General features: G+C 59.0%; 50 protein-coding genes and 2 tRNA genes. 33 read left to right on the forward strand and 19 right to left on the reverse strand.

Annotated features, from left to right (window positions below; genetic code table 11):
- Window positions 1-369: 369 nt before the first annotated feature.
- Window positions 370-1,719 (forward strand): cytosine deaminase, encoded by a 1,350-nt coding sequence (locus AC0QKW_RS07590; protein ID WP_473150457.1) that lies wholly within the window; start codon window positions 370-372, stop codon window positions 1,717-1,719.
- A 177-nt stretch (window positions 1,720-1,896) separates the two neighbouring features.
- Window positions 1,897-2,856 carry a DnaJ C-terminal domain-containing protein gene (locus AC0QKW_RS07595; protein ID WP_473150458.1) on the forward strand — a complete coding sequence of 320 codons (960 nt, stop codon included), beginning with the start codon at window positions 1,897-1,899 and terminating at the stop codon, window positions 2,854-2,856.
- A gap of 294 nt (window positions 2,857-3,150) precedes the next feature.
- Here the strand turns inward: AC0QKW_RS07595 and AC0QKW_RS07600 are convergent.
- Window positions 3,151-3,224, reverse strand: a tRNA-Pro gene (locus AC0QKW_RS07600).
- 112 nt (window positions 3,225-3,336) lie between these two features.
- Between AC0QKW_RS07600 and AC0QKW_RS07605 the strand changes: the two genes are divergently transcribed.
- On the forward strand, window positions 3,337-3,696 hold the full coding sequence (locus AC0QKW_RS07605) for a hypothetical protein (protein ID WP_473150459.1): 360 nt from the start codon (window positions 3,337-3,339) through the stop codon (window positions 3,694-3,696).
- Between the two features lie 52 nt (window positions 3,697-3,748).
- On the opposite strand, the gene sipA is transcribed toward AC0QKW_RS07605, so the two are convergent.
- Entirely contained in the window at window positions 3,749-3,970 is a 222-nt protein-coding gene (sipA, locus tag AC0QKW_RS07610) for a regulatory protein SipA (protein WP_473150460.1), read from the reverse strand.
- A 191-nt stretch (window positions 3,971-4,161) separates the two neighbouring features.
- Here sipA and AC0QKW_RS07615 point away from each other — a divergent pair, with 191 nt between their 5' ends.
- A complete protein-coding gene (locus tag AC0QKW_RS07615; protein WP_473150461.1) occupies window positions 4,162-5,364 on the forward strand; it encodes a 4-hydroxy-3-methylbut-2-enyl diphosphate reductase in 1,203 nt (400 codons plus the stop codon).
- 183 nt (window positions 5,365-5,547) lie between these two features.
- Here the strand turns inward: AC0QKW_RS07615 and lgt are convergent, their stop codons facing one another.
- Together lgt and AC0QKW_RS07625 are read right to left on the reverse strand one after the other, a co-directional pair.
- Window positions 5,548-6,411: a prolipoprotein diacylglyceryl transferase gene (lgt, locus tag AC0QKW_RS07620; RefSeq protein ID WP_473150462.1), complete on the reverse strand. Its 864-nt coding sequence runs from the start codon at window positions 6,409-6,411 to the stop codon at window positions 5,548-5,550.
- A 122-nt stretch (window positions 6,412-6,533) separates the two neighbouring features.
- The gene (locus AC0QKW_RS07625; RefSeq protein WP_473150463.1) at window positions 6,534-6,989 is read right to left on the reverse strand and encodes a hypothetical protein; all 456 of its coding nucleotides are present in this window, start codon (window positions 6,987-6,989) and stop codon (window positions 6,534-6,536) included.
- Between the two features lie 321 nt (window positions 6,990-7,310).
- Here AC0QKW_RS07625 and AC0QKW_RS07630 point away from each other — a divergent pair, with 321 nt between their 5' ends.
- The 3 genes from AC0QKW_RS07630 to AC0QKW_RS07640 all read left to right on the forward strand — a co-directional run bounded on the left by AC0QKW_RS07630 (window position 7,311) and on the right by AC0QKW_RS07640 (window position 9,798).
- Window positions 7,311-8,564, forward strand: coding sequence for a cation:proton antiporter (locus AC0QKW_RS07630; RefSeq protein ID WP_473150464.1), 1,254 nt, complete (start codon window positions 7,311-7,313; stop codon window positions 8,562-8,564).
- A gap of 97 nt (window positions 8,565-8,661) precedes the next feature.
- Window positions 8,662-9,279, forward strand: coding sequence for a DUF1176 domain-containing protein (locus AC0QKW_RS07635; RefSeq protein ID WP_473150465.1), 618 nt, complete (start codon window positions 8,662-8,664; stop codon window positions 9,277-9,279).
- 9 nt (window positions 9,280-9,288) lie between these two features.
- The gene (locus AC0QKW_RS07640; RefSeq protein WP_473150466.1) at window positions 9,289-9,798 is read left to right on the forward strand and encodes a 3'-5' exonuclease; all 510 of its coding nucleotides are present in this window, start codon (window positions 9,289-9,291) and stop codon (window positions 9,796-9,798) included.
- Window positions 9,799-9,930: 132 nt separating this feature from the next.
- Here AC0QKW_RS07640 and menD read toward each other — a convergent pair whose 3' ends face one another.
- The 4 genes from menD to AC0QKW_RS07660 all read right to left on the reverse strand — a co-directional run bounded on the left by menD (window position 9,931) and on the right by AC0QKW_RS07660 (window position 17,216).
- Window positions 9,931-11,721: a 2-succinyl-5-enolpyruvyl-6-hydroxy-3-cyclohexene-1-carboxylic-acid synthase gene (gene menD / locus AC0QKW_RS07645; RefSeq protein ID WP_473150467.1), complete on the reverse strand. Its 1,791-nt coding sequence runs from the start codon at window positions 11,719-11,721 to the stop codon at window positions 9,931-9,933.
- 10 nt (window positions 11,722-11,731) lie between these two features.
- Entirely contained in the window at window positions 11,732-13,168 is a 1,437-nt protein-coding gene (locus AC0QKW_RS07650; RefSeq protein ID WP_473150468.1) for an isochorismate synthase, read from the reverse strand.
- 435 nt (window positions 13,169-13,603) lie between these two features.
- On the reverse strand, window positions 13,604-15,316 hold the full coding sequence (locus AC0QKW_RS07655) for a diflavin flavoprotein (protein ID WP_473150469.1): 1,713 nt from the start codon (window positions 15,314-15,316) through the stop codon (window positions 13,604-13,606).
- A gap of 235 nt (window positions 15,317-15,551) precedes the next feature.
- Window positions 15,552-17,216 (reverse strand): ABC transporter substrate-binding protein, encoded by a 1,665-nt coding sequence (locus AC0QKW_RS07660; protein WP_473150470.1) that lies wholly within the window; start codon window positions 17,214-17,216, stop codon window positions 15,552-15,554.
- Between the two features lie 598 nt (window positions 17,217-17,814).
- Between AC0QKW_RS07660 and AC0QKW_RS07665 the strand changes: the two genes are divergently transcribed.
- Together AC0QKW_RS07665 and AC0QKW_RS07670 are read left to right on the forward strand one after the other, a co-directional pair.
- On the forward strand, window positions 17,815-18,117 hold the full coding sequence (locus AC0QKW_RS07665; protein ID WP_473150471.1) for a hypothetical protein: 303 nt from the start codon (window positions 17,815-17,817) through the stop codon (window positions 18,115-18,117).
- A gap of 155 nt (window positions 18,118-18,272) precedes the next feature.
- On the forward strand, window positions 18,273-19,250 hold the full coding sequence (locus AC0QKW_RS07670) for a putative 2-dehydropantoate 2-reductase (RefSeq protein ID WP_473150472.1): 978 nt from the start codon (window positions 18,273-18,275) through the stop codon (window positions 19,248-19,250).
- A gap of 104 nt (window positions 19,251-19,354) precedes the next feature.
- On the opposite strand, the gene AC0QKW_RS07675 is transcribed toward AC0QKW_RS07670, so the two are convergent.
- A complete protein-coding gene (locus tag AC0QKW_RS07675; RefSeq protein WP_473150473.1) occupies window positions 19,355-20,785 on the reverse strand; it encodes an FAD-binding domain-containing protein in 1,431 nt (476 codons plus the stop codon).
- Between the two features lie 131 nt (window positions 20,786-20,916).
- Between AC0QKW_RS07675 and AC0QKW_RS07680 the strand changes: the two genes are divergently transcribed.
- From AC0QKW_RS07680 to AC0QKW_RS07700, 5 genes are all read left to right on the forward strand, one after another.
- Window positions 20,917-21,081: a hypothetical protein gene (locus tag AC0QKW_RS07680; protein WP_473150474.1), complete on the forward strand. Its 165-nt coding sequence runs from the start codon at window positions 20,917-20,919 to the stop codon at window positions 21,079-21,081.
- A 564-nt stretch (window positions 21,082-21,645) separates the two neighbouring features.
- The gene (locus AC0QKW_RS07685) at window positions 21,646-21,945 is read left to right on the forward strand and encodes a ferredoxin (protein WP_317035519.1); all 300 of its coding nucleotides are present in this window, start codon (window positions 21,646-21,648) and stop codon (window positions 21,943-21,945) included.
- 693 nt (window positions 21,946-22,638) lie between these two features.
- Complete coding sequence (locus AC0QKW_RS07690; protein ID WP_473150475.1) at window positions 22,639-22,854, forward strand: DUF2997 domain-containing protein; 216 nt, start codon at window positions 22,639-22,641, stop codon at window positions 22,852-22,854.
- 67 nt (window positions 22,855-22,921) lie between these two features.
- Window positions 22,922-23,314 carry a DUF1257 domain-containing protein gene (locus tag AC0QKW_RS07695; protein WP_473150476.1) on the forward strand — a complete coding sequence of 131 codons (393 nt, stop codon included), beginning with the start codon at window positions 22,922-22,924 and terminating at the stop codon, window positions 23,312-23,314.
- A 107-nt stretch (window positions 23,315-23,421) separates the two neighbouring features.
- Entirely contained in the window at window positions 23,422-23,859 is a 438-nt protein-coding gene (locus AC0QKW_RS07700) for a ferredoxin (protein WP_473150477.1), read from the forward strand.
- A 20-nt stretch (window positions 23,860-23,879) separates the two neighbouring features.
- Here AC0QKW_RS07700 and AC0QKW_RS07705 read toward each other — a convergent pair whose 3' ends face one another.
- Complete coding sequence (locus tag AC0QKW_RS07705; protein ID WP_473150478.1) at window positions 23,880-25,772, reverse strand: purple acid phosphatase family protein; 1,893 nt, start codon at window positions 25,770-25,772, stop codon at window positions 23,880-23,882.
- 247 nt (window positions 25,773-26,019) lie between these two features.
- On the opposite strand from AC0QKW_RS07705, the gene AC0QKW_RS07710 reads away from it, so the two are divergent.
- On the forward strand, window positions 26,020-26,835 hold the full coding sequence (locus AC0QKW_RS07710) for a hypothetical protein (RefSeq protein ID WP_473150479.1): 816 nt from the start codon (window positions 26,020-26,022) through the stop codon (window positions 26,833-26,835).
- A 165-nt stretch (window positions 26,836-27,000) separates the two neighbouring features.
- Here the strand turns inward: AC0QKW_RS07710 and AC0QKW_RS07715 are convergent.
- Window positions 27,001-27,090: transfer RNA gene (locus AC0QKW_RS07715), tRNA-Ser, on the reverse strand.
- A gap of 97 nt (window positions 27,091-27,187) precedes the next feature.
- On the opposite strand from AC0QKW_RS07715, the gene AC0QKW_RS07720 reads away from it, so the two are divergent.
- Window positions 27,188-28,369 carry a serine hydrolase domain-containing protein gene (locus AC0QKW_RS07720; protein WP_473150480.1) on the forward strand — a complete coding sequence of 394 codons (1,182 nt, stop codon included), beginning with the start codon at window positions 27,188-27,190 and terminating at the stop codon, window positions 28,367-28,369.
- Here the strand turns inward: AC0QKW_RS07720 and AC0QKW_RS07725 are convergent.
- Window positions 28,346-28,984: a histidine phosphatase family protein gene (locus AC0QKW_RS07725; protein WP_473150481.1), complete on the reverse strand. Its 639-nt coding sequence runs from the start codon at window positions 28,982-28,984 to the stop codon at window positions 28,346-28,348. The two genes, AC0QKW_RS07720 and AC0QKW_RS07725, sit on opposite strands and share 24 nt — an antisense overlap.
- 159 nt (window positions 28,985-29,143) lie before the next feature.
- Here AC0QKW_RS07725 and AC0QKW_RS07730 point away from each other — a divergent pair, with 159 nt between their 5' ends.
- The 6 genes from AC0QKW_RS07730 to AC0QKW_RS07755 all read left to right on the forward strand — a co-directional run bounded on the left by AC0QKW_RS07730 (window position 29,144) and on the right by AC0QKW_RS07755 (window position 37,688).
- Window positions 29,144-30,172: an endonuclease/exonuclease/phosphatase family protein gene (locus tag AC0QKW_RS07730; protein WP_473150482.1), complete on the forward strand. Its 1,029-nt coding sequence runs from the start codon at window positions 29,144-29,146 to the stop codon at window positions 30,170-30,172.
- A 230-nt stretch (window positions 30,173-30,402) separates the two neighbouring features.
- Complete coding sequence (locus tag AC0QKW_RS07735) at window positions 30,403-33,123, forward strand: sensor domain-containing diguanylate cyclase (protein ID WP_473150483.1); 2,721 nt, start codon at window positions 30,403-30,405, stop codon at window positions 33,121-33,123.
- Window positions 33,124-33,211: 88 nt separating this feature from the next.
- Entirely contained in the window at window positions 33,212-34,417 is a 1,206-nt protein-coding gene (locus AC0QKW_RS07740; protein ID WP_473150484.1) for an anion transporter, read from the forward strand.
- A gap of 90 nt (window positions 34,418-34,507) precedes the next feature.
- On the forward strand, window positions 34,508-34,810 hold the full coding sequence (locus AC0QKW_RS07745) for a hypothetical protein (RefSeq protein WP_473150485.1): 303 nt from the start codon (window positions 34,508-34,510) through the stop codon (window positions 34,808-34,810).
- A 42-nt stretch (window positions 34,811-34,852) separates the two neighbouring features.
- On the forward strand, window positions 34,853-36,217 hold the full coding sequence (locus AC0QKW_RS07750) for a GH1 family beta-glucosidase (RefSeq protein ID WP_473150486.1): 1,365 nt from the start codon (window positions 34,853-34,855) through the stop codon (window positions 36,215-36,217).
- A 106-nt stretch (window positions 36,218-36,323) separates the two neighbouring features.
- Entirely contained in the window at window positions 36,324-37,688 is a 1,365-nt protein-coding gene (locus AC0QKW_RS07755) for an NAD(P)/FAD-dependent oxidoreductase (protein WP_473150487.1), read from the forward strand.
- 591 nt (window positions 37,689-38,279) lie between these two features.
- Here AC0QKW_RS07755 and AC0QKW_RS07760 read toward each other — a convergent pair.
- Together AC0QKW_RS07760 and AC0QKW_RS07765 are read right to left on the reverse strand one after the other, a co-directional pair.
- Complete coding sequence (locus AC0QKW_RS07760; RefSeq protein WP_473150488.1) at window positions 38,280-38,960, reverse strand: actin-binding WH2 domain-containing protein; 681 nt, start codon at window positions 38,958-38,960, stop codon at window positions 38,280-38,282.
- A 308-nt stretch (window positions 38,961-39,268) separates the two neighbouring features.
- The gene (locus tag AC0QKW_RS07765; protein WP_473150489.1) at window positions 39,269-40,441 is read right to left on the reverse strand and encodes a benzoate/H(+) symporter BenE family transporter; all 1,173 of its coding nucleotides are present in this window, start codon (window positions 40,439-40,441) and stop codon (window positions 39,269-39,271) included.
- A gap of 634 nt (window positions 40,442-41,075) precedes the next feature.
- On the opposite strand from AC0QKW_RS07765, the gene AC0QKW_RS07770 reads away from it, so the two are divergent.
- Window positions 41,076-43,469 (forward strand): NACHT domain-containing protein, encoded by a 2,394-nt coding sequence (locus AC0QKW_RS07770; RefSeq protein ID WP_473150490.1) that lies wholly within the window; start codon window positions 41,076-41,078, stop codon window positions 43,467-43,469.
- Between the two features lie 799 nt (window positions 43,470-44,268).
- On the opposite strand, the gene AC0QKW_RS07775 is transcribed toward AC0QKW_RS07770, so the two are convergent.
- Window positions 44,269-44,958, reverse strand: coding sequence for a manganese catalase family protein (locus tag AC0QKW_RS07775; protein WP_473150491.1), 690 nt, complete (start codon window positions 44,956-44,958; stop codon window positions 44,269-44,271).
- A 247-nt stretch (window positions 44,959-45,205) separates the two neighbouring features.
- On the opposite strand from AC0QKW_RS07775, the gene AC0QKW_RS07780 reads away from it, so the two are divergent.
- From AC0QKW_RS07780 to AC0QKW_RS07815, 8 genes are all read left to right on the forward strand, one after another.
- Window positions 45,206-45,859, forward strand: coding sequence for a GIY-YIG nuclease family protein (locus AC0QKW_RS07780; RefSeq protein WP_473150492.1), 654 nt, complete (start codon window positions 45,206-45,208; stop codon window positions 45,857-45,859).
- A 560-nt stretch (window positions 45,860-46,419) separates the two neighbouring features.
- Window positions 46,420-47,545 (forward strand): peptide chain release factor 2 gene (gene prfB, locus AC0QKW_RS07785; protein ID WP_473150493.1). Its coding sequence is split into 2 segments (ribosomal slippage): window positions 46,420-46,494 and window positions 46,496-47,545, totalling 1,125 coding nucleotides; the frame shifts between segments, so codons are not numbered across the junction.
- An 80-nt stretch (window positions 47,546-47,625) separates the two neighbouring features.
- Window positions 47,626-48,588, forward strand: a complete 963-nt coding sequence (locus tag AC0QKW_RS07790) for an isopenicillin N synthase family dioxygenase (RefSeq protein WP_473150494.1) — start codon at window positions 47,626-47,628, stop codon at window positions 48,586-48,588.
- An 81-nt stretch (window positions 48,589-48,669) separates the two neighbouring features.
- Window positions 48,670-48,870 (forward strand): DUF3285 domain-containing protein, encoded by a 201-nt coding sequence (locus tag AC0QKW_RS07795; RefSeq protein ID WP_473150495.1) that lies wholly within the window; start codon window positions 48,670-48,672, stop codon window positions 48,868-48,870.
- Between the two features lie 2 nt (window positions 48,871-48,872).
- Window positions 48,873-49,388 carry an rRNA maturation RNase YbeY gene (gene ybeY / locus AC0QKW_RS07800; RefSeq protein WP_473150496.1) on the forward strand — a complete coding sequence of 172 codons (516 nt, stop codon included), beginning with the start codon at window positions 48,873-48,875 and terminating at the stop codon, window positions 49,386-49,388.
- A gap of 73 nt (window positions 49,389-49,461) precedes the next feature.
- The gene (locus AC0QKW_RS07805) at window positions 49,462-49,923 is read left to right on the forward strand and encodes a diacylglycerol kinase family protein (protein WP_473150497.1); all 462 of its coding nucleotides are present in this window, start codon (window positions 49,462-49,464) and stop codon (window positions 49,921-49,923) included.
- A 24-nt stretch (window positions 49,924-49,947) separates the two neighbouring features.
- A complete protein-coding gene (locus tag AC0QKW_RS07810; protein ID WP_473150498.1) occupies window positions 49,948-50,553 on the forward strand; it encodes an anthranilate synthase component II in 606 nt (201 codons plus the stop codon).
- Between the two features lie 64 nt (window positions 50,554-50,617).
- A complete protein-coding gene (locus AC0QKW_RS07815; RefSeq protein WP_473150499.1) occupies window positions 50,618-51,193 on the forward strand; it encodes a Uma2 family endonuclease in 576 nt (191 codons plus the stop codon).
- A 183-nt stretch (window positions 51,194-51,376) separates the two neighbouring features.
- Here AC0QKW_RS07815 and gndA read toward each other — a convergent pair whose 3' ends face one another.
- The gene (gene gndA, locus AC0QKW_RS07820) at window positions 51,377-52,801 is read right to left on the reverse strand and encodes an NADP-dependent phosphogluconate dehydrogenase (protein ID WP_473150500.1); all 1,425 of its coding nucleotides are present in this window, start codon (window positions 52,799-52,801) and stop codon (window positions 51,377-51,379) included.
- A 494-nt stretch (window positions 52,802-53,295) separates the two neighbouring features.
- Between gndA and AC0QKW_RS07825 the strand changes: the two genes are divergently transcribed.
- Window positions 53,296-53,709, forward strand: a complete 414-nt coding sequence (locus AC0QKW_RS07825; RefSeq protein ID WP_473150501.1) for a hypothetical protein — start codon at window positions 53,296-53,298, stop codon at window positions 53,707-53,709.
- 58 nt (window positions 53,710-53,767) lie between these two features.
- Here AC0QKW_RS07825 and cutA read toward each other — a convergent pair whose 3' ends face one another.
- Window positions 53,768-54,100, reverse strand: coding sequence for a divalent-cation tolerance protein CutA (cutA, locus tag AC0QKW_RS07830; RefSeq protein ID WP_473150502.1), 333 nt, complete (start codon window positions 54,098-54,100; stop codon window positions 53,768-53,770).
- Window positions 54,101-54,102: 2 nt separating this feature from the next.
- Complete coding sequence (locus tag AC0QKW_RS07835) at window positions 54,103-55,089, reverse strand: pentapeptide repeat-containing protein (RefSeq protein ID WP_473150503.1); 987 nt, start codon at window positions 55,087-55,089, stop codon at window positions 54,103-54,105.
- 287 nt (window positions 55,090-55,376) lie between these two features.
- On the opposite strand from AC0QKW_RS07835, the gene AC0QKW_RS07840 reads away from it, so the two are divergent.
- Window positions 55,377-56,057 carry a DUF2834 domain-containing protein gene (locus tag AC0QKW_RS07840; RefSeq protein WP_473150504.1) on the forward strand — a complete coding sequence of 227 codons (681 nt, stop codon included), beginning with the start codon at window positions 55,377-55,379 and terminating at the stop codon, window positions 56,055-56,057.
- 27 nt (window positions 56,058-56,084) lie between these two features.
- Here the strand turns inward: AC0QKW_RS07840 and AC0QKW_RS07845 are convergent, their stop codons facing one another.
- Window positions 56,085-56,591, reverse strand: coding sequence for a response regulator (locus tag AC0QKW_RS07845; protein WP_473150505.1), 507 nt, complete (start codon window positions 56,589-56,591; stop codon window positions 56,085-56,087).
- Window positions 56,592-56,662: the final 71 nt, after the last annotated feature.

The following is a 56,662-nucleotide window of genomic DNA, read 5'->3' on the forward strand; positions in this document are numbered from 1 at the left end:
TGAGATGACGCAAATTTCAGCGTCTCATGTCACCTCACCTTTTCCCCTCGCGTCACGACGTTTCAAGCCTTTCACCCACTTGTGTCAGGCAGTCAGGTCCCCGCCTACTCTTGGCCAGCTCTTTCCCCGCCGTGGGAGGGGGCTGGTTTGGTTTTGAAGGCAGGCCAAAGAGGTCTACGCCGCCGCTACCCCTGCAGAAAGAAGCAACATACTTGCGGGGGATGCCGTTCTACGCCTCTGTGGGGCAGGCTCTGCGCCTGTACTTTTTCCATAAAATCATCCCGGCTAGGCCGGGTACACTGCTGCTCAGGATGGATGGACAGCGGTGGGTAGCGGGTTATAGTTTGGCTGCTCCCTATTTACCTGTCCATGGCCTCTCTTGACCTACCCTCGTTCCTGACTACCGCCACTGCTCACTACTGGCTACAAAATGCCCGCTTGCCCCTGGCCTGCCTAGACGACTCTGCGCCCAAAACCGCGATCGCAGACCTCGCCGCCCCACCCCGCAGCGAAGCCCTTATGGCTGCCCATGTGGAAATTCGCGCGGGTCGGATTGCGGCTATTCTCCCTGCCAGTCAGGCGTTGCCCGCCGACCAGCCCGCCTGGAATCTGCAGCAGGGCTTGGTGTGGCCCTGCTTTGCCGACTGCCACACCCACTTAGACAAAGGCCAAACCTGGTTTCGCAACCCCAACCCCGACGGCACCTTTGACGGCGCTCTCAAGGCTGTGGAGGCTGACCACCGCCACTGGAGCGCCAACGACCTCTATCCCCGCATGGCCTTTGGACTGCGGTGCAGCTATGCCCACGGCACCCAGGCGGTGCGCACCCACCTCGACTGTCTCGATGGACAAGAGCAGGTTAGCTTTGCGGTCTTCGATCGCCTACGTGAGGAGTGGCGCGATCGCATTGCGCTCCAGGCCGTCTCCCTGGTCTCGATGGACTACTACGATCGCCCCGAAGCCGAGCAATTAGCCGATACCGTGGCCCGCTACGGTGGTCTGCTGGGCGGGGTGATCATTCCCCAGCCGGGGCTAGAGGCCCAGATCGATCGCGCCTTTGCCCTAGCCGAGGCCCGGGAGCTCGATCTCGACTTTCATGTAGACGAAAGCCTAGACCCCGAAGCTGAAGGCCTGCGAATGGTGGCCGAGACCAAGCTGCGGCGAAATTTTCAGGGCCAGGTGAACTGCGGTCACTGCTGTAGCCTCTCGGTACAGACCGACGAGCGCGCCCGAGACACCCTGTCGCTGCTCAAGGCAGCGGATATTAGCGTGGTCAGTCTGCCGATGTGCAACCTCTATCTGCAAGACCGCCAGCCGGGCCGGATGCCGCGCTATCGGGGGGTGACCCTGCTGCCCGAGCTACGCCAGTTTGAAGTAGCCGTGGCCCTGGCCAGCGACAACTGCCGCGACGCCTTTTTTGCCTACGGCGATCACGACATGGTGGAGGTCTTTACCCAGGCGGTGCGGATTGGCCAGCTCGATCGCCCCCTTGGTGACTGGCCCCAGGCGGTCACTCGTACCCCAGCCCAGATCATGGGGCTCGACGGCGGGCTGATCGGGGTGGGGCGATCGGCCGATCTAGTGGTATTCAAGGCCCGCAGCTTTAGTGAGTTGCTGGCCCGACCGAGGGGCGATCGCACCGTCATTCGCCAGGGCACCCCGATCGATACCACTCTGCCCGACTACGCCGACCTCGATGATCTGATCGGCGTCGCCTAGACCCCATCCCCCTATGGAAAACCGAACTCCCCCACAGCTCTGGGTTTGCTAGGCTTGAGCTAAGGCAATCTCTGCCTCAGCATAACGGGGCCGCTGGCTCTCGGCTGGGCTAGAGTTAATGACAACAGGGTCGCCTGGGCAAGGCGGCAGCGCAAGCAGGTTTTTAGGAGGAAGGGAATGGCTGCTACGGGCTTCAAAGACTACTACGCTGTGCTGGGCGTCAGCAGAAGCGCAAGCGCCGACGACATCAAACGGTCGTTTCGCAAGCTGGCCCGCCAGTACCACCCCGACGTCAACCCCGACAACAAGGCCGCCGAGGCTAAGTTTAAAGAGGTGAGTGAGGCCTACGAGGTGCTCTCCGACGCCGACAAGCGCCAAAAATACGACCAGTACGGTCAATATTGGCAGCAGGCCGGTCGGGCCGGGGCTGGCTACGGTGCCCCCAGCGATATGGGCGGCTTTGACTTTAGCAACTACGGCAGCTTTGATGAGTTTATCAATGAGCTGCTGGGCCGCTTCGCCACCCCCAGCGGCGGGCGGACCTATCCGACGGGGAGCCCAGGTCGCCAAGGCTTTGGCTATGACCCCTCGATGGGCCAATCGTTTGATCAGGAGGCCAATATTCGCCTCACCTTGAGCGAGGCCTTTAACGGTGTCCAAAAGCGGCTGCGCATCGGCGGTACCGAGGTGGAAGTGCGCATTCCACCCGGGGCGAAGCAGGGCAGCAAAATACGCCTCAAGGGCAAGGGCCCGCTCAACCCCTACAGCAAGCAGCCCGCCGACATTTACCTGGTGGTGCAGCTAGCTGACCACAGCTTCTTTAAGCTAGAGGGCGAAAGCCTTACCGCCGAAGTGCCGATCACCCCCGACGAGGCGGTGCTGGGGGGCAAAATTGACGTGCCCACCCCCAACGGCAGCGTGACGATGAGCCTGCCAGCGGGCATTCGCTCGGGCCAGAGCCTGCGGCTGCGGGGTAAAGGCTGGCCAAACCCCAAGGGCGATCGCGGCGACCTGCTGATCAAGGTAGTGATCATGCCCCCCACCAGCCTCAGTGCCACCGAGCGCCAGCTCTACGAACAAATTCGCGACAGTCGCACCACCAACCCTCGCCAGAGTTTGGTCGATACCCGGCTATAGTCTGAGGCAAAGAGGTGCTTACGGCATACCCAGCTAGAAAGAAGATACCAGCTTCAATCTAGCGACTGTAGCTGCTGTAGGGTGGGCACTGCCCACCATTAGGGAAACTCTTTTTCAGAAGTCTCCTAAACGCAGTTTCAGGTCTCACCTAGCAAGATCCCTATCTAATTTCTTCCCGCTATGCCTCAACCAGCGTGACTATGGCTATAGACGGAGCACTGTAAGCACGCCCAGGACATTCATAAAAAAGGCCGGAATCACCTGATATTCAGGGATTCCGGCCTTAGAATTCAATCGGAGCGGCGGGATTTGAACCCACGACCCCCACTACCCCAAAGTGGTGCGCTACCAAGCTGCGCTACGCCCCGGTCAGATTGAACACTCTCATTACAGTAGCACACAGATGTCACTTACTCAGACAAAAACCTGAGGCCATATTCGGGGTAAGATCGCCAAGGCCTACAACTAGTACTAGCAGTCATGACAGACACTCCGGACGCTTCCCCTGAGAAGCCCAAGAAAAAAATTATCACCGTGGGAGAAGACCGCATCAAAAGTGATGCTGGCAGCGAGCGTGGGGGCGGTGAGCGTCGGGGTGGCAAAGGTCGCCGCGGTGGTCGCGATCGCGACGAGGGCGATCGCCGGCCCGCAACTCCTCCCGCTCTGATGCGCGGTCCCAAACCCAAGCCCAAGGCTGTGGTAGAAGAGGTCGTAGAGGAGACTTCTGAAGAGACTGTCAGCGATGCGATCGCAGCTGAGGCCGACACCGAAGCCACCCCTGCCGCCGAGACATCCGCTGAGGCTACCGCTGAGACCAGCGAACCTGAAGCTCAACCGTAGGGCTAGCGACCATTGCCCTTTACTCTCCAGAAGCCTAGACAGGTCAACCTGTCTAGGCTTCTACTTTTTCTAAGTATTGGCTATCTACCAAAAACCCTCCCTTGTCAAACCGGATGCCCCAGTAGCCGCCGGGGCGACGGCTCTGGACGACGCCCTCAGCCCCCAATGGCAGGGTATCAGCCGGTCGTAGCATGGGCATGGGGTCGGCAGTTTTAAAGTAGGGGGGCAGATCAATCAGACGGACGCGATCGCCCACCGCAAAGTCATCGGCCATGGCCATCTCCAATGGTTAGCTGCATCCCATGACTATAGACCACAGACCACGCCGACTCAGCCTCTCTGGAGAACGCCGTAGGATGAGCGGCTCAACGAGGACAACTATTGAAATTTTCTGGGCGATCGCACCCAAACCGCCTCCCACAACCCGCTATCCTAGAAAGCGTGACGCCAACCCCTGAGGATTTGATGGATACCAAGGCTTTTAAGCGATCGCTCAACCACTCCGACAAGTACTTTCGCCAGGGGTTTGGCCACGGAGAAGCGGTCGCCGGGCAGATGCAGACCGAGTACAACAGTAGCCTCATTCAAGAAATCCGCGACCGCAGTTATACCCTCACCCGTGGCGACGTCACCATCAAACTGGCCCAGTCCTTTGGCTTTTGCTGGGGGGTCGAGCGCGCCGTGGCCATGGCCTACGAAACCCGCCAGCACTTCCCCACCGAGCGCATTTGGATCACCAACGAAATCATCCACAACCCCAGCGTCAACCAGCGTCTCAAGGAGATGTCGGTGGAGTTCATTGAAGTCGTAGACGGCGAGAAGAATTTTGCCGTGGTGGGCCAGGGCGACGTGGTGATTTTGCCTGCCTTTGGGGCCAGCGTACAGGAAATGCAGCTGCTCAATGACAAGGGTTGCACCATCGTCGATACCACCTGCCCCTGGGTCTCCAAGGTGTGGAACACGGTCGAAAAGCATAAGAAAAAAGACCACACCTCCATCATTCACGGCAAGTACAACCACGAAGAAACGGTTGCCACCAGCTCCTTTGCGGGCAAGTACCTGGTGGTGCTCAACCTCGACCAGGCCCACTATGTGGCTGACTACATTCTCAACGGCGGCGACCGGGCTGACTTTATGGTCAAGTTTGGCTGCGCCTGCTCCGCCGGGTTTGACCCCGACACCGATTTAGACTACATCGGCATCGCCAACCAAACCACCATGCTCAAGGGCGAAACTGAGCAAATCGGCAAGCTTTTTGAGCATGTCATGCTCAAAAAGTATGGCCCCCAGGCGCTGAACGATCACTTCCTCAGCTTCAACACTATCTGCGACGCCACCCAAGAGCGCCAAGACGCCATGTTTGATCTGGTCAACGAAAATCTTGACTTGATGGTAGTGATCGGCGGCTACAACTCGTCAAACACCACCCATCTGCAAGAAATTGCGATCGAGCGCCAGATTCCCTCTTACCACATCGACAGCGCCAGCCGCATTGGCCCCGGCAACCAGATCCAGCACAAACAGCTCCATGGTGACATGGCCACTACCGAGGGCTGGCTACCCGATGGACCGATCACCGTGGGTGTTACCTCCGGGGCGTCTACCCCCGATCGCTCGGTAGAAGACGCCATCGAGCAAATCTTTGCTATCAAAGCCGCCAGAGCGTAGCCGCCAGCTTCGGTTAGCTTTCTCCTCGGGGCACAGACTCTGCGCCCCTACGTTGGGGTGTTTTCTAGCTCAGAAATCTCCTTAGGCTATTGCTCAAAAAAAATCCCTGCATCGGGCAAACAGCCGTTGGCCCTTGCGAACGGCTTGTCAATGGGGGGCTTGCCTAAAAATCTCCTGAGTTCCTCAACTGCTCACTACATCTGGCAGCGGGCGCTTGAGCCGATAGAGCCACAGCAGCCCCACCCCACCCAGGGCGATGCCGCCCAAGCTGACCATCTGGGCTATTTTCAATGGCCCCAGCATCAGACTGTCGAGCCGCAGCCCCTCGATCCACAGGCGGCCCAGGCTGTAGGCCGCAAAGTAGACCAAAAACACCGTGCCGGGCTTGAGCCGACCCGGATGGCGCAGACCCCAAAAAAACAACCACAGCACCAGCCCCAGCACCCCTAAATTCCACAGCGACTCGTAGAGAAAGGTGGGGTGGTAATAGGCCACATCGCCCAGCCCAGGGGGGCGCTGGGCCGGGGGAATATAGACCCGCCAGGGTAGATTGGTCGGGCTGCCAAAGGCTTCGGAATTGAAGAAATTGCCCCAGCGACCAATGGCTTGCCCCATGATTAAGGCCGGTGCCACCACATCGGCCAGCTGCCAAAACGGAATTTTGTAGCGGCGGGCAAAAAGCAGAGCTGCGATCGCCCCTCCAATCATTGCTCCGTGAATGGCAATGCCTCCCTGCCAGATCGCTAGGGCATCGAGGGGGCGACTGGCGTAGCGATCCCACTCAAACAGCACGTAGTAGAGCCTGGCCCCTGGCAGGGCGCCGATTACCAGCCAGATGGCCAGGTCGCCGATGCGCTCTGGGTCTAGGCCTCGCCGCTTACCCAGGTTTTGGGCCAGCGTAATGCCCAGCAGCAGGGCCGTAGTAATGAGGATTCCGTACCAGCGAAAGGTGAGTGGGCCAAGCTCGAAGGCCACCGGCCCTGGCGAGGCCAACTGACCCAGTGGCAGGGCAAGGCCCGTAGCCTGCGCGACTAACAGCGACAGCATAACTGAAACCCAAATCGATAAAAAACTATGGAGGCAAACCTGACACCAGTCTACTATTGGCCCACGATGTCGCCGCCCCAAACCCAAGTCACCCGCCCTGCGCCTCGCAACCGTACCATGTTCTAGACACCCGGCAGCAGCGGGATGGTGCGCCACCCAGCCGAGCTGCTGACTGCTTCAATCTTGGGGGTTAGCAAAAACCACTGATCTTGACTATCGCGCTGAAGATAGATTTCAAAAGGTCTAGTCTGCCGTTGCTGGGCATTGCTCAGCTCACCAGCCCTAAGTCGATAGGTGCCGGTGACCTCAAGGGCCCACTGCCCGTCAACCTTGACCCGACTGTGGTGAGTAACCTTTACCCCGCCGACCTGAGCAGACATTGGCGGAGCTGGAGTATTCGCCGATGCGATCGGCTGTCCATCGAAGACGGCCTGAGCCTGGGCGAGCCGTTGAGCGATCGCAGTCTCGACCACGACCATCGGTGGTTTAGGATCAATCAGGCCACATCCCCAAAGCATTAGGCACAAGAGCGCCACAATGATCAATCGCACGGGTTTCAAGAATGCCAGCTTCACCATAACGATTTCCCTGCAAAGCACCGAGTGGGGTCAGACCACCACCCCTTAGGCTACTACCTCAGGCCCCGTCAAAAAAGTGGGGAAGCAGGGTGATTTTATGTTAATCAGTGAAAAACATCACCGGTCTGATTGGCCAAGATGCGCATCGCGTCGGGAACGGTGCGAGTGCCGCCTCATGGCCTATAGGTTTGGTGCATCCTCCGCTCTACCAACTTAGATGGCTTCAGCCTAAGTCGAGGGAAAGATCTACCGCAGGTTGCACTTGGCCCTTAAATCTATCTCATAAAGTGAAGGGGCGCTTTATGTCTTGGCCCTAACACCGTGGATATTTACATTCTCGATCTGCTGGTGATTGGCCTGGTGCTGCTAGCTGTGACCTTGGGCTCGGGGTGGATTGGCCGATTACCCCTCTCCTATGCCTTGATCTATCTAGCCGTTGGGCTGCTGCTCAGTCCCTACGGCTTTAACCTGGTGCAGGTGCGACCCGGTGCGGCATTTTTAGAACGGCTGACGGAGTTTGTCGTCCTGATTTCGCTGTTTAGCTGCGGCCTCAAGATGAATCGCCCGCTGCGGGCCTGGGCGTGGAATTCGACCATTCGCCTGATCGGCTTTTTAATGCCGATCTCAATTTTTGCGATCGCCGTCCCGGCCCACTTTTTTCTCAGAATGGAGTGGGGCGAAGGTCTGTTGCTGGGGGCAATTTTGGCCCCTACTGACCCGGTCTTAGCCTCGGAGGTGCAGCTTGAGGACCCCCAAGACCGCGACGAACTGCGGTTTGGGCTCACCTCCGAGGGCGGCCTCAACGATGCTTTGGCCTTCCCGTTTGTTTACTTTGGGCTGCACTGGCTCGAAAACGACAGCTGGGAAAGCTGGTTTGGCCGCTGGGTAGCGGTGGATTTGATCTGGGCGATCGCGGCAGGTCTGTTGATGGGCATTGCTGTAGCCAAGGGGGTTTGCTGGCTAGAGGGGCGTTTGACCGAGCGTGAGGGGGTCGATGATCTGATGGAAGATTTTGTCGGCCTCAGCACCATCTTGCTGAGCTATTCCCTCACAGAGCTGGTGCATGGCTACGGCTTTTTGGCGGTGTTTGTGTCTGGCGTTGTCATGCACCGCCAGTGTCTCAGCCTCCAGAGCGCGGCCTCGCGGCTGAGGTTTATGGAACGACTAGAAAAGCTGACCGAAATCGGTACTATTTTACTGCTGGGGTCGCTGTTGCGCCTGGAGCCCATGCTCAAGTTTGCTGGCCCCACGCTGCTGATCGCAGGGTTGCTATTGTTCATAATTCGGCCCTTGGGGGCCTGGGTGAGCACCATTGGCGCGCCAGTACACCCAGCTACCCGCTGGCTGTTTGGCTGGTTTGGCATTCGCGGCGTGGGCTCGCTGTACTATTTGAGCTACTCTTTGGGCAAAGGTTTGGAAGGGACGATCGGCGAGCGCATCGCCTGGATTACCATTATGACGGTGACCCTTTCGGTGACGCTGCACGGCGTTAGCTCAACGCCGCTGATGCAGTGGTATGAGCGAAATATTGAAGGCCGCAACGCCCTAGAGAAACACTTGCCCGGACAGGGCTGAGCGATGCTCATACCGATTGGATGTTTGGCTCGATGCTGCCGCCAGGGGGGTAGGATGGGAGCACCTGCAACTGGCGATCGTACCGAGGAGATTAGCGGTGAACCACAACCACTGGCGGGGCGCAGCGGTAGCCCTGGGGATGATTGCGATCGCCGGGTGTAACTCGACCTCCCCCCAGAACGCATCTCCAGAAAGCACCTCCTCAGCTGCCTCCGCCCCCGACTTGCCTATGGAAGATGAGATTCTCCAGGCGGTGTATGCCCAGGCGACAAGCCAGGATCTCTGCGACGGTTTCTTTCAGCCCGAGGTGGCCGAGGCTGAGTCACGGGTCTACGTGGTAGAGGGCCGAGCGCTGGTGGAGCTGGTCTGTGCCTATACCGCCTACCAAGCCGTCTACGCCTACGGGGTGTACGAGCCCGATGGCCCTTGGCAGCCTCTTTCCCTAGATATGTTCTACCCCAATGAAACTGGGGAATTTGTGCGCACCAGCGAGACCACCGTAGGCGGGCTGGCCGACTTTGATCCTGAGCAGGGGCGGCTGACTGTGTTTAGCAAAGCACGGGGCATTGGCGACTGCGGCTCGCTGGCCGACTATCGCTGGACTGGGGACAGCCTGGAGCTAGAAACCTACCGCTACCAAGAATGCCGCGATTCGCCCAACGACAGCCCAGAAGCACTGCTCGACCCCACTAATTACCCCCAGATTTTTCCCTAGACGTTGCCCATGGCCAGCTTTGTCGCCCTTGACTTTGAAACCGCCGATCGCTACCGCGATAGCGCCTGCTCGATCGGCCTCGTGCGGGTTGTGCAGGCGCAGGTCGTGGAGAAAGCCCACTATCTGATTCGCCCGCCCCGGCGGCTGTTTGAGTTCACCCACATCCACGGCATCACCTGGGAGATGGTGGCCAACCAGCCCGATTTTGCCGAGCTGTGGCCGAGGGTGGCAGACATGCTGTCAGGGGCAGATTTTTTGGTGGCCCACAATGCCTCGTTTGATCGCAGTGTGCTCTACGCCTGCTGCCGGGCCTACGGCATTGTGCCCCCAGATCCCGAGTTTGTCTGCACGGTGAAGCTGGCCCGCCAGACCTGGAACATTCGCCCCACCAAGCTGCCTAACGTGTGCGACTATCTGGGCATACCTCTCAACCACCACGACGCCCTGTCCGATGCCGAGGCCTGTGCCCAGATTGCGATTCTCACTCTGAAGCACTCCGTGAATGCCTCGGCACTGTAGGTCTGTCTGCCGCCAAATTGTGCCGGGTTACCCCCGATTGGGCAGGGCAAATGCGATTTGCCCCTACAGTTTGACTTTTTGGCAGCTGGATACCTGATGGGGGGCGGATAGACAGGATCTGGGAGGCCGGTTCTATGCAGGCGGTAGGCCATCGAATGTCAAGATCTGCTGGCGCAGGGCATGGGACTGCTTGCGATCGCACCGCACCTCCAGCAGCCGCAACCCCCGGCTAGGCAAGTAGCTCACAATGGCCTCTAGCTGGCCCCAGGTCTCGATGCGCTCGTAGCTGACCCCGTAGGCGGCGCAGAGGCGGTTGAGGTCTACGCTCTGGGGGGTGGTAAAAAAGGTTTCAAACAGGTCGCCGGTAGGGCTTGACTCTGGGCTGGATTCTGAAGGCGAGGCCAGAGCTGTGGCGATGGGCAATCGTTCAAAGATGCCGCCGCCGTCGTTGTTGATCACTATCACTGTCAGGTGGCCTCGCAGGCGCGGCGCGGTGAGCCAGCCGTTGGTGTCGTGGAGCAGGGCCAGATCGCCCGTCAGCAGCACCGTGGGTAGGCCACCGTGGGCAATGCCTAGGGCCGTGGAGAGAGTGCCGTCGATGCCGTTGGCCCCTCGGTTGCAGTAGGGGCGAATGCCGCTGTCACCGAGGGGCCAAAACCACTCCACATCGCGGATGGGCATGCTGTTGGCAATCACTAGCGGGGTGCCCGACGGCAGGTAGCGAGCCAAAGCCCAGGGCACTTTGCTCTCAAAGGGTGCGGTAATTTTCGCCAGTGTAGCGTCGAGATGATGGCGTAGGGTGCGCTCCAAATCTAGCCACTGGGCAAGGTAGGGGCTGGGGGGCGAGGCCTGCCCAGGGCGGGTAGACAGGGCTAAAGATTCTATGGAATAGGTCACCTGGGTGACCAGGCCATGGAGGGGGTCAAGGTTGGCCCCAGCTGGGTCGACGATCCAGCGGCGGGGCTGGGTAGTCTCTAACCACTGACGCAGGCGCTTGCTGGTGGGCAGGGGGCCGAGCTGCACCACCTGGGTGGGGGCAAGGTCTGCGGCCCAATCGGGGTTGCCCAGAGCTACGTCGTAGGTGCTCACCAAGGATGGATTGAGGTGGGCGGCATTGCGCAGGGGGGAGAGTCCTTCTGCCAGCACCGGCCAGCCCAGATCTTGGGCCAGAGTCGCCACGGCTTTACAGTAGCCCACGGCATCTACCGGCTGGGCTGGGCCAGCGACAATCAGGCCGCGATCGCACCCTCGCCAGGTTTCTAGCAAATCTAGCAGCTCTAGGGCCGGGGACATGGGGCGCAGCGTGGCCGGTTCCAGGGCAGCAAAGAAATTATCTCCGAGACAATCGTTGAGGTGCGCCGTTGAGCCATCGGCGATCGGCGCTAAGGGATCGCGAAACGGGCAGTTGAGGTGCACTGGCCCAGCCACTGGAAAGCGCGATCGCCCCCAGGCCGTCACTAGGGTCTGCCGCAGGTAGCGCAGCATTGCCAGATCGGCCATGGGCACTGCCAGCTCGGCGTACCAGTTGGGCACATCGCCAAACAGCTTTTGCTGGTCAATAGTCTGGCCCGAGGCGCAGTCGCGCAGCTCTGGGGGGCGATCGGCAGTGAGCACCAACAGGGGCAGGCGGCTCTCTCTCGCCTCGATCAACGCGGGGTAATAATTGGCTCCGGCGGTGCCTGAGGTGCAGACTAGGGCCACCGGTAGACCAGTGCGCCGCGCCACCCCCAGGGCAAAAAAGGCCGCCGATCGCTCGTCGAGCACCGGCACCGCCTCGATCTGAGGGTGGCTGGCCAGGGCCAGGGTCAGCGGTGTCGAACGAGACCCAGGGGAGATCACCGCCGTGGTCAGCCCCAGCCGGGCCAGGGTGTGGGCCAGCACCGAGGCCCACAGGGTATTGGTATTGCGAAAATCTAGGGTCATGGCAGGGCGGCTACACCAGCGACTCGCCCAGGGCGCGAAACTTGAGCTTGATCTCGGCCCACTCGCGATCGGGGGCCGAGCCAGCCACGATACCCGCCCCAGCGTAGAGACGCGCCCAGCTATTGGCAATGAGGGCTGAGCGAATGCCGACGATAAACTCGCTGTCGCCGTTGGCCCCCACCCAGCCCAGGGGGGCGGCGTAGAGGCCCCGGTCAAAGTCTTCAAACCGCAAAATCTGGTCGCAGGCCGCCTGGGTGGGCACCCCCGCCACCGCTGGGGTGGGGTGCAGTGCCTCGACAATGTGCAGCGGGTGAATGTGGCGAGGCACTGCCGCCTTCATGGGGGTGTGCAGATGCTGAATATTGGACAGACGCAGTACCTGGGGCCGCGGTTGGTAGCTCAGGCGCAGCCCCACCCCCTGGAGCTGCCGGGCTAGAAAATCGACCACCAGGCCGTGTTCACCCCGTTCTTTGGGGTTGTACAGCAGCCCCTGGGCCAGGCGATCGTCCTCCTGGGGGGTGGTGCCCCGGGGGGCCGAGCCCGCCAGGGCGTCGGTGACCAGATGGCCCTGGCTCAGGCTCAGCAGCCGCTCAGGGCTAGCGCCAATGAACGTGCGATCGCCCCCCTGGCTAAGCGAAAACGTGTGGCAGTCGGGGTAGCGCCGCCGCAGTCGCCCCAGACAGGCCAACGGCTGGAAAGGCTCTGGGCTGACCCAGTCGAGGGCGTGGGCCAGCACAATTTTTTGCACCGGGTGGCGGGCCATATGCCCCAGGGCGCGATCGACCGCCAGCTTAAACCGCTGCCCAGCCGCTGGATCGGGCTGGGCCTGGGGCCTTAGCCGCCGCAGGGGGTCGCCCCAGGGGCCTTGACTAAGGCGATCGATCGCCCGCAGCTGCTCGGCTAGGGTATCGACGACGGCCTGGGGGCTGGCCTGGGCCGTCACCAGGTGGTTGAGGGTCAGCACCCCCTGGCTACCGCGCTGCACCACCTGCCACTGGGGCAGCATCACCGTGGCGGCTGGAAAGGTGGTCGAGTCCTGATGGGGTTCGGCAAAAAACGTAAAGGCACAAAAAAATCTGGCCCAGTCGGCCCCCCCTGGCAACGCGGCCACCTCTGGCTCGCTGTAGCTGCGGGTTCTACTCTGCCAGTGGTCAATAAACCGCCGCACTTGAGCAAATCGCTGGGAGCCACTGGTCTGATAAAACAGCGTCGTCCCAAAGCCCAGCACCGACTCTCCGGTGCTGGGGGTTTCTAGGTAGAGGTGGCGATCGCGGCGGGGAGCGAGCTTGGCTAAGACCAGCAGGGGGTCAACGGGAGCCGTAGCAAAGCTGAGGCTGACCAACTGGGGCTGCTGGCTAGTTTGGGCCTGGGCTGACCAGCGATCGAGAAATGCATAGGCCGATTGCAAATCCTGGCTGCGGTAAGAACAGTAAGAAACAACGGGCATAAACCTGGTTTATTTAAAGGCGATAGGTAAGGCGATGGGTAACCGGTGGTGGTCGGTGACCGGGCGAAATCACCGCCGGGCGCTGCCGTCTGGGGAGACCGTATCATTCTGTAACCCACGACAGCACTGCCGCCTCGTTGCAGACCAGAACCCCCTAGCAGGCTGAAAAGTGCTCCAGTTAAGCCCCTTAGCCCCCTGACCAGTATCCCTACTGGTAGCACATTCGGTTATGGCGTAGCCATTTCAGCCTCAGTCGTTTACGCAGCTTAATAGTGCCCTGGCAAAAGAGGCGGTCACCGCGATGCTAGCCCGACTCCGGCCCAGACAAAGCGTTGTCTGGCCTCCATGCCGTCGGTCAGACTCCCGGCTCTTTCTGACCGCTGCCATGCCTTACTCGCAGGTCTCATGCCTGGCTCAAATCATCGGCGCGCCGCATCAATAGTGCGAGGCGGTGCGTCGATGATGCACTGCCGTCTTGCTGTCGCTGTCGATCACCCGACCGGCCTGCACCGTGGCGTAGATGAGCCAGTGGTCGCCACATTCCATGCGCTGGTCAACGGTGCATTCGAGGTAGGCGATCGCCTCACTCAGCACCGGCGCACCATTGTCAGCAGTTTCGGCGGCAATGCCCTCAAATCGGTCTTCGCCGGGGGCAAAGGGCTTGAGAAAATGCTTCATCGGCCCCAGGTGTCGCCCCTCTGCCAAAATATTGAGCACAAAGGAGTTGCCGGGGTACATCAGCGACTCGATCGCGCGATCCTTCGCTACGGCCACCGTAAAGCCCGGCGGCGCAAACGACGCCTGAGATACCCAGGAGGCCAGCATGGCGCTGGACAACTCTCCCTGGCGGGCCGTGACAATGCACAGCGACCCGACAATACGGCCCACCGCCTGCTCTACCGACGAGGCCGGGGTGCGGGGCTGTTTGGCCCGCTTGGCTTTTTTGAGAGCTTGGGCAAAGTCGGTGCCCACCTCTTCGCAGTACTTCAGGGTCACATCCGTGGGCTTAAACTTTACCCGAATGGGCTCAAAAGCCAGGGTATAGCCCCCATCTTTTAGCTTGCTCTCCAACAGGTCAATGGCCTCACCGCTCCAGCCAAAGGAGCCAAACACCCCGGCAGGCTGCGATTTTGACGCCGTAGACAGGGTGATGCCCAGGGCCGTCTGCATGGGGGTAGGCATGTGCCCACCCAGGGTGGGAGAGCCCATCAGAAACCCGGCAGACTGCTCTACCGCTGTCTTAATATCGTCGGGGCTGGTTTGCTCAGCGTTGATCGATTCCACCGCTACCCCGGCCTTGGTCACCCCCCGAGCCAGGGCCTGGGCAATGGTGGCGGTGTTGCCGTAGGCAGAGGCGTAGATAAGCGCCACTGAGAGATCTTGGGCGGTTTGGGCCTGGCTCCAGTCGCGGTAGCTCTGCAATAGCTCGTGGGCACTGTAGCGCACTACCGGCCCGTGGCCCGGTGCCAGGGTTTGAAAGGGCAGGGTCTCAAGTCTCCCCAGGGCGGCCTGCACCTGCCGGGTGCTGGCGGCAAACAGGCAGTCAAAATAGTAGCGCCGGTCTTCGAGTAGGCCGTCCCAGCTGAGGTCAAACACGGCCTCGTCGCAGCGGTGGGCACCAAAAAACTTGTCGGAGTAGATCACCTTAGAGTAGGGGTCAAAGGTGGCCAGCCCCCCTGGGTAGCGCGGCGTGGGAATCAGCTCAAACTGGAGGTGGTGGCCCTGGCCCAGATCGAGGCGATCGTCGCCGCTGCGAATGATCCGCACCTGGGGCGAGATGTCGGGCAGCAGATCGCGCAGGGCCAGGGCGGCGGGGTTGGTGCAGACCACCGTGACCTCGGGCAGTCGATTGAGCAAGATCTTGAGGGTTTCGACCCGGTTGGGGTTGATGTGCCCCAGCACGATGTAGTTGAGCTGGTACAGGTCGATGTGGCGCTCTAGGGCGGTCAAAAATATTTCGTGGAAAGACTCGCCAGGGGGGTCGATCAGGGCGGTGCGATCGCCCTGAATCAGGTAGCTGTTAGCGGTGGTGCCCCGCTCTAGGCCATACTCGATCTCAAACCGCAGGCGGTTCCAACTGCGGCAGCGCAGCACTGTGGTGCCCGCCGCCATGGCGTAGATTTGAACGTCGCGAGGGGGATGAGTCATGACCAAAGCGGCAGAGTATGCCGTCGAGATGGAGAAACAGAGCCTAGCCAGCCTAGAAAAAGCCTCTCTACCCGAGGGCTTTGACCCGCTTGGATAGGGCTAATGGGGCTGGCAGAAGCCATCTCGATCTTAAGGGATGCCAGCCCCCAGAAGGTTTCTGCTGCCAAGAATCCTGCTGAGTGGCCCATCGCAGAGACATTTCAATCGGTTCTCAGCCAGCGGAACAGGGGTTGCTTTACTCCCGAGTAATGTTCCACAGGAGGAACTGCTGGGTGGGCTCGATCGCCACACCGCTGATATCGCCCTGGGCAAATACATAGTCTTTGTTTTGCCACAGGGGCACGTAGGGCACCTCGTCGACCATGATTTGCTGGAGAGCGTCGAGCACCTCAGCTCGGGCGGCGGGGTCTTGCTCAGCCCGCTGCCGGGCAATCAGGTCGTTGGCGACGGGGTTGAAGTAAAACGACCCGTTGGCCTGGGATGCGCCTTCGCGACAGGTGCCGTCGCTGCCGTTTTCGCAGCCCAAAAACGGCTGAATAAAGGTGTCGGGGTCGTAGTAGTCGGGGTACCAGTTAGAGAGAATGATCGGGTAGACGCCTTTGCCGACGTTTTCCCACAGGGTGGCCCCTTCGGTGTTTTGCACATCCACGATCACCAAACCCGGCAGACCCGCCTCGATCGACTCTTTCAGGGTGTTGGCCACAATGCTGCGGGTGGTCGAGGCCGAGGGGTACCAGATTTCTATGGTCAGAGGGTTGGCCTCGGAGAAACCAGCGGCGGTGATCAGCTCCCTCGCCTGGTCAAAGTTGCCGTCGCCGTAGGCCTCTTTAAACACCGGCTTAGCCACGTCAAAGCTGGCGGGAATGAGGCTATACAGTGGCTCGGCCTGGCCTTGAAAGACGCGATCGCTGAGCAGCGGGCGGTCAACCATGGCGGCGATCGCCTGGCGCACCCGCACATCGTCGAGGGGGGCCAGAGTCTGATTGAGCGACATGTAGTTGATCACATTGGTGCCCGCTTCGATCACCTGCCAGCCGCCGGTGCTCTCTTCGCGCTCTAGGGCGGTCACCTGTTCAGGGTCAAGGGTCTGGTAGGCCACGTCTAGGCCACCGGTTCTAAAGGTGTTGTAGAGGTTGGCCGGGCTGGTAAAGATTTGAATGTCGATGCCCTGGTTGGCGGGGGCATCGCCCCAGTAGTCTTCATTGACGTCGAGCTTGATCGAGTCGCCGGAGAAGGCCGCCAGTTTGTAGGGGCCGCTGCCGACAAAGCTGTCGGGGCTAAAGCTGCCTGCCCCCAGTTCGTAGGCCTCGGGCGAGACCGGGGTCACCCCTGAAAAGCTCAGCAGCGCCGGAAAGGCGGCGAAGGGGGCACTGAGGGTGAGGGTGAGTTCATACTCACCAGTGGCCTCGACGCTGGCAATTTTGTCTGACAGCAGGTAGGCGGGGCGACCGCCATTTTCCATAAACCGTTGCAGGGAAAAGGCCATCACCTCGGCGTTGAAGGGGGTGCCGTCGTGGAGGGTGACCCCCTGCCGCAGGGGAATAGTGTAGGTCAGCCCGTCGGTGCTGACGGTGGGCAGCTCGGTGGCCAACTGGGGTACCAGGTCGGTGGTGCCAGGCTCGTAGGTGTAGAGGCGATCGCCCAGGTTGTAGAGCAAAATACCCGGAAAGGTCTCGTAGGCGTCGGCGGGGTCTAGGGTGCGAGCGGTGAGGGTCGTGCCGATGGTAATGCGCCCATCCCCTGGATCGCTGGGCGCGTCGGCTACCGGCTGATTGCGGGGGGTGCAGCCCAGGGCGATCGCAAAGCACAGGCTAAACAACCCTATAAACTTGGCTATTCGTTGCCCTTGGCGACCCCACAACCGCTTACCCATTCCACCCGGCGATGCAAAAAGATCCATCGTGTCCTTCTATAGATCTGGCCAACATTGGCATAGTTGTATCACCCTTTGGGGGCGACTGGTAGAGCCAGTCAGGCGCAAAGACGACAGGCCCGGAGCAGGTTTAGACTAAAAACTTTTTCTTCTCCCACAGCACTGCCTAACCGCAGCCTCAGTTTTGAGATCAGAATCGATGGTCTAGAGATAGCTGGCTGGACTAAATCTCGGGTCGGTCTTTTTTTACCCCAGACCAAGCACCCTTAGGGGTTTTCTAATTGCTGTGGAGTGCGATCGCCCATCGCCGCAACTTCATCCTTCTAAAGGGCTATTTAGGCTAGTCAAGACAGCATCACTCAGATGAGTTTGCATGAATTGAGTCCGATAAAATCTTGTTTAAGCTTGATCCCCAGCAAGTTAACGATAGTTAAAACTCTTGATAACCCCAATCTCTAAAATTGTAATCTTAGCTAAAGCAAATATAAAGAAAATATTTAGTCGCCATCATCACATTGCTGAGCAGAGATCAGGCGGTCTCCGGCTTTGCGGTGATCTGGCCTAGCGATCGCTATTTTTTTGGCAGTCAAAATATAGGCATTATGTGCGGCCTTAGGAAATCCCTATGAAATCATCGCGGTGCCAGGTGTCATTTTGCAGTCGCTGTCGCTTTTACTCCCCAGAAGGCCGCAGAGGCGGACATTGTGGTCAGTTGGGTGTGCCCGTAGCAGGCCACTGGCAACCCTGTCGATTGGCCATGCCCGCCTTTATGACGCCCTTAGTTGAGATGAGCCCCCTAGACTTTTTGCCCCAGCCCCTAGAGCTGCGCCTCTCCGAGGTCATGCTCGAAAAGGCCCTGCTCGAAAAGGTAGAACCTACAGAGAATGACGTTGGCGTTCTAGCAGGGCGTCTATCTGGAGCCCGTTGACTAAAATCAGCCCACGGTCAGGGAAGTAGCGACCAAAACCCCAACAGGGCCAAACCAAAGACCCATAGCCATCACCCAGCGCCCGCTGAAGTTTGAGCTGATACGTTAGGCTGACGCGAGTATGTGTCTTGTTTGCCTGTTTTGGAGGTCGACCCATGGCAACCCTGCGCTATGCCATCGTTGGCACTGGGGCGATCGGTGGCTACTATGGAGCCTGCCTTCAGCGAGGCGGGGCAGAGGTGCACTTTTTGCTCCACAGCGACTATGACCATGTTGCTAAATCTGGGCTGGTGGTCAGATCTGTGGGCGGCGACTTTGACCTGCCCCAGGTGCAGGCTCACTGCCACACGGCCACCATGCCCGTCGTAGATGTGGTGATCGTCAGCCTCAAAACCACGCAAAATGGGCTACTGCCCGAGCTACTAGCCCCCCTCCTGGGGCCAGAGACGGCGGTGCTAACCCTGCAAAACGGCTTTGCCGTTGAAGATGAACTGGCTGAGTGGGTGGGCGATCGCCCCATTTTGGGCGGCCTCTGTTTCATCTGTGCCAACAAGGTGGGGCCGGGCACCATTCGCCACCTCGACTATGGCAGCGTGCTGCTGGGGCAGCACCGCCGCGATCGCCAGCCCGCCGGAGTGTCGCCGCTGATGCAGGCGATCGCCGCCGATTTTGAGGCGGGTCAGGTCAACATCGAACTCACCGACGATCTGCGCCTGGCCCGCTGGCGCAAGCTAGCCTGGAACATCCCCTTCAATGGTCTGTCGGTGGTGATGAATGCCACCACCGATATCATGGTTGCTGACCCTGACATTCGCCATTTGGCCGAGCAGCTGATCGCAGAGGTGCTAGAGGCTGCCCGCCGCGACGGCGACGCCCTTTCCCCCGGCCAGGGTAGGCACCTGCCCAAGGGGCTGATAGCCCACATGCTGAGCCACACCGAGCAGATGAGTCCCTACCGCACCAGCATGAAAATCGACTTTGACGAGGGCCGCCCCCTAGAGGTAGAAGCCATCTACGGCAATACTCTGCGGGCCGCCCAGTCCGCCGGGGCAGCGGTGCCCAAAATCGACATGCTCTATCATCAACTCAAGTTCTGCGATTCGCGCAGCCGTCGAGAACCGACTCAGAACTAGTACCCGTGCCAGAACCGCACTCTGGGGCATCCCCAGGCTATTTCTAGCCTGACCCTATCCCTTTCTTACTGATCCTGCCCCTGTCTCAATGCTTGGTGATCTGCTTAAGCTTTTTGGGCCTTGTACTTCTCCTTAAAGAGAGCTTGCTGAATCTTGTGGTCGACGATGGGGGCGGGGTAGTCGCCGCGATCGCCCTTGGCAATCTTCCCTGTCACCAGCGCGCCAGTCTCCACCGATCGCAGCTCGGGCAGCCACTGGCGAATGTACTCTGCCTCAGCGTCAAACTTTTGAGCCTGGCTGGCAGGGTTAAAAATCCGCAGGGGTTTGGGGTCCATACCGCTGGAGGCGCTCCACTGCCAGCCGCCGTTGTTAGCGGCCAGGTCGCCATCGACCAGGTGCTGCATAAAATATTTTTCGCCCCACTGCCAGTTGACGATCAGATCTTTGGTGAGAAAGCTGGCCACAATCATGCGGCAGCGGTTGTGCATCCAGCCGGTCTCGTTGAGCTGGCGCATAGCGGCATCGACAATCGGGTAGCCGGTACGCCCTTCACACCAGGCCTGAAACTGATCCTCATGATTCACCCAGGGAAAGTCTTGCCACTGGGCGCGGTAGGGGCCATCGGCTAGCTGCGGAAAAAAGTAGAGCACATGCTGGTAAAACTCGCGCCAGGCCAGCTCCTGCTGCCAGGTTTGCACATTGTCGCGGGCTTCGTCGCTGCGGCAGCGACCCTGGGCGGCAGCGGCGGCAGCCCACACCGTGCGAATGCCCACCGCGCCAAACTTGAGCGCCGCACTCAGCCGCGAAGTGCCGTCTACAAAGGGAAAGTTGCGCTGCTCGTCGTAGGTGGCAATGGCCTGCCCCTCGTCGCAAAACTCCGTCAGCCGCTCCAGCGCTGCCGCCTCTCCCGGCTCAACGGGAAAGCCATTGTCCCAAACAAAGCCCAGGTCTTTGGCGCTGGGCAGGTCGAGGCATCCCGACTGCTGAGCGGCTTGCTGTTGCTGAGCGGTCAGCGGCTGTAACCCGGTTGGAGCAGGCAATGGCTCTGCTTTGGGCTGCTTTACCCAGTTGCGCCAGAAAGGGGTGTAGACCGTGTAGGGGTCGCCTGCACCCGTGCGCACTGAGCCGGGCTCCTGCAAGAGCTGATCCCAAAAGGTGGTGCGAAACTCAATGCCTGCGGCCTTGAGCGCCTCGGTCACATCGGTGTCGCGCTGACGCGAGTAAGGTTCGACATCGCGGTTCCAGTAGACCGCATTGGCCCCGATCGCCTGGGCCAGAGCAGCAATTTTCTCTCGCGGGTCGCCTTTGAGAATGAGCAGTTGCCCGCCTGCCTCGGCATAGCTCTGGTGCAAGGCCCGCAGGCAGCCGATCATATAGGCCACTCGGGCTGGGGCCACATCGTCGCCTTGCAGAATGCCGGGGTCGAGGCAAAAGACGCCAACTACCTGGGGGCTGCGATCGCGCGCCGCCCCCAGGCCCAGATTGTCGCCCAGGCGCAGGTCGCGCCGATGCCAAAATAACAGTAACTCGGCCATAAACTCCCCCTCGCCCACCCTTTTGCCGCCAGCCAATGCTGCGCGGACGAATCACAGTATAACGACATTAACTCTGCGGGTTGAGCAGCTTTTATCATGGGGCAATGCCAGCAGATATTGAGGAGATACCCATGCTGCAAAATAAGCAAATCATCATGCGCACCTTCAACGGCTATCTCGACTTTGTGACCGAGAGCCAGCCCGCCCTCTCCCCCGAAGCTGCCTGCCAGGTGGCAGCAGCCCTAACCCAGGCCGAGTTCAACCTCCAGCTGGCCGAAAGCAGCCGCAAGGCCTAGGGCGGGTCATCAATTACAACCAAAACCCTGGTGGGATTAGCCCTGCCACGCCTGCCCCAAACCACAGACTAGGGGCTGTAACCTTTGATTTTTGGCTATAGGCGACTGATGGGTGACAGCTCCTAGGGCATGTCACCCATCAGTTCATCGGCCTGAATCTCTATCTATCGCGGCGTGCAATACGCCCGCCGGGGTAACCCCATGGCCGCAGGCGTGACTGAGGGCAGGCGGCACCGTGGCGTGCCTCATTTGGTTGTCTGCCCCATTCTGTCGCCAGTCCCCAGCTTCTAAAGGCATACAGGTAAGGCGTACCGGTTCTGCTTCTTCCCCGCCACTCTCCCTGGATTAGGATCCTTCGACCCATAAGCAAAACAACCTATTACCGACAGGTTTGATTACGAATCCCGTTCAGCCAAGAGATAAAAAGGCAAGACAGGCTTCAGGTTTTCCCGTAGTATCAAAAATGTGTTTGATCGGCTCAGGGCAAATCCTAGAAACGTTATCTAAAGGGTGTTCTGTAGCCTAACGATCGCTGAAATCTGTATTTGACGAGAGGATAGCAACATGGCCACCTTCAAGGTTACGCTGATCAACGAGGCTGAAGGGCTTAACCAAACCATCGACGTTGACGACGATACCTACATTCTCGATGCTGCTGAAGAGCAGGGTCTAGATCTGCCCTACTCCTGCCGGGCGGGCGCTTGCTCCACCTGTGCTGGCAAAATCACTGCTGGCACCGTTGACCAGTCTGATCAATCCTTCTTGGATGATGACCAGATCGGCGCTGGCTACGTGCTGACCTGCGTGGCTTACCCCACCTCTGACTGCACCATCTTGACCCACCAAGAAGAAGAGCTCTACTAGAGTCGCTAAACCCCACAGGGTTTTTTGCATAAGAGAAAGGATGCCTAGAGTCTAGGCATCCTTTCTCTTATGCACTTGTCTATCTACGCAGGCCATCGTGGCCGATCTCGTGGGGACGGGCGAGGCCCAAAAACCACTGTCTGCCGGGTTATCCGCACTCCAGATCGAATTTATGGTCTTTCCACTTGGAGAACGCCATTTCTAAGCTGGGCTTTGGTTTGGCAGCCCTAGGACGGGGCATCAATTCCAGCCGATACCCTGGTGAGATCAGCCTGGCCACGCCCGCCTCCGTCAACGGGCTGGGGGCTGTAACCCTGGAATTTAGGTCAATAGGTGCTCAATTGATGACAGCCCCTAGGGATCGCGGCATTTAATTTTTCTTAACCTTTTTCTGGCTCAATCTCCGCATCAAGGCGCGTTTATGGAGGTATTGGGCTCTAGAACAGCGGCAATATGTAACAAAAGTTGCCTTGACGCTCCCTAAAAGTTACGCGACACTACATCTAATGAATGCGCCCGCTCACGGAATCAATGCAGCACATTGAGTTTCGTAATGAACCATGGCGAGTTACTGAGCCGATGCTTAGTTACGATCAGGTCAATTAACTGTTCCACGCCACGGAAACTAAGTCTAGGGACGTTTGAGCCGTTTCTTCGACAACTACCCCCAGCGGTTTTAGAGCTAGCAATCCTATGGAAACGTTAGAGTTCATCATCCATCCCGATGGGCGGGTTCAAGAGACCGTAACCGGCATTGTGGGAGCCTCTTGTGCTGAGGTCACAGCCGCTATTGAGGCTCAGCTGGGCGTCGTGGTGGCCCAGCAAACAACCTCAGACTACTTCGCCCAGCGCCAGGGGCAGTCGGCCTCTGAAACCGTGGCCGCCCAGGCTACTTTTAGCCAGTGGTAGACCCTAGCGTCTCTAGCTCAGGGATAGATGGTTTAGTTTTTTTAGTCCTCCTACTCACCCGTAGAAAATGTCACACTTTAGCCAAATCAAAACCAAAATTCGCAATCTCGACTCTCTCAAGCTGGCCCTGAGCGATCTGGGTGCCGACTGGAAGGCTGGCCCTTGCGACGTGCGCGGCTACCAGGGGCTAACCGAGACCGCTGAGGTGGTGATCGCCCAGGCCAACGGCTACGACATTGGTTTTCGCCGCAACCCCGAAACCAGCGACTACGAGCTAGTGGCCGACCTGCAATACTGGCAGCAGCCGCTCACCGTCGAAGGCTTTCTGCGCCAGGTGACCCAGCGCTACGCCTACAACACCGTAGTCGCTGAGACCTCTCGCCAGGGCTTTCAGTTAGCCGAAGAGCAGGTGCGCGAAGACGGGTCGGTACGGCTGGTAGTGCAGCGCTGGAACGGCTAGGGCACAGCCTGTTTGAGAGATCGTTTGAGATAGAGAGAGGGGCTCATCGCTGGCCCCTTTCTCTGTTTGAGCCCAGGGGTGAAATATTTGCGGAGGGGCGCAGGGCAATGGCACCGTTTGATGGACAAACCACTGGTTTTGAACCCGAGCTGGGGGGGCAACTGCGCCAGGCGGGCGATCGCACCGGCTTTGAGCCTGAGCTGGGCGGTCAGCTGCGCCAAAAGGGCGTCTACGTGGACGAGATCACCTGCATTGGCTGCAAGCACTGCGCCCATGTGGCCCGCAACACGTTCTACATTGAGCCTGACCATGGGCGATCGCGGGTCTATCGCCAAGACGGTGACTCTGAGGATCTGATCCAAGAGGCGATCGACACCTGCCCGGTAGACTGCATCCACTGGGTTGACTATACCGAGCTGAAGGGGCTAGAGCGCGATCGCCAGCACCAGGTCATTCCCGTCGCGGGCTTCCCGGTTGACAAAGCGATGTCGACCCTGAGTCAGCGCAAAGCCAAAGCTAAACGTCAGCGCTCCCAGCAGTCCTAGGGGGCGACAGAGCTAGCTCCCTAGTTCAAGCTAAACTCGTCAAACTTCACCACCTGAGATCGGGGCGATCGCGTGTCGAAGTAGTAGCTGCTAACGACGCCCCGATCGGTCTCAAAAATGCTGAAGACGGTGATGTCGTTGCTAGCGATGTAGGGCAAGGGTTGGCCACTGTCGTCGAGCAGGGGAGCCAGGGTGGGCACCACCGGCTCTAGACCATTGGGGTCGCCCTGAGCCACATAGTCGCTGGGGTCATAGGTGACCGCTGACCCCTCTAGGGTGGCAGGGGGGACGGGGCGGCGAGTCTCGTTCCGAGAGGCTGCGCCAACGCCCTGCCAAAAAGCCCCGTAGGAGTTGCCGACATTAGAAGTCTCCAGGTAGTGGGTGCCCGTCGGCGACACAAACCGATTCCACAGGTGGGAGTGGCCGTAAAAGACCAGGTCAACCCCCGCCTGCTCTAGGAGCGGTACCAGGTCGCGGGCGATGTGGTCTTGGTCGCGGGGGTACTGGTAGCGCACGGCGGTCAGTCGCCCGCTAGAGTCGCGATCGAAGTGAGGCCGGGGAGTGGTGAACGCTGGCACAATGTTGTCGCCCAGGGTATGGGGCGGGTGGTGCAGCATGACCACCTTGTATTTAGCCTGACGAAAGGCATCGCTGGCCAGCTCCTGCTCTAGCCACTGGTACTGCAAACTCCCTCGCTCAATCGGTTCAAAAATGTGCTGACCATGGCCCCAGGTTTGAGGCGTGTCCAGGTCGGCCTCGCGCTCTTGGTAGCGGCCCCGCACCGCAGGGTCGAGGTTGTAAGGCCGCCAGATCTGGGTCACGTATAGCGACACCAAACGAATGTCACCAAAGGTAACGGCATAGTAGCGGCTGGTGGTCTCGGGGCGATCGGGGTTGGGCACCTGGCTCTGGGGCAGGCTAAACAGCTCTTCGTAGGTGGTGCTATTAAAAGAATTGTCGGTCACCCACTGGCGGCGTAGGGCATCGTCGCCGCTGGGGTTGAATAGGTCGGCCTGGGCCTCGTACAGCTCCACCGCTGCCGATCGCGGCACCGGCTGATTAAACTGCTCATTTAGCGGTGTGGTTGCCCCATGGCGCCCCATCACCTCGTGGTTGCCCACCGCTGGAAACAGGGGCGCATGCTGAAGGATTTCGCCGCCTCGGTAGCGAGTGGTGCGGCCATTGCGCTCTAGGGGATAGCTGGCTTTGCCCTGGAGGCACGAAAAAAAGCCACAGCCCCGGCTGTCGTCAAACCACTCCGAGGCGCGATCGGGCACATTGACCAGATCCCCGGCTAAAAATACTCCATCCACCCGGCCTACGGTCTCTTGCACCTTTTGCAGATTGGCCGCCACCATGGGCATATTTTGGTGGTCAGAGGTGAGCAAAATTTTCAGCCCCTGCCCTGGCAACGGTGCCGCCGCCAGGGTAAAAATCTCACTCTCGATCAGGCGGCCATCTGCCGCTGCACTGGTGACCTGATAGGGCACCCGCTGCCCCGCCGTCAACCCAGTGACCAAGGCCTCGTGCCGCCAGATAGGCCGCCGCACCGGGTGGTCTAGATCAGCATATTGGGGATGTGTGAGGCGAGAGTTGCCGTCCTCTCTGGTGCGGCTGAGTAGCGTGGTAGTGGCCTCGGCTTCATTCACAAGGGGGGCGTCGTCGGCCTGGTCGGCGTCGCCCCAGCGCACTTGGTGGGTCTGCCCCTCAAACTCAGTCAACCAAACGACCCGCACCGAGGTCGGGGTTGGGTACTGCAAAAACGGGTCAGTCAAAAGCTGCACTGGCACAGCAGTCACCTCAGAGCTGCGAGCAATAGGGGGAGACAGGCGGGGCTCTAAAACAATCAAAAGTAGGGCTGTCAGCACCAGCAGCAGGCCCATGGTTGCCAGGGTCAAGTCTTCTCGCCGCATTCTGTTTAGATCTTTTTTGTAGAGCGCCCACTGCCTAGGGTAACGGCAAATAACGACAGCATAAAAACTGTCTGCTCACCTGTAACATCCAACCCAACCTGTGGCACCGTAGACGGGTTAGGGCTTACTAAATAAGTCTAAGGGCAGAGGTGTAGATCTACCGGCAGGCAGACGACAGCCCGCTTAACTGGCCCTGGTACGGATACCGCTCAGCTTAACCAATGTAGCCATGGTGTTTTTTCTCACAATGAAAACGACTCAAGCTACCCTGCGGCGATCGGGGGGTGCCCTGCTGGGGTTGCTTTCCCTAGGGTTGCACGGCTTGGTGCTGAGCCTGCCGATGGCCGAAACTGCTCCGTCTACTGTAGACGCTCTAGCTGACCAACCGGCTTCTTCCGAGGCGATCGCTGTGGTCAGGCTGCCCCTGACACCCTCTCCTGCCGCAGAGCCTACTGCTTCTGGCCTAGGGGTAGCTCCCCCACCAGTGGTCAATCGTCCTGCTCAGCCTGTGCCATCGCCGTTATCTCCCCCAGCTCCCCCCAGCTCAAAGCCAGCTCAGGCAGAGTCGCCCATCCTTTCTGAGCCCCCAGAAGTGCCCCCAGAGGCGCTCCCAGAGACTACCCTCGAAGAGCGTCTGCGCAACCCGGCTGAATACGCCTATAACCGGGAGGTAAAGTCGCTGATCGCCGATGAGGTAAACCTGCACCTCGCTGTGGTGCCCGACTGGCTAGAGGACGAAGGACAGGGTCTCGGTAACGACGAGGTGCCGGTGATGGGCAGCAAACAAGCGCCATTGCAGGTGGTTTACCCAATCAATAGTTGTCTCATGCCACCGCCAGCGGAGGGGCTGGTGGGGGTGATTGTTACCCCGGCGGGGCAGTTGGCCAAAGAGCCTATTTTGCTCGACACCACCGGTTACACCGTGCTCGATGAAAAAGCCTTGGAATTAGCCCTAGAGCGTACGTTTGCACCCTTGCCCGAGGGCAGTGACGCCCCCACAAACCCCCGTGCCCACTGGCTGCCGGTGCAGGTGCAGTATGACCCAGCGGGCTGTGCACCCTAACATTTTGGTGCAGCGTCAGCGCCAAGAATTAGAGTCAGCGTTTCCCAAAAGCCTCTCTGGACGAGCCTTCTAGAAGGTAGCAGCCCCAAAACTAAACCTTAATACCCCGCTCCACCAAGCAGCAAACCTGATTGGTGGAGCGGGGTATTAAGGTAATGTCAAAAACGGAAGCGGTGGGATTTGAACCCACGAGGGAAGGTTTACTCCCCTACCTCCTTAGCAGGGAGGCGCTTTCGACCACTCAGCCACGCTTCCAAATGAGTAGTTCTTAGATAGTCTAGCAGACCCTGGGCAGACACAAGAACCTATTGTGAAAGAAACTCGTCATCTCAAAAACTGGGGAACAGATGCCATGACGAAAACATTTCTCAAGCCCAGGCTGTGGATGATGGTCGGGCTGGTGGCGGCGGGCGGTCTGCTGCGGGTTTCGGTCGATTGGCGGCTGGTGGGGCGATCGCTCACCTACCCCGATCGCCCCATTACCTCGGCAGACTGGTACCAGCCTCGGCAGGTTGTCCCTGGCGTTGGTTCTCCGTTACCCCTGGCGAAGGCCGATACCACCGAGATTCCTGCCGAGGCCCTTCAGACGGCGGTGGAGTTTGCCGAGCAGCAAAACTCTGTGGCGCTGCTGGTGATGCACCGCGATCGCCTGGTGCTAGAGCGCTACTGGCAGGGCCACACCGCCAGCGATCCGGTGAACTCGATGTCGATGGTAAAAACTCTGCTGGCGCTGCTGATCGGCGTGGCGATCGACGAGGGCGACATCGGCTCAATTCAAGACCCGGTGGGCAAATACCTGGCGGAATGGGCCAACGACCCCAGGGGCGACATCACCCTGGCCGACCTGCTCTACATGCAGTCGGGCCTGCGCAACGACAACCGCACCGACAGCCTGCGGTCTGACCTGGTCAAACTCTACGGCGGCTCCGATGTCATGAGCCTGGCCCTCAGCATTCCCCTAGAGGGCAGCCCCGGCGAGACCTTTGACTACAGCAACTTCAACTCCCAAATTCTCAGCCTGGTGCTAGAGCGGGCCACGGGCGAACCCTTTGGCGACTATCTCTCGACCCGTCTGTGGCAGCCCCTGGGAGCGGGGGATGGCTCTCTCTGGCTCGATCGCCCCGGCGGCCACGCCAAGCCCTTCTGCTGCTTTTTTGCCAATGCCCACGACTGGGTGCGCCTGGGGCAGATGCTGCTGCACGAGGGCCAGGTAAAAGACCGACAGGTCATTCCTGCCGAGTGGATTGAGCTGATGCGTCAAGAGTCTCCTTTGGAGCCGACCTTTGGTCTGCACCTTTGGCTCAAGGCCCGCACCGCTGAGTATCCCCAGGTAAACCGGGCGTCGTCAGCGGCCTTTGTGGCCGACGACCTGTTCTATCTCGACGGTCGCCACCACCAGCGGGTGTACGTGGTGCCCTCGGAGGATCTGGTGATTGTGCGTCTGGGGGAAGAGCCCCCGGTGTGGAACGATGCGGTGATCCCTAACGCGATCGTGGCGGGGCTGCGATCGCTAGGTGCCCGGTCGAGTCTCTAGGGCCTCGGGCAGGTGCGAGCGATCGCCGTGTTTGACCAGCATCGGCCCATACTTGCCAAACTGGATCAGGCTGACCGAGGCGACGGGCATATTGATGCGATCGCGGTAGCGTCCGCTGTCTAAACCCAGCAAACTACACAAGATCAGACGAATTGTGGTTTTGTGCGACACCACCAGCACGTTGCCGTCGCGAAAGCTCTCCTCGATCTCAGCGATCACCATGGCGGCGCGGCTGGCCACCTGTACCCCAGTCTCGCCCCCTGTGGGCGGGTTCCAGGCGGGCTCAGTCATCCAGGTGTAGTAGTCTTCGCCATACTGGGCCTGCACCTCTTCAAAGGTTTTGCCCTCCCACTCGCCAAAGAACATCTCCTTGAGGCCGTCGCGCCGCTGAATGGTCAGCCCTGTCGCCTTGGCGATGGGGGTGGCCGTGGCCATGGTGCGCTTCAGCGGGCTGGCAAAGATCGCCTGCCAGGGCAGCGCCTTATACTTCTCTGCAAAGGCGGCCGCCATAGATACCCCCTCGGGGGTCAGTTCTACATCGGTAAAGCCGACGTAGCCACCGGTGCGGCTCGCCTCAGTTTCGCCGTGGCGGAGGAGGTACAGGTTAAGGGGCATAGGGATGGATGGGTGAGGGGTGGGTTGAGTATAGGGTACATAGTCTGGGGCTGTTTGTTTTAAGACTAGGCCCCACATTGCGCCGTCTCTAATGCGCCTTATCTGTGATTAATGCAGTGGCGGTATGCTTAGGGGCAGCTCTTGCTCGGGTCAGCACCTATGGAACGCAGCCAGTTTCGCGTCGGCACCTTCAACCTCAACAATCTGATGCTGCCCGATCGCGAGTTTTACCAGGGCGAGACCTACTCCCAAGCCAACTACCTCAAAAAGCTCACCTGGATCGGGGCTCAGCTCGATCACATGAAAGTAGACATCTGCGGCTTTCAAGAGGTGTTTCACCGGGGGGCGCTCAAAGAAGCCCTGCACCGCAGCGAGTACCACCAAAACCACGAAATTGTCATGGCGGAAGGGTTTGGCCGGGGGCCGGGGCTGGCCCTGGCAACCCGGTTTCCGGTGGTGGGGCAGCGGGTCTACGACGAGTTTCCGCCCGAGAGTATCTTGCAGCTAGAGGGGGCCGAGATTCCGGTGCGGCGGTTTTCGCACCCGGTGCTGGCGGTCGATCTAGCCCTCACCGACGCCATTCACTGCACGGTGTTTGTGGTGCACCTCAAGTCAAAGCGACCGATGATGTCTGACGGGGCCGATCGCAGCGACCCGGTCGAAATCGCCAAGGGCCACGCCCGTTCCCTGATTCGCCGCACTGCCGAAGCGGTCGCCCTACGCTTTTTGCTGATGGAGGGGCTGCGCGATCGCAGATACCCCGTGATTGTGCTGGGCGATGTCAACGACAACCACACCGCCGTCACCACCCAGATCGTAGCGGGCACCCCGCCTTGGGAATGCTGGCCTTACCGCAAAAAAGCCCCGGTGTGGGACGTGCTGCTCTACCAGGTCAAAGACATTCAGGCTCGCCTGGGCTACGGCGACCACTACTACACCCACATTCACAACGGCCACTACGACAGCCTCGACCACATCATGGTCAGCGAAGAATTTTCGGCCCAAAATCGCGATCGCATTGGCCGAGTCACCTATGTGTCGGTATTTAACGACCACCTGTTTGACCAAACCCTGCTCGAAGACAATATCGAACCCTGGCAGTCTGATCACGGCCAGGTAGTCGCTACCATTGAGCTAGAGCCGCCCTCGTCCAGCCGCCCCCAGCTGATCGATCGCCGGGTCGACTGAGAGCTAGGCACCGCCCCCCTCACAGGGTCTCCATAAGTCGAAAACTGCCACATTTCTCTACTGCGATCGCCGCCAAAGTCCGCAAAGTTAACGAATTGATAACGTGGCGGTGGCTAACCCCCTGGGTTTCGGGAATCTATTAAGGCAAGGCGTGCTACTGGACTGTTTCTGAATCCCTAGATCCTCGGGGTGAGTTCTTGAAGATCCGTCACATCCCCAACCTGTTCCCCATGGTTCCCGAAAATTTGTGGCCTCCTGACGATTGCCCTGGAGGAAATAGCGGCGATCGCCCCATCTGCCCCAACCCCGATACCCTACCACTGCCAGACTCAGCCCTGGCGATCGCCTACCTAGAACAGCTCTCTATGCCCGCCTGGCTGGTGGACGAGCGGGGCATCATTGTCTACGCCAACCCTGCCTACGATCGTATCCTGCTGCCCCCCCACCGCAGGGCCGTAGGGCAGCCCCTCGACGACCTCTACAGGCCGGAGTACGCCCAGGAATATCGCCGCAATAACGCTAGGGTGCTGGCCACCAACGCCGATGTGGAGATGCTGGAGCAGGCGCTGCTGTCCGACGGCACTGTGGGCACCTATCTGGTGCGCAAATTTCCGGTGGCGGTGGGCGACCAGCGCTGGGTAGCGGGCATTGCCGCCAACATCACCGAGCTCAAGCGTGCCGAGGCCCACCTGGAGGAAACCGTCGCTCGCTGGCAGCTGGCGGTAGAGGGGGCTGCCGACGGGGTGTGGGAGTGGAATATCACCACCAACAAGGTGGTGCTGTCGCCCCAGTGGATGGCGATGCTGGGCTACAGCGAGGGGGAAATCGTTCCCAGCTTTGCCACCTGGGAAGAGCGCATTCACCCGGAGGATAGGCCGGTTCTCCTGCGCGCCCTGGAGGCCCACCTGCAAGCCAAAACCTCGATTTACCAGTGCGAGCACCGGCTGCGCCACCGAGATGGCCACTACGTGTGGATTCTCAATCGCGGCAAGGTGATCGAGCGGGACGCCAGCGGGCGGCCCCTGCGCATGGTGGGCACCCACACCGACATCAGCGATCGCAAGACCGCCGAACTGGCCCTGCGCCAGAGCGAAGCCCGCTTCATGGCGATCTCCGACGCCTCCCCCGCCAACATCTACATCCTGGTGCAGCGCTCCGACGGCGGTTTTTACTTCGAGCACATGAGTCGCTCGGTGGAAGACATCCATGAAGTGCCTGTGGAGGCCATGCTAGCCGATGCCAGCCTGGTGCTCAACCACATCCACCCCGACGACCGCGCCGCCTACAATGCTGCCGTCCAGCACAGCCTAGAAACCCTGGGCACGTTCAGCCATGAGTGGCGCATTATCACGCCCTCCGGGGCGATGAAGTGGTTGCAGGGGCGATCGCAGCCCCGCCAGCGTCCCAACGGCGATGTCGCCTGGTACGGCGTGGTGCTCGACATCACCGACCTCAAGCGATCGGAGCTTGAGCACCAGCAGACCACCCTCGAACTTCAGCATAGCCTCGACCGCCTGATGGCCACCCAGGCCGCCTTGCAGGCCTCAGAGGCGCGGCTCAGCAGCGTGCTCAACAGTTCCCTAGACGGCATTATGGTGTTTGAGTCGGTGCGCGACGATGGGGGCCAAATCGTCGATTTTACCTGGCAGCTGGGCAATCCGGCTGCCTGGGCCATGGTGCACCGCCGCGCCGAAGACCTGATTGGCAAGCGTCTGCTGGAGGAACTGCCGGGCCACCGCCTGGACGGCCTGTTTGATTACTATGTCGAGGTCGTCACCACGGGCATTCCGGGGCGCAAACAGTTTAAGTACAGCCATGAAGGCATTGACGCGTGGTTTGAAAATGTGGCCGTTAAACTGGGGGATGGCTTTGTAACTAACTTTCGCGACATCACAGAGCAAGTTCAGGCATCCCTGGCCCTCAGCGCCGCCAACCAGCGGCTCGCAGAGCAGGTTGCCTTGCTCAACCAGCGCCACACCGACATGCAGTTGCTCAGTGCCCTGGGCAACGCTCTGCAAACCTGCCAGACCACCGAGGCGGCCCACGATGTGCTGTCCCGCCTGTTGCCGCCGATGTTTCCCGACTGTGGCGGCGGGCTGTTGGTGCTGCCCCCAGACCCTGCGGCCCAGGGCTCGGCCCCAGAGGTGGCAGTGAGCTGGGGCAACCCCCCGGCCTCTACCCGCGCCTTTGTGCCCGCCGATTGCCCCGCCCTCCAGCAGGAGTGCAACCAGTGTGGCGATTTGCCCCGCTCTGCCCAGCGCTGCTGCCACCTCAGCTTCCTGGCGGCGGATGAGATCACCTTCTGCGTTCCGGTCAGCAGCCAGGCGGCTCCCCTGGGGCTGCTCTATCTGCACAGCGCCGACCCCGCTGCGCTAAACCCAGCCAAGAATCAGCTAGCCCGCACTGCCGCCGACCAGATCGCCCTGGCCTTGGCCAACATCACCCTGCGGGAAACCCTGCGCCACCAGAGCATCCGCGACCCCCTCACCGAGCTGTACAACCGCCGCTACCTAGAAGAAGCCCTCAACCAGGAAGTCTTGGCCGCCCAGCGCCAGGGATCCCCCATCGGCGTCATCATGCTCGACCTCGACCACTTCAAGGTCTTCAACGATACCTACGGCCACGGGGCAGGCGATCGCGCCCTCCAGGCCATTGCCCACCTGCTCAAGGAACGGGTGCGCGGCTCTGACCTGGCCTGCCGCTACGGCGGCGAAGAGATTACCCTGATTTTGCCGGGCTCTGGCCAGGCCGAAACCCTGGACAGGGCCGAGGAACTGCGGCGGGCGATCGCTACCCTCACCTGGCCCGACCAGCCCACGGCGGTGACGGCATCCCTGGGGGTGGCCTGCTTTCCCCAGCATGGAGAAACCCCCGAGGCCTTGCTGCAGGCGGCGGATAGAGCGCTGTATCGAGCCAAGCAGGCCGGGCGCGATCGGGTGGTGGCCGCCTAGGCAGGGGCGTTGGGGTGCACAGCTGTGCGCCTGTACCGAGAGATGGGACGTTGGGGCGCACGGCAGTGCACCCGCACTGGGGAGGGGCATGGCGATGGGGACTGGGTTGGTGGGGGTGGTGCTGGGGCTGAGCTATCTGGGGCTGGCCCTGGGCTATGTGCCAGGCCTGCGGATGAATCGGGCCACCATAGCCCTGGTCAGTGCGGCGGTGCTGGTGGCCCTGGGTACCCTTTCCCTAGAGCAGGCCTGGGCGGCCATTGACCCCAACACCATCGTGTTTTTGCTCAGCATGATGGTGGTCAACGCCTACCTCTCTTATGCCGGGTTCTTTGGGCTGGCCCTGGCCCAGTTGCTGCGGCTCACCCGCAGCCCCTTGGGTCTGATGGTGCTGCTGACCCTGGGCACTGGGGCGCTGTCGGCGGTGTTTCTCAACGATACTCTGGCCCTGGTGAGCACGCCGCTGACCTTGCAGCTCACCCGCGCCCTAAAGATCAACCCGGTACCCTACCTGCTGGCGATCGCCGGTTCTACCAATCTAGGTTCCGTCGCTACCCTCAGCGGCAACCCGCAAAATATTCTGGTGGGGTCGTTTTCGGCTATTGGCTATGTGACCTTTGCCCAGGCGCTGCTGCCGGTGGCGATCGCCGGTCTGGCCATCCAGATTGGGCTGCTGTGGCTGCTGTACCCAGAGGTGCGATCGATCGATCCCTGCCCACCCCCCGTGCTGCCCCGCCTGCGCCTGCACCGCCCCCTGCTGATCAAAACGACCCTGGTGTCTACCCTGCTGCTAGGGGCTTTTGTCGTGGGTCTGCCCCTGGCTGAGTCGGCGTTTTTAGCCGCCGCTGCCCTGCTGGTCACTCGCCGCATCAAGCCCCAGCGGGTGCTGGGCGCGGTAGATTGGTCGCTGCTGGTGCTGTTTTCGGGGCTGTTTATGCTCACGGCGGCGGTGCAGGCGCTGGAGGTGCTCGATCGCCTGGCCCCTTGGGTGGCCCACCCCGCCGGGCTGCTGGCGGTGACGGCGGTGCTGTCAAATGTGATCTCTAACGTGCCTGCGGTGCTGCTGCTTCAGGGGGCGATCGCCCCCGGCGACACCCAGAGCTGGCTGCTGCTGGCGGCGGGTTCGACCCTGGCGGGCAACCTCACCCTGTTTGGGGCGGTGGCCAACCTGATTACCGTCGAAGCCGCCGCTAGCGAAGGGTATACGCTCACGTTTTGGCAGCACCTGCGCTTTGGTCTGCCGCTGACGCTGATCACCCTGGCGATCGCCTACTTGCAGATTGTTCTGCTGTCTTAACCCAGGGGTATAGGTGTCTGAGGGCGGTCTGAGGTTACCTTAACTCTCAAGTGCCCAAAGCGCCTGTCCTGATACGAGCAACCCTTTGCGATGAATCAACCCGTAGACCATTCCCCCAGCCCCACCGGGTTTGATCGCATCTTTCGCGATCGCAACGGCCAGATTGTGATTGCCCAACCCCCTAACCTCCCTGTAGGCGTGGCTGTGGTCGCCACCCTGAGCCAGTTGCTGCTGCCCAGCGGCACGGTACAAACTGCGGCGGGCTTAGTCAGCTTTGGGGCCTGGTTTACCTGGGCTTGGCTGGAGCTGTTTGACGGGGTGAACTATTTTCGTCGCGCCCTGGGCCTGGTCACTCTGATCGGCATTTTGGTGCTGGGGCTCACCGCTAGCTGAGAAGATAAAGGTGAGTTGATGTAGGAAAAAGTCTTTACCCGCATGGTCTACGCATTTCCGCCGGGGTTTCAGTGGGGGGTGGCCACCTCGTCGTACCAGATTGAGGGCGGGGCGGACGGGCGCGGCCCCAGCGTGTGGGACACCTTTAGCCAGACGCCTGGGCGGGTGCTCAATGGCGACACCGGGGCGATCGCCTGCGATCATGTCCACCGCTACCGCGACGACATTGCCCTGATGGCAGATCTGGGGGTACGCCACTACCGTTTCAGTATTTCCTGGCCGCGCATTTTGCCCCAGGGGCGCGGCGCGGTGAACGAGGCCGGGCTAGCCTTTTACAGCGAGCTGGTTGACACCCTGCTGGAGTTTGGCATTACCCCCCATGCCACCCTATTTCATTGGGATAGCCCCCAGGCGCTGGAGGAGGAATACGGCTCGTGGCGCAGTCGCCGCATGGCGCAGGATTTTGCTGATTATGCAGCGGTGGTGGTGAAAAAGCTGGGCGATCGCATCACCCACTGGATGACCCTGAACGAAATTTTTTGCTTTACCCACCTGGGCTACGGGGTGGGTAAAGTGCCCGAGATGGCCCCCGGCACCGTGGTCAAAACCGCCAAAGAAGTCTGGCAGACTTCTCACCACGCTCTGTTGGCTCACGGTCTGGGCTGCCAGGCTATTCGCGCCCACTCGCCCCAGCCCTGTCAGGTGGCCCTGGTCGACAACTACCTGGCCACCGTGCCCCTCACCGACACCCCCGAGGATATCGCCGCCGCCCAGGCCGCCTTTCCTCGCGCCGGCACCAACGGCGGCATTCTCTACCCGGCCCTGACCGGCGAGTACAGTCCTCAGCTCCTAGAGGATTTGGGCCAAGACGCCCCCGACTTTCAGCCCGGCGACCTGGCTATCATTCACCAACCCCTAGACTCTCTCGGGTTTAATGTCTACACCGGTGTTTATGTGCGGGCTGCCGAGAATGCCTGCGGTTTTAGCCTACTGCCTTTCCCTAGAGGGTATCCGCGCTTACACATGCCCTGGCTGCACCTGCTGCCCGACAGCCTCTACTGGGGCGTGCGCCACATCAGCGATACGCTTCACCGGCCTGAGCTGCGGGTCTTCATCAGCGAAAACGGCTGCGCTGCCCAAGATTATCTCACCCCCGAAGACGAGGTGCTGGATCTCGATCGCATTCAATATCTCCAGCAGTACTTACGCTCGGCCCACCGCACCGTGCAGGAGGGCTACCCGCTGATGGGCTACTTTCTCTGGAGCTTTTTAGACAATTTTGAATGGGCCTACGGCTACGATCGCCGGTTTGGCATCACCTACGTCGACTATTCCACCCAGCGGCGCATTCCCAAGGCCAGCTTTCACTGGTATGCCCGCTGCCTGGCCGAAAATCGCATTCTGTAGTGGCGGGCACCCTCGCGCCAGGCGGTTCAGCCCAGGCTTTTGGGGGATTTTGCTCGTGCTGTAGAATATTAACTGTCGAATGTTCTCAGAGGGCGGTCTCTTTCCTATGGCCCATGCCATTGTGATAGGTGGCAGCATCGCCGGTCTGCTGGCGGCGCGGGTGCTGCTCAGCCACTTCGATCGCGTCACCCTGCTTGAGCGCGATCGCTTCCCGGAGAGCCCCAGCCCCCGGGCTGGCGTGCCCCAGGCCCAGCATGTCCATGCGCTGCTGCTGCGGGGGCACCAGATTTTAGAAGAACTCTTTCCAGGGCTGACCTCAGACCTGGCAGCTAAAGGTGCCCTGCGACTCAACTGGACGGCAGACTGGCGGCTGTTGACCCTGTGGGACTACATGCCCGAGCACCGGTCTAACCTGGAAGGGCTAATTTGCAGTCGGCTGCTGCTGGAGTGGTATCTGCGCGATCGCCTGCTCCAGATGCCCGGCTTTCAGCTTCAGGAAGCCACCGCCGTCAAGGGGTTAGTGGCCAACGGCGGGTCTGGCGTGAGTGGGGTGGTCTTGGCCGGGGATGCCCAAACCCTGGCCGCCGAATGGGTGGTCGATGCCTCGGGCCGCAACTCCAAGCTGGCCGACTGGCTGGTGGATTTGGGCTACCAGCGCCCCCCCGAGACCACGGTCAATTCGTTTCTGGGCTATGCCAGCCGGTGGTATCGGTGGCCGCAGCACGAGGCGATCAAGGGTGTAATCGTGGCCGCTAAACCTGGGGAGACCCGGCGGGGCGGCGTGCTCTACCCGGTGGAGGGCGATCGCTGCGTGGTTACCCTCACCGGCATCGAGAAAGACTATCCCTCGGCGGATGAGGCCGAATTTTTGGCCTTTGCCCAGGGGTTGCGTGACTCTACCATTGCCCAGGCCATCGCCACCTGGGAGCCGCTCTCGCCCATTCAGTGCTACCGCCGCACCGAAAACCACTGGCGTCATTTTGAAAAGCTGCCCGCTATGCCCGACGGGGTGGTAGCCCTGGGCGATGCCGTGTGCGCCTTCAACCCCGTCTATGGCCAGGGCATGACCGCCGCCGCCCTCGGAGCCTCGCTGTTAGATCGCTGTTTGCAGCGCCCCCACCGACCGGGGCTGGCCCTGCGGTTTCAGCGGCAGCTGGCCCAATCGCTAACGCCCCTCTGGCTGATGGCCACCAGCGAAGATTTTCGCTGGCCCATGACCATGGGCGATCGCCCCGGCTGGCTCAGTCAGCAGTTCCAGCGCTACTTTGATCGGGTCATACGGGCGGCTACCCGCGACCCCAAAATTCACTGCGACTTTGTGGAGGTGGCCCACCTGGCTAAACCCCCGGCCCTGTTGCTGCATCCTCGCACCGCCTGGAAAGCCCTGACTCTGCCATCTCCTGCTGAACCGTCAGCCCAATGGCGAGAGCCTCCTGCAAAAACTGCCGATACTCGCTGGCCTGGTGGGTAATGTGCAGGGTTTGCAGAGTGGCCAAACTGGTTTCTATAGTGCTAAACAGGGCCTGGCGACGCTGCATTAATGGTCGGTGGCTGCGCAAAATTTTGTCGGTCATCAGGGCCGAAATGAGACTGTCGTGGGTGGCCTGTAGGGCGGTCATCACCTCGGCCTGGTTGGCTAGCCCCACGGCCTCAACCTGCACCGCCGCTAGCTCATCCATTACCTGCACCGCCTGGATGATCTCATTGTGGCGATCGACGGCGTCTAGCAGACGGGCCAGCGGCCCCAGGGTTTTTGACCGCCGCCACTGGTAGAGGTGCCAGAGCACCGCGCCCAGGGCGATCGCGCCAGCTACCCCGAGCAGCAGCGCCCCCACCCGATCAAAGCCCGCCCGCTGGCGTACCAGCACCAGTGCCGCCCCAAAGCAGAGAATAAACGCCACCCCTAGCACCAGCCCTTCGGTAATCACCAGAGACAGCAACCGCCGGGGCGATCGCAGCACCGAAGGGCGCACTATACCCCCCATAAACACCGAGCCAATTTCCAGCCCGGTCAGCTGATCGAGCTCAGCGGCGGTGATTTGCAGTGCCTGTAATGTCGTGGTCATCGGCCAAACAGTAGTGAAAAGAAAGTGTGAATCACCTGAGAATAAAAGTTGCCCTCCACCTCGCGGAAGAGCTGAAACGGTTGGTCAGGAGAGCCAAAAAAGGGCCGTAGGGTCCAGCCCAGCTGGCTGCCCACGAGGCCGTAGAGCGTCAACCAAAACAGCAGCAGCCGGTTGCGAATTTTTGGCGTATCGTCGGTAAAATTCATCACTGACCGAATGCCTGAATAAAACAGCCGCACCCCAATAAACCCCGTCAGGCCAAAAATGGCCACATTCAGCAGCAAAAAGAAATGGTAGCTGCGAATCGAGACCAAAAAGAAGAGCGTAACCGGCGCAAAGCTAAACAACAGCACGCTAATCACCGACACCGTGGTCAGACTGAGCACCGCATATTGGCGAAAATTAGCTTTTGAGCCAAACAAAATATCGAAAAAGTAGAGTGTTGGCAGACAAATCAGCAGCGTCAGCAGGTAAAGAGCCGGGAGCTTGACCATCGACACCAGCAGCTGTTGCCAGCCACTAGAGGAGCCAATAATGGCCCCATAGACGGCAAAAAATAGCGAACTGACCACCAGCAACGACAAAATCTTAGACCCAATCTTTTTGTCTTGGCGCACCTCTTCTAGAAAGGTGGTGCGATCGCGCAGCAGCAAAATCAACGTTGAGAAATGTTCCATCGGCTTGCTCAGAGAGACAGCGGTTACGGCTTCTACCGAGCATAGCCAACCCCCCGGCCAAAAAAGTCGGATAAGGTCGGCAGTGGGTTTTCGAGCCAGCGCTGTCAGAAGACATTGGCCGCTCTCTGATCTGATAGGGCTGACCTCGCCCCACACACTGGCGATCGCACCAACTGACTAGTGCAGCGTCAAAGCTAAAAATTGGGGTTCCTGTAGGTTGGGTGAAGCGGAGCGTAACCAACGGCAGTCAGCATTGTTGGGTTATGCTAGCGCGCCACCCAACCTACAAACTTAGGCTTGACAGACCACTAGCGTTTGGTGGTTAGGAGAAGGGCGAAGGTTCCAGCGAGTAGGCCCCAAAAGGCGGAGCCAATGCCGAGGAGGGTGATGCCGGAGGCGGTGACGAGAAAGGTGATCAGGGCCGGTTCGCGCTGGGTTTCGTCGCGCAGAGCCGTAAAGAGGCCATTGCCGATGGTGCCCAGCAGGGCGAGACCCGCGATCGCCAGCACCAGCTCTGAGGGAAAGGCGGCAAACACGGCGGCGACAGTGGCCCCAAACAGCCCAATCATCAGGTAGAAAAACCCGGCGGCGATCGCAGCCACATAGCGCCTGCCGGGGTCTTCGTGAGCTTCGCGCCCCATGCAAATGGCGGCGGTAATGGCGGCCAAGTTCAAAGCAAAAGCCCCAAAGGGGGCGAGGATGACGGTGGCGGCCCCCGTCCAGCCAATGATCGGCGAGATGGGTACGTCACCATAGCCCGACGCTTGCAGAACGGCGACCCCCGGCACGTTTTGGGAGGCCATGGTGACAACAAACAGCGGTAGCGCCACGCCAACTAGAGCTGCCAGTGAAAAGCGGGGGGCGATGAAGACCGGCTGAGCCAGTTGCAGACTGACGGTGTCGAACTGGATCAGGTTTTGCAAAGCGGCGATCGCCACCCCCACCGCCAGCGCCACCACCACCGCATAACGCGGATTCACCCGCCGCATGGCCAGGTAGGTACAAAACATGGCGAAGGTCATCGCAAACTGAGTCTGCATGGCCACAAACACATCTAGCCCAAAGCGCAGCAGCACCCCGGCCAGCATCCCCGCTGCCAGCGAGAGGGGAATGCGGTTCATCAACCGCTCAAACCAGCCGGTAAACCCGGCTAGGGTAATCAGTAAACCCGATACCAAAAAGGCTCCAATCGCTTCGGCCATGGGCACCCCCGCCGCTGAGGTGATCAGCAGCGCCGCCCCCGGCGTAGACCAGGCCGTGACCACCGGCGCTCGGTAGCGCAGCGAGAGACCAATGCAGGTTAGCCCCATGCCTAGCCCCAGCGCCCACATCCAGGAGGCGAGTTCGGCGGGGGTAGCATTTAGCGCCTGGGCAGCCTGAAACACAATCACCGCTGAGCTGGTGAAACCCACCAACACGGTGACAAAGCCAGCGATGATAGCCGAGAGAGAAACGTCGCGAAAAATGCCTTGGGCTGCCATGGTCTCAGGTTTTACGTCTGGACTCAGGCTACAGGACTTCAGAATCTCAGGCTCGAATGGGATTACTTTTTTGTGGCGATCTTGTCTCGGGTTGAGACCAGAGCATCTATTCTCAGGTCTTCAAGTGATACTCAAAAGACTTTGCCTGAGATCAAAAAGGTTTCTGAAGAGGGCAATTGTCCTCTCTTCTCGAGGCTGGTTTTGGGCGATCGCGTCCCTAGGGTTTTGACATGGAGTGGTGGCATGAGGCGATCGCAAGTCTCATTTCGGGACTTTGTGGCCTCATTAGTAGTCCTACTGAAAGACGCAAAAGACTGATTTCAGTACAAGTCTCGTTGGCTAGCTGGATGGCAGCCGCATGGGTCAATTTAATGCGCGTCAGGTACCCTTGGGTTGGCGATAGGCGAGCACTCTCTAAAGCTCAGCACCGTGCAATAAGGGCTTGGGTACGCCCTCAAAAAGGCTTGAAAATTTAGTCCAAAATTAGTCCAGATATTTTTCTGTCATCTCAAAACCCTCTTCTGGTTAGGGATTCGGCGACCTGAGTATTTGCATGGTACGCAACTATTCAAAGGGCTCTGGGGCTGCTGAGAGGGCGTGGTAGGCTGAGGGCAAATAGTCTAGGCAAGCAGGCATGGCACTGGTTGAAAGCGCGATTGGCGGCATTGCAGCAACGATTCTAGAAACAGCCCTGCGGGCGGGTGGAGTCGCCGCCAACCAAATCAAAGGTGCCTACAGCGAAACTCAGGCCAAGCAGCAAGCCATCGCCGCCGCGCAGAACTATGTGCAGCGCTACGAAGCCAACCAGTGCCAGGTCAAGGTTATGCCGGGGCTAATGAAAGAGCCGCTGCCCCTCGAAGATATCTACACCGCTGTCAAACTGCTAGACGACGAGAGCATTCAATACTTTGCCGCCGTCGATGATTTAGAAGCCACCTACCGCGCCAAGGGTAGACGCAGCTTTGGCTCTAGCGAATCTCCACGGCAAGACGGCATTCAGGTCGCCAATGCCGAGCAATACCTAATGGTGCTGGGTGGCCCTGGCATTGGTAAATCCACATTCCTGCGCAAAATCGGCCTAGAAGCGCTGCGAAAGCATGGGCAGATTCAGCGCGACTGCATTCCGGTGCTCATTGAGCTGAAAGAGTTGCGGGATGAAGCGGTTGACCTCAAGCAAAAGATCGCCGCCGAGTTTGCCACCTGCGGCTTTCCAGAGGCAGAGGCCTTTACCGAAGCTTCGCTGGCCCAGGGCAAGCTGCTGGTGCTGCTGGATGGGCTAGACGAAGTGCCCACCCAAAACCTCAACCGCGTGGTGGAGCACATCGAGAAATTTGTCGATGCCCACAGCACCAATGCCTTTGTGGCCTCTTGCCGCATCGCCGCCTATCGCGGTAGCCACGGTACTTTCTTTAAGCGCTTTACCGATGTCACCCTGGCCGAGTTTGACGACGAGCAAATTGAGCAGTTTATTCGCCGCTGGTTTCGCTCAGCCCTCGACCTAGAGAGCAGCACCGCCGATAAATATTGGCAACTGCTGCAAAAAGATGAGAACAAAGCCACTAAAGAGCTAGCCCAAACCCCGCTGCTGCTGACCTTTTTGTGCTTGATATACGACCGGCAGCAAATATTGCCGACCCAGCGCAGCACCCTCTACGGTCAAGCCCTCGACATTTTGCTGTCTGAGTGGTCGGCCCAAAAGCGCCTAGAGCACGACCCCATTTATGAAGGCTTTCACCCAGGCCTAGAAAAGGTGCTGCTGGCCCAAATTGCCTACGAAAGCTTTGAGCAAGACCAGCTTTTCTTTCTCAAAGACGACATCGTCCGGCGTATTAGCGAGTTTTTAGCTGACACCCTAGATGCTCCCAAGCACCTGGATGGAGCCGCCGTGCTGCGGGCCATCGAGCGCCAGCAGGGCATTTTGGTCGAGCGGGCCACCGATATTTACTCGTTTTCTCACCTGACGCTGCAAGAATATCTCACCGCCTTTCACATCAAAGAAGAAGGGCTAGAGACTGAGCTGATTACTCACCACCTGACCGATAAACGCTGGCGAGAGGTGTTTTTACTGTTGGCAGGGCTTATGGGCAATAAGGCCATTATCTTTTTAGTAGCCATGGAAACTGCATCCCAAAGCCATATCAAAAAACATCAAAAATTACTCAATGCTATGCGTTGGACAGACAAAAATTCTACTAGCTCTATAGGAGAGTTAAATTCACTAGCCGAGCGATTAGCCATGCTAATAGCTAGAACTAGCTTTGGAGACATTATTAGCATTAGAAATATTGCCAAAGTCAGCGACATTGAAATTCTTAAGGATTTCAGCAAAGCTATTGTTACAAACAAAATTATTCGCACCGCCTTCAATATTTCTAGATCTATTGACAGATCTGACATCCTTGAATTTGGAAGCATCATTGCTTGCTATATGTGCATAGAAAGTGCGATTGCCAGTTCTGCCAACATAGTTGCCGCAAGAATTTTTAATGAACATGGGATCAATTCTGTGCACCTCACAAGCGGCATTCCTGACGTTACGGGTGGAACTTTTTTCATGAGTGACGATGAAAGTGTTGGGATTGAGATACTTTTCTTTAAAAACGTTAATGATATTGAAATAAGCACTCTAATAGATTCATCTGGTGATCCCTCTGCATGGAGCATTGTAGAAAAGCCTGGCAGAAAAAATGTTTTCCCTCGCCTTGATCTTAATGCCTTTGCTAAAGTTTTTTCCAGTCACAGGTTTTCAGAATTTATAGGCAAACTTGAAAGTCTATTTGGAGAAGTGTCTATCAATAGTAGTTCAATGGAAGATCGGAGAAAGCGAACTGATGAGCTTGAAGCAATTTGGCTAAGTACTCTGGATATTGGTCAGGAAGATATAACCTTTGAGAAAGCAGAATTAGGAGCATTAGAAGCTTACCTTTACGCCACAGAGCTTTTACTACGGTGCAAAGCTGCCGCCATTCGCATACCCAAACAAGCCTGGGCCGAGCTAGAAGATCGCTTGCTCACCTACCCCAACTAACGCAAAGGCACCCGGTAAAAAGAAAGCACTACGCCCTCTTGTAAAATCTATGGCCAAGACCAAAGTTGTCAGCATTACGCGCGATTTGTAGAATGGGCAAAGGGCCAAACCCGTGCCCATAGCCCGGATGATGGGCTGCAAGTTGATAGCTGCGATCGCTCCCTACATATCAAACACAACAGGCCGCCGCTTGAACTCACCCCCTGCTTGAGCCAAAACATTGCCGTTATCTGATCCAAAATCAAGGTATTTGTTAAACCCATGGGCCTTTTAGATGAACTCATCCGCATGTTCGTTGAATTCACCTCGTGACCAATAACAATCACTTTCGTGGACGATTTGTATTAGTCCACTCGAAACCGCTCAATATCCTCCGGCTCCACCAGAGGGAACAGGTCTAGATCTTTGTAGGCCTGCTGAAATCGCTCTAAAAGCGCCTGATCCATACCACCGATAGCAACAAAGCCCCTTAATACTATCGCCTCAGCCAAATTCTCAACCTAAAGCGCTAGGCGCTCTTAATCAAGCACCACACTAACGAAACAACCGATACCAAATCCGAGTCACACAACCCGATTCGCAATCGACACCTCGTAGGGGGTATACAGATAGGATTTGGCGTTACTCATGGTGAGACTTAGTAATATTAATGTGAGTCTAGCTATGCTACGCTTGAGTCTCTTTGTGGTTTTTGCAAGCTCTGCGATCGCTGTAGCCCCAACAGCCCAAGAGCTGCCGGGGTTTGCTTTGGGGCATCACGTCAGCGATAACGCACCTACACCTAATTAGATCTATCTACCTAATGTGAGTTGACCGGGTCGGCAATGTACTTGAAGTCGGGTTTAGAGTTCCAAGGGCCGCGCTCATCTTTGCCGTCGCCATTGCTAGAGAGATTGTAGTAAAGCTCTACAGTCTCATCGGGCTGAATATTGCCAAACATTGGGTCGGTGAGTTTGCCCATGGCGTCGAGAGCATTCATAAACATTTTGGTATGAGAAATTTCGCGGGTCAGCAGGTGAGTCAGAGTTTTTTTAGTCCCTTCGTCGGTGGCTAGTTTGATCAGTGACTCATAGGTTTGGCGAGCCCCGGCCTCAGCAGCAATATTTGCCCGCAGATCGCGCACCACATCGCCGCCTTCGTTCAGGTAGCTGGCAGTCCAATTGTTGCCCTGGCTGTCGAGAAAGTGAGGCCCCATGCCGCGTACAGCAAACAGCGTGCTGTTGTAAGCTTCAGTTTGGTCAACGTTTTTGGTGTGAATTTCAATCAGCTTGCCGACCATTTCTAGGTGGCCAAACTCTTCTACAGCGATGTCTTGGAGCATATCTTTAATGCCCGCATCTTCCACATGAAACGATTGCACCCAATATTGGAGCGCAGCAGACAGCTCTCCGGTGGCACCCCCAAACTGCTCTAGCAAAAGCTGAGCAAATACAGGATTGGCTTCATTAACCTGCACGGTATGAACAGGATCTTTCTTGTGAAAAAACATAATTTTCCTTGATATTTTTAGTGGCTTGATTTAGCCAGTTCGTAGTTATATGGTGGCCTTCCCTAGGCTAACCATGCTCTGTAAATGGGTAGACATAGCGATCGCCCCCAGCTGCTATCAGAAATAAAACAGCATCCAAATCAGATCAGAAGATGGTGAGCACCAAAGACTATTCCATCGGAGTCTACGGTTCGCCCTTGCCCAGGTCGGAGATAATAGAGCCTGGTTATCCACCCGAGGCAAGCCCGTGACCCCCGAAAACCCAGACGCGCCAAACGCCATCGAGCATCAGAATGTCCCCGTCGAGCATCGCAGTCTCCACGACTTTCTATATAGCGCCGCTGACGAGCATGCCGCCGCCGCCGCCACCCCACCCATCGCCTCCACTGGCAATGCTCCCCTCTCCATTGCCGACTGGTGCGAGCAAACCCAAGATGCCAAAGTCACCGGGGTCTATGCGGTATGCGATCGCGCTGGTCAAACCCAGTTCATTGGCATCTCCCGCAATATCTCCCTTTCTCTCCGCAGCCATTTGGCCGAAAAAGGGGAAGACGTCTGTGCCCAGGTGGTAGTAGAAACCTTTGGGTTTCCTAGCCGCGAGGCCATGGCCGCCCTGCGAGATGAATGGATTGCAGCCCTGCCCAGCCCACCCCCCGGCAACATCGATGGCACCTGGGCCAGCACCGCCGGTCAAGCCGCCACCCAGGCCATGTCTACCGTCGAACGCGAAGCCTACGAAGCCAAAAAGCTCAAACTCCGCCGCGCCATGGCCGATGGCGCTCTGTCTAAAGAACACGATTTAGCCCAGGCCAACGACCCTAAAACAGACCTAGCCGCCGCCATGACCGATGACAACTGGAGTGCCCTAATTCGCGATCAGACCCAGCAAACCCACTCCTGAGGAGGTTTTTCTGGCTGAAAAACCCTAGCGCTGTTCCCCGATCCCGGCCACCACGCCAGTAGAGTGTGCCAACTCATTACCGTTTGAGGTCTCAATGCGACCGGCTAGCAAGCCGAGTTTGCGCCCTAGCAGGCAATGCTTGCTTAGTTGGAATACTCTCAGCCACTGATCGCAACCTTGGTGCGGCCATAGCCTGATGCCAATGGCTCTTTTCATGAATCTCGTGGCGAGACTCAGTAATCCCCGAGGTAGACCCAAGAAGAGCCGAGCTAGTCTCATAGCAATATTGGCCAGGCGCTTAAGCCTGAGAATCTCGCAATGGCTTGACGGCCAATGGCTCTTCAGTAAGTCTTGGGGTGAGACTTAAAAATCCCTGGAGTGGACCCAATAAGAGCTAAATTGGTCTCATAATAAGATTTGCCCGGCGTTCAAGTCTGAAGGTTCCGCAGTGCTTGTTGGGATGTGGTCGTGTTTTGCCGATTGTTGCTAGCACTGACCCAGAGGCGATATGAGGCGGCTATTTCGCTATAGTGATTTTTCAGGCTCACCACTGCACCCCCATGATCGACACCACAGACCTCAAGCGCGAGCTCGACGAACTCACCAACCGCCTGGGTAAAACCCAGGACTATCTTTGACATTCCTGCCCTCGAAGCCCGTATTCAAGATTTAGAGCAGGTCGCCGCCCAGCCCGACTTTTGGGATGACCAAGCCCAGGCCCAAGGCACTCTGCAAGAGCTGAGCGACTACAAAGCCAACCTCACTCAGCTCACCGACTGGCAGACCAGCCTCGACGACACCGCCGCCATTCTCGAACTGCTGCAAGACGAACGAGATGAAGCGCTGCTCCAAGAGGCCCACGAGACCGTCAGCCGCCTCAGCCACGACCTAGACCAGTGGGAATTACAGCAGCTACTCTCTGGCCCCTACGACAAAAAGGGTGCCGTGCTCACCCTCAACGCCGGGGCAGGCGGCACCGATGCCCAAGACTGGGCCGAGATGCTGCTGCGCATGTACACCCGCTGGGCCGAGCGCCAGGGCTACCAGGTGCACCTGGTCGAAATTTCTGAAGGAGAAGAGGCGGGGCTAAAGTCGGCCACGCTGGAGATTACGGGCCGCTACGCCTACGGCTACCTCAAGTCTGAGAAGGGCACCCACCGCCTGGTGCGAATCTCGCCCTTCAACGCCAACGGCAAGCGCCAGACCAGCTTTGCCGGAGTCGAGATCATGCCCATTCTCGACCAAAATATCGAGCTAGAGATTCCTGAAAAAGACTTAGAGATCAAAACCTCCAGGTCGGGCGGGGCGGGCGGCCAAAACGTCAACAAGGTAGAGACAGCGGTGCGCATTACCCACCTGCCTACGGGCATCTCGGTGCGCTGCACCCAAGAGCGATCGCAGCTGCAAAACCGCGAAAAGGCGATGATCATTCTCAAGGCCAAGCTGTTGATCATTGCCCAAGAGCAGCAGGCCCAGGCGATCGCCGAAATTCGCGGCGACATGGTCGAAGCTAGCTGGGGCGCGCAGATTCGCAACTATGTGTTTCACCCCTACCAAATGGTGAAAGATTTGCGCACTGGGGTCGAGACCACCGCCATCGACGACGTCATGGCTGGAGAACTGGAAGCCTTTATCCAAGCCTACCTGCGCCAAGAAAATCAGGTTCTCCAAGAGCAGACGGTTTAGAGGGTTCAAGGTATAAGGTTTCAGGCCGTAGGGTGGGCAATGTCCACCGGTAACCCTAGTTTTCCTCGCCATTCCCCCAAATGACCGCCTCCATCACCCCATCACTTCCTTTAATCGATTTTTCGCCATTTTTGACCGACGACCCCGTGGGCAAGCTCAAGGTAGCCAAAGAGATCTATCGGGCCTGTCACGAGGTGGGGTTTCTCTATCTCACCCACCACGGCATTTCCCAGTCGTTGCTAGACGAGGTCTTTGCGCGATCGCACCAGTTTTTTGCCCGGCCCCTGGCCGACAAACGGGCGATCGCCTGGGCTAGCGAGGTCAGCAACCGGGGCTATATCGGCCTAGAGCGCGAGCGCCTTGACGAGACCCAGCCCGGCGATCTCAAAGAAGCCTTTAACCTGGGCCGAGAGCTAAGCCCCGATCAGGCCGCTGCCCTGGGTATTGCCTGGGTCAAAAACCCCTGGCCCGCCGGAGACGATGCCTTTCGCACCACCATGATCGACTGCTTTGACACCTGCGCCGTCGTCGCCGAAAAGCTCTTTCGCGCCTTTGCCCTGGCCCTGGCCATGCCCGAGGAGTTTATGGCCAGCCGCCACCGCACCCAGTGGTATACCCTGCGCCTGCTGCACTACCCGCCCCTGGCCCGCCCGCCCAAGCCGGGGCAAATTCGCGCTGGGGCGCACTCTGACTACGGCACCCTCACCCTGCTGTTTCAAGACGAGGTGGGCGGGCTAGAGGTGCTCAGCGCCCAGGGCGAATGGTTAGCGGCCCCGGCTATTCCCGGCGCGGTGCTGGTGAATACGGGCGATCTGACCGAGCGCTGGAGCAACGGCGTGTTTCGCTCTACCCAGCACCGGGTGGCCCTGCCCCAGGCCGACAAGGCCCACCGAGATCGCTACTCGATTGCCTTTTTTTGCGAACCCGACGCCGATGCTCTGATCGCCTGTCTGCCCACCTGCCAGGGGCCAGACAACCCGCCCCAGTACCCGCCCATCACCGCTGGAGACTATCTGCTCAGCCGGTTGCAGGCTACCTACTGACCCAACCGACGATTCTCCTGCCGCTCATCCCAAAAACCGGTAGAGTGAATGAAGTCTGCACGCCGCACTGCAACCGCCGCCATGGGTCAGCCCTCTTCTGTCGAGCCACCAGTCGAACCCTCTGTCGATCAGCCGGCCTCAGCCGCCGAAGCCCCCCCCAGTTTTGTCAAACTGGCCATGCGCAACATGGTTAAAAAAGGCGGTAAGTCGCTGTTTCACTTTTCGCTCACCGTGACGGCGCTGCTGACGCTGCTGGTGGGCCTTGCCTACCTGACGCACTAGCCATGACTGCGATCGCCCTAGAGATAGCCCTAGATGCCGACCATCCCCAGGCCGATGGGGTAACCGAGGCCGAGTGGCAAGCCTGGTTTAGCCAGTGGGGCCAGCACCTGGCCATTGAGGGAGCCATTGAGGGGTCTCCGTTGGGGGCCTACGAGCTAGCGCTCAAGCTCACCACCGATGCCGCCATTGCCGAGCTTAACCAGGTCTTTCGCCAGGTAGAGGGGCCGACAGATGTGCTCTCCTTTGCGGCGATCGACCTAGACTTTCCGGTGGCACCCGATCTGCTGGCCACCGAACCCCTCAACCTGGGGGACATTATCATTTCCTTAGACACCGCCACCCGCCAAGCTGCCGAGGCCGGCCATTCCCTCCGCTGGGAAACCGTCTGGCTAGCAGCCCACGGCTTTTTGCACCTGCTCGGCTGGGATCACCCCGACGACGCTACCCTGGCAGCAATGCTGGCCAAACAGAGCGAATTGCTCGCCCTCGTCGGTTTAAATTCGGAAAAAGTAGGCTAGATTGGGCCTGATTCTATCTCTACGGTACGGTGTAGGGGCCTACTGCCCCAACGACTACATACATTAACTATCTATGACCCTCTACAGCGAAAATTCAGAGTCGGTGGTGCCGGTAGCTGAGGCCAACCTCAGCCCGGTAGCCCGATCGCTCTCCTGGCGAGTGGCCACCAACCTGCTGGTCAGCTTCAAATATGCCTGGCAGGGGGTCAGCTACGCCTTTCGTACCCAGCGCAACTTTCGTATTCATGTCACGGCAGGCAGTCTGGCGGTCAGCTTGGCGATCGTCCTGCGCCTCACCCCGGTAGAGCTGGCGGTGATCGTGCTCACCTGCGGCATCGTGCTCACCATGGAGCTGATCAACACCGCCCTTGAGTCGGTGGTCGACCTGACCGTAGAGCAGACCTACCACGAACTTGCCAAGATCGCCAAAGACTGCGCCGCCGCCGCCGTGCTGATCTCAGCGCTGGTGTCGGTGTCGGTAGCGGTCTGCCTGCTGCTGCCGCCCCTGGTGCGGCTGTCTTCCTCCCAGCTTTAGTCCTGCTCGCTTGCCCCCGCCGCTATGATTCTCATCATCGACAACTACGACAGCTTTACCTATAACCTGGTGCAGTACCTAGGCGAGCTAGGGGCCGAGCTGCCCGTGGCCGCTGACCTGCGGGTGTTTCGCAACGATGAGATCACTGTGGCTGAGATTACTGCTCTCAAGCCTGACGGTATCGTCATCTCCCCCGGCCCCGGCACCCCCGACGACTCCGGCGTTTCTCTAGAGATTATCGAAAAGCTCGGCCCCACCATCCCCATTCTGGGCGTGTGTTTGGGGCACCAGAGCATCGGCCAGGTGTTTGGCGGTAATGTCGTGCGCGCGGCCGAACTCATGCACGGCAAAACCTCCCCTGTATTCCACACCGGCAAGGGCGTGTTTGCGGGCCTAGAAAACCCCTTTCAGGCCACCCGCTACCACAGCCTGGTGGTCGATCGTCCCACCTGCCCCGCCGTACTTGAGATTACCGCCTGGGTCGAAGACGGCACCATCATGGGCGTACAGCACCGCGACTATCCCCATATGCAAGGGGTGCAGTTTCACCCCGAGAGCATTTTGACCGAGGCGGGCCTGCAAATTTTGCGAAACTTCCTGCTGTCGATTCCGGTACCCGTCGCTGCGTAGGGCATTGCCCATATTGGATCGGGCCACACAATCAAAATCTACAGTTTCTCCAGGGTTCTCAGCCATGATCGCTGCTAAAAGCCCAGTTCGCTGGACCACTAAAGACATCGAAGCGCTCCCGGAAAACGAGTGGATTCGCTACGAAATTATTGATGGAGAGCTGTTTGTGACGCGATCGCCCCACCACAAGCACCAGCAGCTGGCTGGTCGCATTTTTGCTGCGCTGGATGATTGGGCATTGACCTCTGGCCACGGTGAAGCGTCCATCATGCCAGGGTTAATTTTCTCAGATGCCGACAATGTTTCGCCTGATGTGGTCTGGGCCAGCGATGAACGCATTGCCCAAACGCAAGACGAGGCCGGTCACTTTCAGGGCGCACCGGAGCTGGTTGTGGAAGTGCTATCGCCCGGTAAAGCCAACGAAGATCGCGATCGCTCCGCCAAGCTCAAGCTCTACTCTATCCAAGGGGTCTTGGAATACTGGATCGCTGACCGCACAGCCCAGCGGATTGAGATCTACCGTCGCGAGCAGGCTCAGCTAGTCTTAGCAGCTACCCTTTTAGATCAAGACACGATTACCTCAGACCTGCTACCAGGATTTGCGTGCGAGGTGGCCCGCCTGTTTGCAGCGCGAACGTGAGTCGACAGCTAAAAAGCCTCTTGTGGCAAGACTTTGAGCTCAGGTTACTTCAGCCAGATTCCCGTTCCCACGAGAATGACGAGCAATTCTCCAGGGTCATGAATAATGCAGGCTAGGGAGGTTTCCCCAAAAAACGCCCCCCGAATCTGTGGATTCGGGGGGCATTTTTTCGATCTCCGAAATCTATGCGCGCACCGCAGCCCGCTTCCACTCGGTGTGGTAAGTGCCCTCTTTGTCGGTTCGCACGTAGGTGTGGGCACCAAAGTAGTCGCGCTGAGCCTGGGTCAGGTTTTGGGGTAGGCGATCGCGGCGATAGCTGTCGAAGTAGTCAAGCGACGCACTAAAGGCCGGCACCGGAATGCCGAAGGTTGCCGCCATAGCGATGACTTCCCGCCAGGCGGTCTGGCGATCGAGAATAGTCTGCTTAAACTCTGGGGCCAGCAGCAGGTTGGCCAGGCCGGGGTTCTCATCGTAGGCATGTTTGATCTTATTTAAGAAGCCAGCGCGAATAATGCAGCCCCCTTTCCAGATGCGGGCGGTTTCGCCCAGATTGACGTCGTACTCGTAGTGCTTCGATGCCGCCCCAATCAGGGCCATGCCCTGGGCATAGGAGCAGATCTTTGAGCAGTAGAGGGCATCGCGAATTTTGTTCACCATTGCCTTGACATCGCCATCAAAGCTGACCGTGGGGCCGATCAGCTCCTTCGACGCCGCCACCCGCTCGGCTTTGATCGACGACAAAATTCGCGCATTCACCGCCGCCGTAATCGTGGGAATGCCCACCCCCAGCTCCAGGGCGCTCATCACCGTCCAGCGGCCAGTGCCCTTTTGGCCCGCCGCGTCCATAATTAGCTCCACCAGCGGTTCACCCGTGTCTTCATCCAGGTTGGTGAAGATGTCGGCGGTGATCTCAATTAAGAATGAGTTCAGCTCGTCGGTCAGGTTCCACTGGCTAAACACCTCAAACAGCTGGTTGTGATCGAGGCCCAGCACGCTCTTCATCAGGTCATAGGCTTCGGCGATCAGCTGCATGTCGCCATACTCGATGCCGTTGTGCACCATCTTGACGTAGTGGCCCGCGCCCCGGGGGCCAATGTAGGTGACGCAGGGGCCGTCATCGACCTGGGCCGCAATTTTTTTGACGATGGGCTCGATCGAGTCGTAGGCGGCGCGGGTGCCGCCGGGCATCAGGCTGGGGCCGAGCAGAGCGCCCTCTTCGCCACCGCTCACACCCATGCCGATAAAGCGCAGGCCGGTAGATTCGAGATCTTTAGTGCGGCGCTCGGTGTCTTCGTAGAGAGAGTTGCCCCCATCCATGATCATGTCGCCGTCGTCGAGCAGGGGGCGGAGCTGGTCGATCACCGCATCTACTGGCCCGCCCGCTTTCACCATCACCAAAATGCGCCGAGGTCGCTCAAGGGACTGCACAAATTCTTCGAGGTTGTAGGCGGCTACAACGTTCTTGCCCTGGGCGCGGGTGGCCATAAATTTTTCGGTCACGGCGGCGGTGCGGTTGTACACCGACACTGGGAAGCCTTTGCTTTCAACGTTGAGGGCCAGGTTTTCGCCCATGACGGCGAGGCCAATTACACCAAAACTCTGTGCCATATCTATCTCTCGGTAACGGTTCGGTCAAAAGTCAAAAACGGAGTCTGCTGCCAGCGGAGCCCTAGGGAGAACATTCTAGGGAGAAGTGTGGGGTGGGTCGGTTAGGGGGACGTTAACGCACTGTGGGATATCAATGGAGTACCGACCGGATCAAAACTACCCACCAAAACTGTCAACAGACTAAACAACTTTTTCCAGATGACCATGCACCCAAAGGTTTTCTTTAGGTGTTGCGGTTAAAAGCTAAGGATTCGTGACCTATCGGGGCCGGTCATCTACCCCAGAGTAAGATTTTGACGTCTCGGGGCTGTTTGCCACTCACCCCGCCGCCCCCATTGAGAAGCTGCTGGCGCTGAAAGCAGAACTGATGAAGGCGACGGTTTGAGGATGGTGAGGAACCGTAATATTTCCCAAATTTTGTAGCCCCTGAAGCTGTTGAATTTGGAAAGTGCCGTAACAATGGCGTTACGTTGTGACGTTCTCTCTAACTAGCGATGAAACTTCCCTCTTGTCCTACATGGGTGGCTCTGGCCATGACGGCTGGGCTTTTGACTGCGGCTACGTCTGCTAGCGCCTACTCTGGTTGTGCGTTCTCTAAGCTGGGGTCGCCTGAGGTAACGGCTGCGGGTGATGGCCCCAGCGGTTGGCTGAGCGCCTCTCCGGACAGCAATGCCCTGGGGGCAGCCCTGGGTGGATTGGGGGCGATCGCCGCTCTGCTAACCGGTGGTACGGTGCTGCTGCGTCAGCGCCATCTAGCTCAAGAGTCGGCAGCAAATGCTGCGGCTCTGGCTGCCGAGGCCGACCTTGGCATCACTGCCGAAACTGTTTTGCTGGCTGAGACTGCCATACCTGCGATCGCTTCAGTCGACTCAACCGAGTCTGACCTAGTTGCCGGTCTGCGTCGCTAGATCAACCTTGCCTGTGTTTGACATCTCCTTGAGTAGCTGAATTGGAGCTGGCCGTTGGTCAGCTCTTTTTTTGGCCTTGTACCTCAGCCTGTAGCCAGGTCAGGTAGGCGGGTAACCCGGCCACGATGGGGAGGGCGATGATTTCGGGCACCTCATAGCTGTGGGCCAGTTTGATCGACTCGCTGAGTCGATCAAACTGGCTCAGATCGGTTTTAATCACCAGCTGCCATTCAGATTCGGCCTGCACTTGCCCCTGCCAGCGGTAGGTCGATCGCACGGGGTAGACAGTCACACAGGCGGCAAGGCGAACCTCCACCAGATGGCGAGCCAGGCGATCGGCCTCGGCCTCAGAGCTAGCGGTGACTAGCACCACGCCAAGATCTGCGGTCATGGCTAGGCAATGCGATCGACAAAGTGAGACAGGTTGAGGGTTTCTCTCGCCGGGCGGTGGGTCCAGCGGGTTTCCCCCTGAACCGCTTGGTAGAGGTAGGCCCTGGCCTCGGCGGGCAGCACCGACTCAGTAAACTCAGTGCCATCGACCACCGCTGACTTGAGGGAGGCTTCGCCCAGGTGAGCGCGAGTGAGGTCAGCCCGCGACAGATCTACTCCATCTAGAATGCCGTTCCACAGCACTGCTCCAGTGAGGTCGGAGCCGCTGAGGTCAGCTCCCACCATGCTGACCCCGCGCATGGTGGTGTGGGCCAGATTGGCCGAACTCAGGTTGGCCTGGTTGAGGTTGGCGCCGTTGAGTTTAGCCTCCTTGAGGTTTACCCCAGCCAGGTTCATGCCGTGGAGATCGACACCATTGAGCCAGGCACCCTCCAGATTGGTAGCCTCCATGCGGGTGCGCTCTAGATCGGCACCGCTGAGCCGCGCCCCCGTCAGGTAGGCCCAGGAGAGATTGGCTCCGCTTAGGTTGGCACCCCGCAGATTGGCTCCGGTGAGGTTGGCACCGCAGAGGTTGGCACCGCGCAGATCAGCCTGGCGCAGGTTGGCATGGCACAGGTCGCAGCCGCTGAGCTGAGCGTTGCGCAGATCGGCCCGCACCATAAACGACCCGCGTAGGTTGGCCTTAGTGAGGTCGGCCTGAGCCATGTGGGTTTCGCTCATTTTGGCGAAGCTCAGGTTGGCCCAGTTGAGGTCGGCGTAGTCGAGATTGGCCTGGGTGAGAAATGACCGACTGAGATCGGCACCCTTGAGGTTGGCACGACTGAGATCGACCTCAACTAAAATGTGGCGACTAAAGTCGGCCCCGGCCAAACTGATGCCGGCAAAATTGCGATATCCGGCCTCATAAAGCTCAAGAAAATACTTAATGTGCATAATGCTACGGTGGTGAGCTGGGGAAATGCCAGACTCACGGGGGGCTATCAATGGCACGGCACGATCCCAAAATCGGGTCAGTGGTCTAGGCAGGCAGTATAAGACAGTATAAAAACAGCGACAAAAAATGAGTTTATGAGTGAAGTTAACGCTTCTTTAACTAAGGAAGGAGAACATAAGTTTACGGTTCAAAATGTGATTAATTATTTTTTAACACTTGTTATCTTGAGGGCTATCTCTGGGGTCAGAGCGCTATGAATACAGGTTATTGGCTTTTCTAGAGGCTAACAGCCTTCGTTGCTGATGGTTGATAATTTAGTGAGAAACTTTGCACTTGAGCAGGTATGAAAAGATTTGTTTTTTGGACTCTCTGGCTAGGGTTTGTTTTGTATGCATTTATACTTGCACCCCCCGATCGCCCCGACACAGCCGATCTCATTCTGCGCCTTTCCACCGGAGCCTGGGAGGGCATTAACCCTGTTGTTGTGGCGCTGTTCAACGCCATGGGCATCTGGCCGATGGTCTACGCCGCTGTCGCCCTAGTCGATGGTCAGGGTCAAAAACTGCGGGCCTGGCCCTTTGTGGTTGGCTCTTTTGCGGTGGGGGCCTTTGCGCTGCTGCCCTATTTGGCTCTGCGGCAGCCTAATCCCAGCTTTGGCGGGCAAAAAAGCGCCCTGCTGCGCCTGACCGAGTCGCGCTGGCTGGGGGCTGGGCTGGGGCTGGGGGCGATCGCCCTCGCCGCCTTTGCATTACTTAAAGGAGACTGGCCCGACTTTTGGCAGCAGTGGCAGACCAGCCGCTTCATTCACGTGATGTCGCTAGACTTTGTGGCCCTGTGGCTGCTGTTTCCGGTGCTGCTGCGCGACGACATGGCCCGTCGGGGGCTGCGGCAGCCCTGGCCGATGGCGGTGGCGCTGGGGTTGCCGCTGGTCGGAGCCTGTCTATACCTGGCCCTAAGGCCGCTGTTATCAGAGGGGTCGGCGGCGATGGAGGAGCTGCCAAATAGAATTTCTGGTCAACTGTGAGGTTTGAGTTTTGTCCCTACTCAAAACTCAAACCTCGCAATGCTTGTGCTCGGCCCGCCTGCGCCGCAGCGTTGCCATCAACTGTTGGGTAGAGAAAGGCTTGATCACAATATTGTCGGGGGCTACCAGATCGCGGAGATCTTGGCCGTGGAGGCGATAGTCGGCGGCTAGGAGGATGGCCTGCGATCGCCGTTGGTCAACGGCCTTGACGAGGGCGGCGGTGTCGGTTTGAAAGTAGTCGGCATCGATTAAGACCAAATCGACGGGGGTTTGTCGCAGAGTGGTGAGCAGGCCATGGGGAGTAGTGGCTAAGCTGGTGCTCCAGCCCAGGCGATGCAGCCCCTTTTGCAGCAGTGCTGCCAAACGAGCGCGGTTGGCGGTCACCAGCACATGGGTGGGGTTGCTAGACCCAGAGGGATGCGTTCGCCCCCTCATCAGGGCGGGTTCAGGATGCAGAGGTTCGGTTTGCAGCGATCGCCGCCGCCGAGTCAGCACAGGAGCTGGGGTGGTGGGCAGCAATAGGCCTGACATCATGGCAAACCACCTTACAGAGAACACAGTTAGAGCACGGTTTGGGGAAGGGCTATGGAGCCGTTCTACCCAGC

The organism is Pseudanabaena sp. PCC 9330 (assembly GCF_055795045.1).

Coding starts and splice junctions, on each gene's coding strand:
- AC0QKW_RS07605 (WP_473150459.1), top strand. CDS start 3,337: ATGACAGACACTCCGGACGCTTCCCCTGAGAAGCCCAAGAAAAAAATT.
- AC0QKW_RS07730 (WP_473150482.1), top strand. CDS start 29,144: ATGGAACGCAGCCAGTTTCGCGTCGGCACCTTCAACCTCAACAATCTG.
- AC0QKW_RS07805 (WP_473150497.1), top strand. CDS start 49,462: ATGACCCTCTACAGCGAAAATTCAGAGTCGGTGGTGCCGGTAGCTGAG.
- AC0QKW_RS07690 (WP_473150475.1), top strand. CDS start 22,639: ATGGAAACGTTAGAGTTCATCATCCATCCCGATGGGCGGGTTCAAGAG.
- AC0QKW_RS07750 (WP_473150486.1), top strand. CDS start 34,853: ATGGTCTACGCATTTCCGCCGGGGTTTCAGTGGGGGGTGGCCACCTCG.
- AC0QKW_RS07625 (WP_473150463.1), bottom strand. CDS start 6,989: ATGGTGAAGCTGGCATTCTTGAAACCCGTGCGATTGATCATTGTGGCG.
- ybeY (WP_473150496.1), top strand. CDS start 48,873: ATGACTGCGATCGCCCTAGAGATAGCCCTAGATGCCGACCATCCCCAG.
- AC0QKW_RS07695 (WP_473150476.1), top strand. CDS start 22,922: ATGTCACACTTTAGCCAAATCAAAACCAAAATTCGCAATCTCGACTCT.
- AC0QKW_RS07670 (WP_473150472.1), top strand. CDS start 18,273: ATGGCAACCCTGCGCTATGCCATCGTTGGCACTGGGGCGATCGGTGGC.
- AC0QKW_RS07655 (WP_473150469.1), bottom strand. CDS start 15,316: ATGACTCATCCCCCTCGCGACGTTCAAATCTACGCCATGGCGGCGGGC.
- AC0QKW_RS07745 (WP_473150485.1), top strand. CDS start 34,508: ATGAATCAACCCGTAGACCATTCCCCCAGCCCCACCGGGTTTGATCGC.
- lgt (WP_473150462.1), bottom strand. CDS start 6,411: ATGCTGTCGCTGTTAGTCGCGCAGGCTACGGGCCTTGCCCTGCCACTG.
- AC0QKW_RS07825 (WP_473150501.1), top strand. CDS start 53,296: ATGAAACTTCCCTCTTGTCCTACATGGGTGGCTCTGGCCATGACGGCT.
- AC0QKW_RS07595 (WP_473150458.1), top strand. CDS start 1,897: ATGGCTGCTACGGGCTTCAAAGACTACTACGCTGTGCTGGGCGTCAGC.
- AC0QKW_RS07770 (WP_473150490.1), top strand. CDS start 41,076: ATGGCACTGGTTGAAAGCGCGATTGGCGGCATTGCAGCAACGATTCTA.
- AC0QKW_RS07765 (WP_473150489.1), bottom strand. CDS start 40,441: ATGGCAGCCCAAGGCATTTTTCGCGACGTTTCTCTCTCGGCTATCATC.
- AC0QKW_RS07840 (WP_473150504.1), top strand. CDS start 55,377: ATGAAAAGATTTGTTTTTTGGACTCTCTGGCTAGGGTTTGTTTTGTAT.
- AC0QKW_RS07735 (WP_473150483.1), top strand. CDS start 30,403: ATGGTTCCCGAAAATTTGTGGCCTCCTGACGATTGCCCTGGAGGAAAT.
- AC0QKW_RS07775 (WP_473150491.1), bottom strand. CDS start 44,958: ATGTTTTTTCACAAGAAAGATCCTGTTCATACCGTGCAGGTTAATGAA.
- AC0QKW_RS07845 (WP_473150505.1), bottom strand. CDS start 56,591: ATGATGTCAGGCCTATTGCTGCCCACCACCCCAGCTCCTGTGCTGACT.
- AC0QKW_RS07705 (WP_473150478.1), bottom strand. CDS start 25,772: ATGCGGCGAGAAGACTTGACCCTGGCAACCATGGGCCTGCTGCTGGTG.
- AC0QKW_RS07660 (WP_473150470.1), bottom strand. CDS start 17,216: ATGGATCTTTTTGCATCGCCGGGTGGAATGGGTAAGCGGTTGTGGGGT.
- AC0QKW_RS07815 (WP_473150499.1), top strand. CDS start 50,618: ATGATCGCTGCTAAAAGCCCAGTTCGCTGGACCACTAAAGACATCGAA.
- gndA (WP_473150500.1), bottom strand. CDS start 52,801: ATGGCACAGAGTTTTGGTGTAATTGGCCTCGCCGTCATGGGCGAAAAC.
- AC0QKW_RS07680 (WP_473150474.1), top strand. CDS start 20,917: ATGCTGCAAAATAAGCAAATCATCATGCGCACCTTCAACGGCTATCTC.
- AC0QKW_RS07685 (WP_317035519.1), top strand. CDS start 21,646: ATGGCCACCTTCAAGGTTACGCTGATCAACGAGGCTGAAGGGCTTAAC.
- AC0QKW_RS07795 (WP_473150495.1), top strand. CDS start 48,670: ATGGGTCAGCCCTCTTCTGTCGAGCCACCAGTCGAACCCTCTGTCGAT.
- AC0QKW_RS07650 (WP_473150468.1), bottom strand. CDS start 13,168: ATGCCCGTTGTTTCTTACTGTTCTTACCGCAGCCAGGATTTGCAATCG.
- AC0QKW_RS07740 (WP_473150484.1), top strand. CDS start 33,212: ATGGCGATGGGGACTGGGTTGGTGGGGGTGGTGCTGGGGCTGAGCTAT.
- menD (WP_473150467.1), bottom strand. CDS start 11,721: ATGACCCTAGATTTTCGCAATACCAATACCCTGTGGGCCTCGGTGCTG.
- AC0QKW_RS07760 (WP_473150488.1), bottom strand. CDS start 38,960: ATGGAACATTTCTCAACGTTGATTTTGCTGCTGCGCGATCGCACCACC.
- AC0QKW_RS07725 (WP_473150481.1), bottom strand. CDS start 28,984: ATGCCCCTTAACCTGTACCTCCTCCGCCACGGCGAAACTGAGGCGAGC.
- AC0QKW_RS07790 (WP_473150494.1), top strand. CDS start 47,626: ATGACCGCCTCCATCACCCCATCACTTCCTTTAATCGATTTTTCGCCA.
- AC0QKW_RS07640 (WP_473150466.1), top strand. CDS start 9,289: ATGGCCAGCTTTGTCGCCCTTGACTTTGAAACCGCCGATCGCTACCGC.
- cutA (WP_473150502.1), bottom strand. CDS start 54,100: ATGACCGCAGATCTTGGCGTGGTGCTAGTCACCGCTAGCTCTGAGGCC.
- AC0QKW_RS07590 (WP_473150457.1), top strand. CDS start 370: ATGGCCTCTCTTGACCTACCCTCGTTCCTGACTACCGCCACTGCTCAC.
- AC0QKW_RS07710 (WP_473150479.1), top strand. CDS start 26,020: ATGAAAACGACTCAAGCTACCCTGCGGCGATCGGGGGGTGCCCTGCTG.
- AC0QKW_RS07615 (WP_473150461.1), top strand. CDS start 4,162: ATGGATACCAAGGCTTTTAAGCGATCGCTCAACCACTCCGACAAGTAC.
- AC0QKW_RS07675 (WP_473150473.1), bottom strand. CDS start 20,785: ATGGCCGAGTTACTGTTATTTTGGCATCGGCGCGACCTGCGCCTGGGC.
- AC0QKW_RS07700 (WP_473150477.1), top strand. CDS start 23,422: ATGGCACCGTTTGATGGACAAACCACTGGTTTTGAACCCGAGCTGGGG.
- AC0QKW_RS07665 (WP_473150471.1), top strand. CDS start 17,815: ATGAAATCATCGCGGTGCCAGGTGTCATTTTGCAGTCGCTGTCGCTTT.
- AC0QKW_RS07720 (WP_473150480.1), top strand. CDS start 27,188: ATGACGAAAACATTTCTCAAGCCCAGGCTGTGGATGATGGTCGGGCTG.
- AC0QKW_RS07810 (WP_473150498.1), top strand. CDS start 49,948: ATGATTCTCATCATCGACAACTACGACAGCTTTACCTATAACCTGGTG.
- sipA (WP_473150460.1), bottom strand. CDS start 3,970: ATGGCCGATGACTTTGCGGTGGGCGATCGCGTCCGTCTGATTGATCTG.
- AC0QKW_RS07755 (WP_473150487.1), top strand. CDS start 36,324: ATGGCCCATGCCATTGTGATAGGTGGCAGCATCGCCGGTCTGCTGGCG.